The organism is Streptomyces sp. Y309 (assembly GCF_056712025.1).
Window position 1 is genome coordinate 4943652 of record NZ_CM160048.1, and the last position, 55639, is coordinate 4999290.

The window sequence follows — 55639 nt, forward strand, 5'->3', positions numbered from 1 at the left end:
CCGCACCGCGCAGATCCCGCGCACCCACACGTCCACCGTCACGCCGGCCTGCGAGGCGCGGTACAGCGCGTCGATGACGGCCTCGTCCACGATCGAGTTGACCTTGATGCGGACGTAGGCGGGGCGGCCCGCGCGGTGGTGCTGTATCTCCCGGTTGATGCGGGTGATCAGGCCGTCGCGCAGGGACTTGGGGGCCACGAGCAGGCGCCGGTAGGTCTCGCGCCGCGAGTAGCCCGAAAGCCGGTTGAAGAGGTCCGAGAGGTCCGCGCCGACTTCCTGGTTGGCGGTGAGCAGCCCCAGGTCCTCGTACAGGCGGGCGGTCTTGGGGTGGTAGTTGCCGGTGCCCACGTGCGAGTACCGGACGAGGTTGTCGCCCTCCTGGCGGACCACGAGCGACAGCTTGCAGTGCGTCTTCAGACCGACCAGGCCGTACACGACATGGCAGCCGGCCTCCTCCAGCTTGCGCGCCCACTTGATGTTGGCCTGCTCGTCGAAGCGGGCCTTCAGCTCGACGAGCACGAGCACCTGCTTGCCGGACTCGGCGGCGTCGATCAGCGCGTCCACTATGGGCGAGTCGCCCGAAGTGCGGTACAGCGTCTGCTTGATGGCGAGGACGTTCTCGTCGGCGGCGGCCTGCTCCAGGAAGGCCTGCACGGACGTGGAGAACGAGTCGTACGGGTGGTGCAGGAGCACGTCGTGGTCGCCGCGCAGCGCCGCGAAGATGTCGGGCGCCTGCGCCGACTCGACCTCCGCGAGGTCGCGGTGGGTGCCCGCCACGAACTTCGGGTACTTCAGCTCGGGCCGGTCCAGGCCCGCGATGGCGAAGAGGCCGGTGAGGTCGAGCGGCCCCGGCAGCGGGTGCACCTCCGACTCGCCGATCTTCAGCTCCCGCATCAGCAGGTTGAGGATCTGCCGGTCGATGGACTCCTCGACCTCCAGGCGCACCGGCGGCCCGAAGCGGCGCCGCATCAGCTCCTTCTCCAGCGCCTTGAGGAGGTTCTCGGCGTCGTCCTCCTCGACCTCCAGGTCCTCGTTCCTGGTGAGCCGGAACATGTGGTGCTGCTTGATGTTCATGCCCGGGAACAGTTCCTGGAGGTGCTTGGGCGCGGCGATGACGTCCTCGATGGGGACGTACCGCTGCGGGGAGGCCTCCAGGAAGCGGGAGAGCAGCGGCGGCACCTTCACGCGCGCGAAGTGCTCATGGCCGGTGACCGGGTTCTCGATCACCACCGCGAGGTTCAGGGACAGGCCCGAGATGTACGGGAAGGGGTGCGCGGGGTCGACGGCCAGCGGGGTGAGGACCGGGAAGATCCGGTGCATGAAGAGGGTGTAGAGCCGGGACTGCTCCTTGTCGGTGAGCTCGTGCCAGCGCACCACGTGGATGCCCTCGTCGGCCAGCGCCGGGGCGATCTCTTCCTGGTAGCAGGCGGCGTGCCGGGCCATGAGCTCGCGCGAGCGGTTCCAGATCAGCTCCAGGACCTCGCGGGGCTGGAGCCCGGAGGCCGATCGGGTGGCGACGCCGGTCGCGATGCGGCGCTTCAGTCCCGCCACCCGGACCATGAAGAACTCGTCCAGGTTCGAGGCGAAGATCGCCAGGAAGTTCGCCCGCTCCAGGAGCGGGGTGTTCGGGTCCTCGGCGAGCTCCAGGACGCGTTCGTTGAAGGCGAGCCAGCTCCGCTCCCGGTCCAGGAAGCGGCCCTGCGGCAGCTCGGCGCCGCCGTACCCCGCCTGGGCGTCCTCGTCGTACCCGTCCATCTCGGAGTCCAGGTCCGGGTCCAGGTCGGAGACGGTGGCCGCGATGGTGTGCGGCCGGTGCGCGGCGAGGGTGCCGACGGACGGCTGCGCGTGCCGCACCCCGGCGGCGGCGCGGTCGTCGGCGTGCTGGTTTTCGGACTGCGCGGTGGGCTCGCTCATGGACCTATTCTTCCGCGCGGTACCCCATCCGGGCGCGCCGGAGACCTCGGGCGCGAGACGGACCTGGCCGTTCGCGCGCGCTCCGTCGTCCGGGGCGGGCTCGGGCACGGTGGGGGGCTGCATTGCCTGAGCTTCGCAAGGCTGTCTGAATCAATGGTTACGCCGACATGACGCCTGGGGGGTCGCATAGGAACCCCCAGGCGACTCCCCTCGGGTGTGGTGCAGCCCTGCCCCTACGACTCCGTGCGGTACATCAGGTCCGTCTCGTACGTCACGAAACCGAGCCGCTCGTACACGCCGACCGCCGCCTTGTTGTCCGCGTCGACGTACAGCATCGCCGTCGGCAGCCCGGCCGCCGCGAGGTGGCGCAGGCCCACGGTGGTGAGCGCCTTGCCGAGCCCGCCGCCCTGCGCGCCCGGCCGCACCCCGAGGACGTACACCTCACCGAGCCCCTCCGCCGCGTGCACCTTCGTCCAGTGGAAGCCGACGAGCTCGGCGCCGCCGCTCTCCGTCACGCGCTCGGCGAGGAAGAAGCCGGCCGGGTCGAACCACGGCTCCGCCTTGCGGTCGTCGAGGTCGCGCTGGGTCAGGGAGCCCTGCTCGGGGTGGTGGGCGAACGCCTCCGCGTTCACCGCGAGCCAGGCGGCGTCGTCCTCGCCGGGCACGAAGGTACGTACGCGGACACCCTCCGGAAGCACCGGCTCGGGCAGGTCCAGGTCCGCCAACGGGCGCCGCATCTGGCGCAGTTCGCGGAACAGGGTCAGGCCGAGCACCTGGGCGAGGTGGCGCGCCGCGGAGTGCCCGCCGTGCGCCCACACGCGCAGGCGGCGCCCGGACTCGGCGAGCAGCGCGCTGCCGAGCGCGCGGCCGTGCCCGTGGCCGCGGTGCGCGGGGTGCACGACCAGCTCGGCGGCCGGGGCCTCGATCGGGTCGGTGTCCTCCAGCTGCGCGTATCCGATGAGTTCGGGGCCGACGGTAAGAAGGAGATGACGTACGCCCGCCCGTGCCCCGCCGCGCAGTTGCAGTCGTCCCTGCTCGGACACGGCCTGCTGGCCGTCGGTACGGGCGGCATCGGCGAGGAGCCCGAGCACGGCATTGGCCTGACCGGCCGGGAGCTCGTCGACGGTGTCGATCTGGCGGAGGGGGGCGGGGGTCCCTGCGGGCTGCTCGTCAGTCATGGGTAGAGCCTACGGCGGCGGCTGGGGCGGCAATATAAAGCCTGTCCGGCGATTGAGGACGAGCGCGCAGCGCGATGAACCTCAGCCGAAGCGCTCCCGCAGACGAATGGCAACCAGCCTGTAACCAGGAACCCTCTGTTGCGCTACGCGCGTTGACCCTAGGCTTCCCGACGGCCCAAGTCGTCCGCAACGCCCCCGGGGGGATTCGTGTCCGCCACACCCAAGCATCGAAGGCCCAGGCGCCGAGCCAGTCGCGTCCTCGCCGTCGCGGCGGGCCTCGCCACCGTCGGCGCGCTCGCCGCCGCGCTGCCCGCGAACGCGGGCCAGGACGGGCGGGGCGGGGCGTCCGCCAAGGACAAGAAGCGCACCGTCGACGTGCAGCTGCTGTCCTTCAACGACTTCCACGGCAACCTCCAGCCGCCCGCCGGGTCCTCCGGCCAGGTCACCGAGAAGCAGCACGACGGGACCGAGAAGAAGATCGACGCGGGCGGCGCGGAGTACCTCGCGACCTCGCTGCGCACGGCCCGCAAGAACCACCCGTACTCCATCACCGCCGCGGCCGGCGACCTGATCGGCGGCAGTCCGCTGCTGTCCGGGCTCTTCCACGACGAGCCGACCGTCGAGGCGCTGAACAAGATGGACCTCGACGTCACCAGCGTGGGCAACCACGAGTTCGACGAGGGCGCCAAGGAACTGGCGCGCATCCAGAACGGCGGCTGTCACCCCAAGGACGGCTGCTACGAGAAGGACAAGCACGGCAAGCCCAAGAAGTTCAAGGGCGCCGACTATCCGTATCTGGCCGCGAACGTCACGGACGAGAAGTCCGGCAAGCCCATCCTCAAGCCCTACTGGGTGTGGAAGCACAAGGGCGTGAAGGTCGGCTTCATCGGTGTGACGCTCGAAGGCACCCCCGACATCGTCTCCGCCGACGGCATCAAGGGCCTGAAGTTCCACGACGAGATCAAGACGGTCAACAAGTACGCGAAGATCCTCGACAAGCAGGGCGTGAAGTCCATCGTCACGCTGATCCACGAGGGCGGCTCCCCGGCGAGCCAGGCGTACAACTACGACTGCGACTCCCCGGGCGCGGGCGACGGCATCTCCGGCCCCATCACCGGCATCGCCAAGGGCATCACGCCCAAGGTCGACGCGATCGTCACGGGCCACACCCATCAGGCGTACGTCTGCACCATCCCGGACCCCTCGGGCAAGCCGCGCATGGTCACCTCGGCGTCCTCGTACGGCAAGCTCTACACGGACACCACGCTGACGTACGACCGCAGGACCAAGGACATCGTCCGCACCAGCGTGAAGTCGGCGAACCACGTCGTCAGCCGTACGCAGCCCAAGGCCGCCGACATGACGCGCCTCATCGGGCGCTGGGACAAGCTGGCCGCGCCGATCGCCAGCAAGCCGGTCGGCTATATCTCCGGCGACATCCCCGGTCGCGGCGCCACCTCGCCCGAGTCCCCGCTCGGCGACCTCATCGCCGACGCGCAGCTCGCGCATGCCAAGTCCCTGGACGGCAAGGCCGACCTGGCTCTGATGAACCCGGGCGGGATCCGCTCCGACCTCGTCCACAAGGCGAGCGGCAGCGAGGGCGACGGGGTCGTGACGTACGGCGAGGCGTTCACCGTGCAGCCGTTCAGCAACACCGTGAACCTCGTCGACCTCACCGGCGCGCAGCTCCTGACCGCGCTGCGGCAGCAGGTCAGCGGCCCGAACGAGGCCTCGCCGAAGATCCTCCAGGTGTCCGAAGGCCTCACCTACACGCTGGACATGACGAAGACCGGCGCCGACCGGATCGTCGCCGACTCCGTGAAGCTGAACGGCAAGGCGCTGGACCCGGGCGCCACCTACCGCGTCGCCCTGAACTCCTTCCTCGCGGGCGGCGGCGACGGCTTCGCCGAGCTGGGCAAGGGCACGAAGCCGCTGGTCGGCGGCGACGACCTGAAGGCGCTCAACGACTACTTCGCCGCCAACTCCTCGGCGGACAAGCCGATCGCGCCGCCGAAGGCGGACCGCATTACCGTTGTGAAGTAGCTCTCCGGCGAACAAGCTTGGGGTGGGGTGTGAACGTATGGTGAGATCGCTTGATGCGTTCCCCCCACCGCATGGCCGTTTCTGATCCGTCCGAAGAGATATCCCCCCACAATCCGTACGAAGAGCTCGCCGCCCTCGCGCCCAGCCCCCTGGAGGACTTCCTCGAGGAGGACCCCGACGACGCGACCGCGGCCGAGACTCCGTGGGCGCCGCCCAACCACCGGCGCGGCAGCCGCAGGCGCCGCAACCGGTTCGCCGGGCTCCCGCTGGCCGTGAAGGCCGTCGTCGCCCTCGCCGTGGCCGCCGCGTTCCTGGTCCTCGTCGACCGCTGGGCCCTGCTCTACGCCGAGCACGAGGCCGCCGACAAGCTCAAGGACCAGCTCGACCTGAGCGCGGCGCCCGAGGTCGACATCGAGGGCTTCCCCTTCCTCACGCAGGTCTTCGACCAGCGCCTTGACGAGGTGAAGGTGACCGTCCCCGATGTCGCCGCCGACCGCGTCTCGCTCGCCAAGGTCTCCGCGACCGCGACGGACGTGACCATGAAGGGCGACGGGCCCACCTCCCTGCACGGCGCGGTCATCGGCCAGATGCGCGGCGAGGTGTTGCTCTCCTTCGACGACCTCAACCGTGAGCTGGGCGCCTCCCAGGTCACGTTCACCGGCCACGGCCGCGACAAGGTCTACGCCCGCGGCACCCTGCCCGTCGCCGGGCACGACCTGAAGGTCCGCGCCGACGCCCGCATCGAGCGCAACGGCGACCGCGGCGTCGCCACCGACATCGACCGGATGCGCCTGGACATCGGCGACATGGCGACGTACCGCCCTGGCGCGCGGGAGTCCGAAGGGCTGCACCTCAGCCGCGAGGGCGCCCGCCGCGTGGCCGACGAATCGACCAAGGCGAAGGCCCTGCTCGCGGTGCCCGCGATCGCCCAACGGCTCGGCGTGCCGGACGCGGCGGCGCGCGAGGCGCTGCGCAGCGACGCCAGGCTCAACGACGTCACCGGCTCACCGAAGTTCGTCGACGACGTGATGCGGCTGAACCTGATCGACGTGGCGATGGGCCACCCCGCCCTCCTGAAGAAGCTGGGCCTGGACCCGGCCCTGCTCAAGGGCCTCGACGACCTCACCCGGCCCGTCCTCGTCGACCGTCTGTCGCTGGCCTTCCAGCTGCCGAAGCTGCCGGGCGAGGGCGCCATGCGGCTGCGGGACGTGACGGTGGAGAAGGACGGGATCCGGGTGGGGATCGAGGGGTACGGGATCGGGTTCGGGAAGTAGGCCCGGGAAGTAGGGCTCCGGGGGCGAAGTAGGGCTCCAGGGGGGCGTCGGGCGGCCTCACACGGCGGACCGGCCGGGCAGGTCCAGGACCGGCCCCGGGAACGCCGCCCGCAGCCGTCTGTCGTGCGTCACGACGACCAGCGTGCCGGCGTACGTCGCGAGCGCCGCCTCCAGGTCCTCGACCAGGGAGGGCGCGAGGTGGTTGGTCGGCTCGTCCAGGAGGAGCAGGTCGTACGGGCGCGTGACCAGGCGGGCCAGTTCGAGGCGGCGGCGCTGTCCCGTGGACAGGGCGCCCACCGGTCGGCGCAGGTCCTCCGCCCGGAACAGGCCGAGGGCGAGCAGCTCGTCGGCCCGGTCCGCGCCGAAGGCGGCGAGCAGCGAACGCGCGCCCTCCGCGCGGGACAACGGCGCCGCCACCTGCCGCAGCAGCCCGACCCGGGCGGGGCCGCGCACCGTGGCACCCGGCTCCGGCGCGAGCTCGCCCGCGAGGACCCGGAGCAGCGTGGACTTGCCCGCGCCGTTGGGACCGGTCACGAGCAGGCGGCCCCCGGCCGGGACGTGCAGGGCGTCGAGCGCGAGCCGCCCCGGTACGCGCACGTCCGCGAGATCGACCGCGCACCGGGCCGCTCCCTCGACGCCTGCCGTGAAGCGCAGGGGCTCCGGCGGCGCGGGCACGGGGTTCTCGCTCAGGCGCGTGAGGCGCTCGCGGGCATTGCGGATCCGGCTCATCGCGCCGTGCGCCCGGGACCGGGCCCGGAAGGCGCCCGCGCCGCTGAAGGCCGCCGGGGCCTTGCGGGGGATCGCGTCGAGGCGTCCGACGGCGGAGTCGGCGAGCCGTGACTGCCGGGCCACTTCGGCGCGCCACTCCTCGTACTCCCGCTCGTGCCGGGCCCGTTCGGCGGCCTTGGCCGTCAGATAGCCCGCGTAGCCGTCGCCGTAACGCCGTACAGAACGAGTGACATGGTCGACCTCCAGGATGGTGTCGGTGACGCGGTCGAGGAACATCCGGTCGTGGGTGACGGCGACGAGGGTGCCGCGGTGGGCGCGCAGCCGCTCCTCCAGCCAGGCCACGGCCTCGTCGTCGAGGTCGTTGGTCGGCTCGTCGAGGAGCAGCAGCTCGGGCGCGGAGGCGAGGGTCGCGGCGAGGGCGAGCCGGGACCGCTGCCCTCCGGAGAGGGTGCCGAGCCGCCGTGAACGGTCGAGTCCGGTGGGCTCGCCCAGGTGCCGCAGGGCGATGTCGACGCGGCGGTCCGCGCCGTAGCCGCCGCGCGCCTCGAACCGCGCGACGAGCGCGGCGTAGGCGTCGTACGCGTCCGGGCCCGCGCCGTCCAGGGCCGATCCCGCCGCGTGGATGCGCCGCTCCAGGGACCGCAGTTCGGCGAGCGCGAGGTCGACGACGTCGCCCACGCGTGCGCTGTCCGGCAGGTCCAGGGTCTGGGCGAGATGCCCGGTGCCGCCCGGGGCGACGACGGTGACGGTGCCGTTGTCGGGCCGCTCGCGCCCGGCGAGCAGCCGCAGCAGCGTGGACTTGCCCGAGCCGTTGTCCCCGATGACGCCGGCCTTCTCGCCCGGCCGGACGGCGAGGCGGACGCGGTCGAGGACGAGGTGGTCGGCGTAGCGCTTGGTGACGTCGGTGAGGGTGAGCTGCGAGGTGACGGTACGGGGGGCGGGTGCTGCTGGGGCACGGAACAAGTGGGGCTTCTTTCGCAGGGGGCGGGTGAGTGATCCACAGGCGAGACGTATCGTCTCGCCAGCGGAACGACCTCACCGTAGCCCCTCTCGCACACTTACGCAAGACGCAGCGTCTCGTTGGCGTCGAGGATCCGCGGATTCGCGCCCGGCGCCTCAGGGCGTCGCGGGCGGCGGCGTCCCCGCCCCCGGCAGCCGTACCGTCACCACCGTGCCCCCGCCGTCCGCGGGCCCGAGCGCGACCTCGCCGCCCGCGTGCCGGACCGTGCGCGCCACGATGGACAGGCCGAGCCCGGAACCGGGCAGGCCCCGGGCCGCCGGTGAGCGCCAGAACCGGTCGAAGACGTGCGGGAGTTCGTCCTCGGGGATGCCGGGCCCATGGTCCCGTACCGTCAACTCCCCACCCTTCAGGCCGACTTCGATGGCCGACCGCGCCGGGCCGAACTTCACCGCGTTGTCGAGAATGTTCACGATCGCCCGTTCCAGGGCCGCGGGTTCCGCGCGTACGTACCAGGGGTGGAGGTCGGCGTCGAAGGTCAGCTCGGGCCCGCGGAGCCGGGCCCGCTCCAGGGCCGCGTCCACGACGTCGTGCAGCGCGACCACCTGCACCTTGCCGCCCGACTGGGCCGCGTCCGGCCGGGACAGCTCCTGCAAGTCGCCAATCAGGGAGGCCAGTTCGGTCATCTGGGCCTTCACGGAGGCGAGCAGGGCCCTGCGGTCGTCGGGCGGGATGGCACGCCCGGTCTCGTCGCTGCGGGCGAGGAGTTCGATGTTGGTCCGCAGCGAGGTCAGCGGCGTACGCAGCTCATGCCCCGCGTCCGCGATGAGCTGCTGCTGGAGGTCGCGCGAGGAGGCGAGGGCGGAGGTCATCGCGTTGAAGGACCGGGACAGGCGGGCGATCTCGTCGTCGCTGTCGTCGTCGGTGGGCAGGCGCAGGTTCAGGTCCTCGGTGCGGGCGACGTGCTCGACGGCGGCGGTGAGCTCGTCGACGGGGCGCAGGCCGGTGCGGGCCACCCAGAGGCCGGCGGCACCGGCGCCGAGGACGCCTACGCCGGCTACTGCGGAGAGGACGAGGACGAGGTTGCTGAGGGTGTCCTGGACCTCGCTGAGAGGGCGGGCGACGGAGACGGCGTAGGAGGAGCCCGGCAAGGGGTAGGTGAAGACGCGGTATTCGTCCCCATTGGCCGCGGTCGCGTCGTGGAAGGACTCCGAGACCTCGCGCCGCGCGACCGCCGTGTCCGACTCCTTGAGCTTGATCTCCTGCTTGCCGAGGATGATGCAGCTGCCGCCGGTCTGGTCGACCACCTGGACCGTCTGCTTGTACAGGTCGGGCCGGTCGCTGCCCGAGATGACCGAGTGCCGGCACCGACCAGTGCTGTCCACCTGGCTGTTGACGAAGTCGTAGGGCACATTGGTGTCGCGCAACGCGTCGTCCAGCGAGCTCACCAGCACGTTCCGTACGACGAACCAGCACGCCACCGCCGCGGCCGCGACGGCGACGGCGACCGCCGTGGCGACGAGCAGGGCGAGCCGGGAGCGCAGCGGGAGCGCGCGGAAGCGGCGGACGACCCGGTTCACGCGCCGCCGCCGGGGCCCGAGGCGTCGGCGCGCAACACGTACCCCACCCCCCGCACCGTGTGCACGAGGCGCGGCTCGCCGCCCGCCTCCGTCTTGCGGCGCAGATACATGACGTACACGTCGAGGGAGTTGGAGGACGGCTCGAAGTCGAAGCCCCACACGGACTTCAGGATCTGCTCGCGGGTGAGGACCTGGCGCGGATGCGCGAGGAACATTTCAAGGAGCGTGAACTCGGTACGGGTCAGCTCGACCGTGCGCGCCCCGCGCGTCACCTCGCGCGTCGCCAGGTCCATGCGCAGGTCCGCGAAGGCCAGCGTGTCGCCCTCCGTCGCCTGCCCGGCGGCGGTCGCGTACGAGCTGCGGCGCAGCAGGGCGCGGATGCGGGCGAAGAGCTCGTCCAGCTCGAAGGGCTTGACCAGGTAGTCGTCGGCGCCGGCGTCGAGTCCCGTCACGCGGTCGCCGACGGTGTCGCGCGCCGTCAGCATCAGGATCGGCGTGGTCGATCCGGTGGCGCGCAGCCTGCGGGCGGCCGTGAGGCCGTCCATGCGGGGCATCTGGATGTCGAGTACGACCAGGTCGGGGTGGTGGGCCGCGGCCTTCTCCAGCGCGTCGGCGCCGTCCACGGCGACGTCTGTGGCGTAGCCCTCGAAGGCGAGGCTGCGCTGCAGGGCCTCGCGTACGGCGGGTTCGTCGTCGACGATCAGGATGCGCTGTTGAGTTTGCGAATGTTCGCGGTGCTCACGGTCGCCTTCGGCGGGGCTCATGGGTTTCTCTTCGGCTCTCTGCTGCGGTGCGGACGGGGCGCCTTTCAGCGTCGCATGGGCGGGGGGTGTGTGCCGCTGCGCGGTGCTCTCCCCACTGTGTCCATTAGCGCGCTCCGCGCGCGGGCGCCCCTTCCCGAAACCGGGGGCTCCGCCCCCGGACCCCCGTATCGGCCTGAACGGCCTCGTCCTCAAACGCCGGACGGGCTTTTCCCCACCCACCCGCCCTTACTACCTGCCGGAACAGCCCGCCCCGGGCACATCTCAGCCCGTCCGGCGTTTGAGGACGAGCCGCGAAGCGGCGATCGGCGGCGGCCCGTCCCACCCGCCCGGGACACCCACCCTGCTGGGGTCCAGGGGGCGCAGCGCCCCTGGTTTCGGGAAGGGGTGGGACTGGGGAAAGCCCCGCAGGGCTCTCAGCCAGTAGCCCCCGCCCGCAGCTTCGCCAGATCCCCCTTGACCGTGTTGATCGGGATGGCGAACCCGAGCCCCACACTCCCGGAGCCCGACGCGCCAGCGGACTCCGCCGAACTCGGCGAGTACATAGCGGAGTTGATCCCGACAATGTTCCCGTCCATGTCGATGAGCGCACCCCCGGAGTTCCCGGGATTGAGCGAAGCGTCGGTCTGCAACGCCTTGTACGTTGTCTTGGAAGACCCGGTGTCACCGTTGAACTGCTCCCCGCCGAACTCGAACGGCCACCCGCCCCCGGGCCCCTGCCCGTCACCACCCTGCCCCTGCCCCTGCCCCCGCCCGGGATCCGCGGACACGGTCACGTCCCGGTCGAGCGCGGAGATGATGCCGCTGGTGACGGTCCCGGTCAGCCCCTCGGGCGACCCGATGGCGACGACCTCCTGCCCGACCTGCACGTCGTCGGAGTCCCCGAGGCTCGCGGCCTTCAGCCCGGACGCGCCCTCCAGCTTGATCAGCGCGAGATCCTTCTTGCTGTCCGTACCGACGGTCTTCGCCTGGTACGACTTGCCGTCGCTGGTCCGGACCGTGATCTCGGTGGCGCCGGAGACGACGTGGTTGTTGGTGACGATCTCGCCGTCGGAGGTGACGATCACGCCGGAGCCGGTGGACTTGCCGGCGCCGGTGGTGGCGTTGATCTCGACGATGCTCGGCGAGACGGCGGCGGCGACACCGGCGACGGTGCCCTTGCTGCCGGTGGAGACGCTGGTCCCGTTGACGTTCTTCGCGCCGCCGCTGCCGTTGTCGTCGCCGGTCAGCGTCTGTACGGCGTACGCGGTGCCGCCGCCGACGGCCGCGGCGGCGAGAGCGACGGCGGCCAGCAGGGCGACGGGACCGCGGGCGCGGCGGCCCGACCGGTGCGGGCCCGGCATCGGCATCGGTGTCGGCATCGGCGTCGGGGCCTGGGCGGGCGGAGGCGGGTACTCGCCGTTCTGGCGGAAGGGTTCTGTCATGTCCCCGAGCGTCGTCCCCGTACATGAGAGCGGCCTGAGCCCGCCCTGAGAAGCTCGCCAAAACGGCGTTCGCCCCAAATAAGGGTGCTGAACCCGAAAGCGTCAGGAGCGTCGGCCCCGCCCCAAGCCCTCAGCCCCGCGCTAACCCCTCAGCCCCGCACCAAGCCCTCCAGCGCCGCCACCGCGTCAGTCGCGTACGACAAGGTCACCGCCCCGGGCGCCCGCGCCACCCGCTGCGCGAGGCCCGCCGCCAAGGCGTGCGCGGCCGGGGCCAGGCGGGCGGCCTGCTCGGGCGTCGTACGGACGGGGCCGGACGGACCGGACGGACCAAACGGACCGGACGGGCCAGACGGGACGGACGGACCGTCGACCGCGCGGCCCGTGAACAGGCGCTCCAGCAGCCCCGCCACCTCCGCCGCATGGCCGTCGAGCGTCCGCGCCAGCTCCTCGTCGCGCAACGCGACCACCGCCGCCTCCAGCTCGAAGGCGAACCACCGCGGCGCCCGCGGATCCGCGGCGAACCCGTGCATGACCCCGGCGAACGCCCGCAACGCGTCCCGCAGGGACAAGCCCTCGTCGTCGAGCAGAGCCGTGAGCCGGTCGCGGAGCCGCAGGGTGAGGCGTTCGACGGCGGCGAGGAGGAGTCCCCGCTTGCTCCCGAAGATGGAGTACACGGCTCCCGTGGTGAGACCGGCCCGCTCGGCGATGTCCTCCAGGCGGGCGGCCTGGTAGCCGCGCGCCGCCATCTCGGCGACGGCCGCGTCGATGAGCGCGTCCCGGTTCTGCTCCCGACGCTCGCCCCGCTTCATTCGCGTAATTCCCGTACCCGTCAACGCCCTTGCTCCTTCTCCGTACCCGTCAACGTCCCTGCTCCTTGTCCGACGTGAGCCGCTCCGATGTGATGAGCCGCGCCACCGTCAGCAGCGCCGCCCCCAGTTGCAGACCCACGAGCTGCCGTAGCCCGAACGGCTCGGCGCGCAGCTCCCGTTCGGCCTGCGCGCACCAGTCGTCGAAGAGGGCGTCGGCCCTCCTCGCGACGGCGCGCAGCGCCGGGGCCACATTGCCCGCGGCGGCCTCGGCCGCGAGCTGGCGCCGCAGCAGTCCGGCGCCGCGCAGCCGCAGCATGTGCGTGACGCTCCCCGCGGAGAACTGCTCGGCGACGGTCGCGCCCCGCCCTTCGACGGCGGCCGCCACCGCGTCGTCGGCGTCGGCGAACGCCCGGCTGGTCGCAAGGGAGTCGGCGACGGCCGCCCGGAACGGCGTCGGTACGACGAGGTGCGGCAGCGCCCTGTCGTACACCTCGCCCAACACCCCCGCGTCGTCCCGGAGCCGGCCCGCGGCGGCGCGCAGCACATCGGCGTACGCCTGCCCTGTCGGGGAGGTGTCGTCCGCGCGCGGGTCGTGCCAGAGCGGCGCGTCGGTGATCAGGGTCGTGGTGCCGTGCCGCCTGGCGTAGTGCGTGCTGGAGCCGCCGCCACGGGCCTGGCCGCCGTCCGGGGCTTCGCCGTCGCCACGGGCCCCGCCGCCCTCCCGGGCGTGGGCGCCGTGGAGTTCCTCGGCGGGCGGCATGAGGTAGACGGCAGGACCGGCCTCGGGCCAGCCGAGGGTGTCGACGGGTCCGAGCGACAGCGGCACGCCCTGGCTTGCCGCGATCTTCGCCAGGTCCTCGGCGAGGCCCGGCACCGGGTCGCTGAGGACGTAGAAGACCCCGCCGAAGTCGGCGTTGTGCAGGGAGTACTGGAAGTCGGGGCGCAGCTCGTCGATGACGCGGGCGAGCGCCTGGGTCTCGGGCAGCATCCGGTCGAAGTACGCGCGCTCGTCGAGGACGGGGAAGGTCCACTCGGGCTGGTCGGCGAAGGCGGGCCGGTACAGGCGGGAGTGGTAGTTGCGGATCGTATAGGGACCGGCGAACCAGCCCTCGTTCAGGCGGGCGCCGTCAGGGTCGACGCAGGGCATGAAGTGCCAGGTGAAGCCGGAGCGCAGCTCCTCGTGGCGGGCGATGAGCCGGGCGAGGTGGCGGACGGTGAGCAGGCCGATGGGCTCGTTCGGGTGCGGGCCGCCGACGATCAGGGCGTTGCGCGGCCCGTGGCCGACGGACAACAGGCGCAGCGGCTCGCCGAGCCGGGAGCTGCCGACGCGGCGTATCCGGCAGACGTCGGGCCGCTCCCGCGCGAGCCGCTCGACGGAGTCGTGCAGCTCGTCGACCGTGCAGAATCGCTCGATCTCCGGCAGCTCGGCGAGGTACTCGGTGATGTCCAAGTCCAAGTCCATGTCCACGTCCTGTCCATCCTGTTCCCTCGGATCTGACCCCTCAGATAATTTTCGTTACGAGAATAATTGAGATTACGGAACGTGGACAGGGCTCCGCCCCGCCGGCCCCCACAACAACCGGACGCGACAACCGGCCGCGACAACAGAAGATCGTGGGCCCGGGGCCCCGGAGGTGTCAGCCGCCGCAGCCGCAGGACTGGCGCACGACGAGCCGCGAAGGAAACACCCGCAGCCGCTCCCGCCGCGACCCGGCCACCCGCAGCCCGTCGTCCAGGACCAGGTCGACCGCCGCGCGCGCCATCGCCGGGCGGTCGGAGGCGACCGTGGTGAGGGGCGGGTCGGTGAGCCCGGCCTCCTTGACGTCGTCGAAGCCGGCGACGGCCAGCTCCCCGGGCACGTCGATGCGCAGCTCCCGCGCCGCCCGCAGGATGCCGATGGCCTGGTCGTCGGTGGAGCAGAAGATCGCGGTGGGGCGGTCGGGGGCGGAGAGGAAGCCGAGGGCGAGCTGGTAGGCGTCGTAGCGGTTGTACGGGGCCTCGAAGAGGCGGCCCTCCACCGAGCGCCCGGCCTCGCGCATCGCGCGGCGCCAGCCCTCGACGTGATCGGAGACGGGGTCGCCGACGGTCGGGGTCTCGGCCGTGCCGCCGACGCAGGCGACGTACTCATGGCCGTGTTCGAGGAGGTGCCGGGTGGCGAGCTGGGCGCCGCCCACGTCGTCGGTGACGACGGCGACGTCGTCGATGGCCTCGGGCCGCTCGTGCAGCAGCACCACGCGCGCGTCCCAGGCGTCGATCTCGGCGGCGGCCTGGTCGGTCAGGCCGTGGCTGACCAGGATCAGACCGGAGACCCGCATGCCGAGGAAGGCACGCAGATAGTGCGTCTCACGTTCCTCGACGTAGTCGGAGTTGCCGACGAGCACCATCTTTCCGCGCTCGGACGCGGCCTGTTCGACGGCGTGCGTCATCTCCGCGAAGAACGGCTGGCGCGCGTCCGGCACGATCATGCCTATGAGGTCCGTGCGCCGCGACGCCATGGCCTGGGCGACCCGGTCCGGGCGGTACCCCAGCTCCTTGATCGCGGCGAGTACGCGCTCGCGCGTGGCCGGGGCGACCGGCCGGGGTCCGTTGTTGATGACGTAGCTCACGACCGCGGTCGAAGTACCCGCCAGTCGCGCCACATCGTCCCGCGTCACCTTGGCCACGCGCGCAGTCTACGCGGATGGAGTCAGCCCTGAGCAGGGCGTGCGGCCGCTTCCTTCGCCCGTTCGGCGGCGAGGTCCTTCGCCCGTTCGGCGGCGGGCTCCGGCGCCCGCTCGCCCTCGGGCTTCGGCGTCGCCGCCTTGGCGCTCTCGCCGTCGGCGCCGCGGTCCACCTTCTCCGGGACGACGAAGCGATAGCCCACGTTCCGTACGGTGCCGATCAGCGACTCGTGCTCGACGCCGAGCTTGGCCCGCAGCCGCCGTACGTGGACGTCGACCGTCCGCGTGCCGCCGAAGTAGTCGTAGCCCCAGACCTCCTGGAGCAGCTGGGCGCGGGTGAAGACCCGGCCCGGGTGCTGCGCCAGGTACTTGATCAGCTCGAACTCCTTGAAGGTCAGGTCCAGGACCCGGCCCTTCAGCTTCGCGCTGTACGTCGCCTCGTCCACGGAGAGGTCGCCGTTGCGGATCTCCATGGGGGAGTCGTCGGCGGTGATCTGCTGGCGGCCCATGGCCAGGCGGAGGCGCGCCTCGACCTCGGCGGGACCCGCGGTGTCCAGGAGCACGTCGTCGATGCCCCAGTCCGCGGTGACCGCCGCGAGGCCGCCCTCGGTGACGACCAGGACCAGCGGACAGCCGGGGCCGGTGGAGCGGAGGAGCTGGCAGAGGCTGCGGACCTGAGGGAGGTCGCGCCGCCCGTCGATCAGGATGACGTCGGCACCGGGGGTGTCGACGAGTGCGGGGCCTTCGGCGGGGGCCACCCGCACGTTGTGAAGGAGCAGGCCGAGGGCGGGAAGCACCTCCGTCGACGGCTGGAGGGCGTTGGTCAGGAGCAGCAGAGAACTCATCGCGCCCCACCTGCCTGGGTCGTCGGCTGGTTCTTCTGACTGTCGTGCACGTTTCGCTCGCCCATTACGTCGGTTCCTCCTCGGTCCCTGCGAGGACGTATGCGGCACTGCTTCGTACTGTTCGTACTGGTGGTACACCTCCCGCGCCCTGGGCGGTGACCGTGCGCGCCGTTCTTGAGGCTTCGTTTACGGGGCTTTGGTGAGCCGTCGTATACGAGTCGCCCTGAAAGCACGAAAGGACCCGGGGGCTTCGCTGCCCGGATCCTCTGCCGAGCAGAATAACCCACATGAGTTCCGGTCCGGCAGGTCAAACGGCGCGATCTTCTGTGCAGCCGATCACTCGCGTTCAACGGAGCGCAACACTGCGTACAACGCTCCGTACCTCCGACGGGGTGGCCATCGAAGCCGCGTACGACCCCGGGCCCGGCCCGGTCGGCGGGCCCGCGATCGTGCTCGCGCACGGCTTCACGGGGGATCTGCGGCGGCCCCACGTGCGCCGGGCCGCGGGGGTGTTCGCGCAGCGTGCGGCCGTGATCACGTTCTCCTTCCGGGGGCACGGAGGATCCGGCGGGCACTCCACGGTGGGCGACCGCGAGGTGCTCGATCTCGCCGCGGCGGTGGAGTGGGCGCGCTCGCTCGGGCACACGCGCGTGGCGACGGTCGGTTTCTCCATGGGCGGCTCCGTGGTGCTGCGGCACGCCGCGCTGCACGGGGGGCGCACGGGAGCGTGGGTTGACGCCGTCGTCGCGGTCAGCGCGCCGGCCCGGTGGTTCTACCGGGGTACGGCGCCGATGCGGCGGCTGCACTGGGTGGTGACGCGGCGGGCGGGGCGCGTGGTGGGGCGGCTCGGCCTGCGGACCCGGATCCACCCGCGCGAGTGGGACCCCGTACCGCCGTCGCCGACGGAGTCCGTACCGCTCATCGCCCCGACCCCGCTGCTCATCGTGCACGGCGACCGCGACCCGTACTTCCCCGTCGACCACCCCCGGATGCTGGCCGCCGCCGCGGGCGACGCGGCCGAGCTGTGGCTGGAACCCGGCATGGGGCACGCCGAGCACGCGGCGGACGACGCGCTGCTTGGGCGGATCGTCGACTGGACGCATTCGTCCGCAAGCTAGCCTGACGCACGGCGCGAAACCATTAATTGAGGAACCACGATGGCGAGTACCCGGTCCGCGAGAGCGGCGGCGGTTTAGCCGCAAAGGAGGGTGGGGCGTATGGCTACGGGGACCATTCGGTACTGGGCCGCCGCCAAAGCTGCGGCGGGTGTCGCCGAGGAGGCGTACGCCGAGGCCACGCTGGCCGAGGCGCTCAGCGCCGCCCGCGCGCGACACCCCGGAGAACTCGACCGCGTGCTGCGGCGCTGCTCGTTCCTCATCGACGGTGACCCCGTGGGGACCCGCGCCCATGAGACCGTACGGCTTGCCGAGGGCGGCACGGTCGAGGTGCTCCCGCCGTTCGCAGGAGGATGACCCGTACGCGATGAGCAACGAACCGTACGACCCTTATCAACAGCATCAGCCGTATCCGCAGCCGCAGGCCGACGAGGCCTGGGGGTACCAGGACCCCTACGCGCAGCAGCAGTACGCCACCCAGCAGTGGGAGGGGCAGACCTGGGACACCCAGGTGCACTCGGCTCCGCCGGCGGTGGACATGACGGAGACGGCGTATCTGCCTCCGCAGTCGTATGCGGAACCCCCACAGGGGTACCAGCGGCCGGACTACTCCGGCGCCTACTACCAGCCGCCCACAGAGCAAACAGCAGCCCCGCCGCCCACAGGGCAAACGGCACCTCCTGCCGGGAGGCACCGGGCCGCCCCCGCACCCGAGTCCAGCTCCGCGCCCGAGAGCGCCCCCTCCTACGGCCCCGCCACCGTCACCGGTAACCCCCGCGTCACCGACGCGCAGCGGGCGCGGGCCGAGGGGCGGTCGCCGGTCATAGAGCCGGGGATGCAGCCCGCCCTGCTCACCGCCGTGCTCGGGCTGCTGCTCGCGGGCGGCGCCGCGGCGGGGCAGTACGCGCTGCTCGTACCGCTGGTGATCCTGCAGGGCGTGACGGCCGCCGGCTGGTTCCGGCTGAACGGGATGTGGCCCGCCCGGCAGGGCATCGCGCTGGCGTTCCTGGGCGGTGTCGCCGCCGACGTCGCGCTGCTCGCCACCGGCGAGGGCAACGCCCCGGCCGCGATCCTCGGCACGCTCGGCGTGTGGGTGCTGCTGGTGCTCGTCCTGCAACTGCGCAGCCGGGCCGGCGCGGACGAGCGGATGTACGGCCTGATGGCCACCCTCGCCTCCAGCGCGCTCGCGATCATCGCGGCCGGGCACCTCGCCGCGGCGCACGAGGCCGTCACCGTCGGCGGTGTCGCCGTCGCCGTGGCCGTGCTGGCCCGCGCGCTGCCGCTGCCGACGCCCGTGTCGGTGGTCGTGGCGCTGCTCGCGGCGGCCGGTGCGGGCATCGCGGTGGGCGGGGCCACCGAGTTCGGCAGCAAGGGCGCGCTGCTCGGGCTCGCCGCCGGCGTGTGCGCCGTGATCGGGCACCGTGTCGCCTCGTACGACTACCCGTCGCGGTTCGTGCACTTCACGGCCGGTGTCGCGCTGCCGCTCGCGGCCGCCGCGCCCGCGGTCTATCTGCTGGGTCGCGCCCTCGGCTGAACCCGCGGCCCCCGTCCGCAACGTCACATTCGATCTACAGGTCCCCGGCCGGGCACGATGGCCGGGGGCCTGTCCTTTAGGCTCGCGGCAACGGACAACCGAGGCGGGGGACGGGGAACAGCAGGCATGAGCAAACGCGCGATACGCATACTTCTGATCGTCGTGGTGATCCTGGGGGGCCTTTTCGTCGCGGCCGACCGGTTCGCGGTGAACTTCGCGGAGAACGAGGCGGCGGAGAAGCTCAAGACGCAGGAGGGGCTCAGCAGCACCCCCGACGTGTCCATCAAGGGCTTCCCGTTCCTGACCCAGGCCCTCGGCGGCAAGCTCGACGACGTCGAGATCGGCATCAAGGACTACGACGCCAAGTCCGACGGCGACACCATCCGCGTCGCCGACCTCAGCGCCACCATGCACGGCGTCGACTTCTCCAGCGACTACAGCTCCGCCACCGCCGACTCGGCCGCGGGCGTCGCCCGGATCTCCTACGACGAGCTGCTGAAGGCCGCCAAGGCCGAGCCGGTGCGGCTGCCGCTCGGCGCCACCGGCGAGGTCGTCGGCCTCTCCGACGGCGGCGACGGCAAGGTCAAGGTCGAGGTCGAGGTGAGCAAGGGCGGCACGAAGCTCCCCAAGCCCGTGCACGTACTCAGCACGCTGACCGTCGAGGGCGACACGATCCGGGTGCACGCCGACACCATCCCGAAGAACCTCGAAGTGCTCGGCGTGACGATCCCGCTGCCCGAGGGCATGGTCCGGAACGTCACCGACTTCGAGGAGAAGATCACCGACCTGCCCGGCGGCATCAAGCTCGACACGGTGCAGGCCGCGCCGGACGGCGTGGACGTGGCCGTGAAGGGCGAGAACGTGGACCTGGTGTCCTGACCCCGGGTGTCACCTAGGTAGTTGTCCGTAGTACGAGACGCGGGCGTCCGTCCCTCAGATGGTGGGCGGGCGCCCGCGCCGCGTCCCCGGCCCCGCGGGCCCCGCGCGCTGGCCTGAAAACGCGCCTCTGATCACATCTTGGACGAAATCGTCTCAGCATCCGACACGCCGGTGACACGGCCGCCCCACCGTCCCTACGATCGGACGCATGCATCGACAGGCGGACCTCACGAAGCGGCGGGCAGTGGACCTGTGCCGCGTCGCCGCCATGCTCTGTCGCACCTTCTGAACGGGAGCCTCAACTCCCGTATTCCCCCGGCCCGTTGGCCTTCCCAGGGTCACCGTCAGGGCCCCCGTGCGTATGCCGGTGCCTCCCCGCGTACCCATACGCGCACCGCGAGTACCCGCACTTCCGCATCCCCGCCGCAACTGCCCCGGAGGAGAACAGCATGAGCCGCAGCGACGTCCTGGTAGACGCCGACTGGGTCGAGGCCCACATCGACGACCCGAAGGTCGTGATCGTCGAGGTGGACGAGGACACCTCGGCGTACGACAAGAACCACATCAAGAACGCGATCCGGATCGACTGGACCAAGGACCTCCAGGACCCGGTCCGCCGCGACTTCATCGACCAGGAGGGCTTCGAGAAGCTGCTCTCCGGCAAGGGCATCGCGAACGACTCCACGGTCGTCCTCTACGGCGGCAACAACAACTGGTTCGCCTCCTACGCCTTCTGGTACTTCAAGCTCTACGGCCACCAGGACGTGAAGCTCCTCGACGGCGGCCGCAAGAAGTGGGAGCTCGACTCCCGCGACCTGGTCGACGGCTCCCAGGTGCCGAACCGTCCCGCCACGGACTACAAGGCCAAGCCGCAGGACACCTCCATCCGCGCCTTCCGCGACGACGTGGTCGCCGCGATCGGCGCGCAGAACCTGGTCGACGTCCGCTCGCCCGACGAGTTCTCCGGCAAGCTGCTCGCCCCGGCGCACCTGCCGCAGGAGCAGTCACAGCGCCCCGGCCACGTGCCGAGCGCCCGCAACATCCCGTGGTCGAAGAACGCCAACGACGACGGCACCTTCAAGTCGGACGACGCGCTCAAGGCGCTGTACGCCGACGAGCAGGTCGATCTCGCCACGGACACCATCGCGTACTGCCGCATCGGTGAGCGCTCCGCCCTGACCTGGTTCGTCCTGCACGAGCTGCTCGGTGTCGAGAACGTCAAGAACTACGACGGCTCCTGGACCGAGTACGGCTCCCTGGTGGGCGTGCCGATCGAGCTCGGCGCCAACAAGTAAGCAAGCCCCGACCTTCTCTCTTCCCCTAGGAGTACGCATGTGTGGAGCCAAGGCCGGCGGCCCGGACGCTTCGACGATCAAGCCCGGTGAGACCACGATCCAGGGCCAGGTGACCCGCGACGGCGAGCCCGTCACCGGTTACGTGCGCCTGCTCGACTCGACCGGCGAGTTCACCGCGGAGGTGCCCACGTCCGCGACGGGCCAGTTCCGCTTCTACGCGGCCGAGGGCACGTGGACCGTGCGGGCCCTGGTGCCCGGCGGCACGGCGGACCGCACGGTCGTCGCGCAGACGGGCGGCCTCGCGGAGGTCGCGATCGCCGTCTGAGGAGACAGGCCGTAGGGCCGACTGCAGGCCGTAGGGCCGCACCCCAGGGGTTGGACGCCACTGGAGGGGTGCGGCCCTTCGGTTCTACGCTGGACGTATGTACGCGCGACGGCGCCATGTGGCCCCTCCTTGATGCGCCGCTCGCACTGCTCGGCCCTGGCGGGCCTCCCAGGCTTCGTGGCGCTGCGCCGGACTCCGTCCGTCGGCTGGGGCGGGGGTTGCTTTTCCCCCTGCGGGCTGGTGACTTGGTCGTACGCTGGAGATATGTACGCGCGACGGCGCCATGTGTACTTCGCCATGATGGGCACCTGCCTGGCCCTCTTCGTCCTGGCGTGGGGCGTCGTGCGGCTATGGTCGACCCCCGTCGCCGTCGGCATGTGCGTGGTGGCCATGGTGATCCCGCCGCTCGCCGCGATGGTCGCCAACCGGCGCGGCCCGGACGACCGCTGGTGGGACGACCCCTCGGGGGATCCGAAGTCCGACGAGTGGTGGGACGAGCTGGACGGCAAGCGCCGCCACTAGCCGGGTGGCCCACCTCGGCGGGAGGGGGCGGCGGGGCCCGACTACAGTGGGACCCGGCTCTGTACCGCCCTATACACCGCTCACCGAGGAGCTTTAAGTGCTTGAGGCCTTCTTCTCCGCCCTCCTTGTCCTGGTCTGCGTCGGCGTCCTCGCCTTCGCGGGCCTGACCGTGAAGAAGCTGTACCAGGGCCAGCGCTGACCGCACCCCCCCACCGAGAGACTCCTGAGCACCTCATGATCGAGATCCCGTCCGACCTGCACCGCGACCTCGTCCCCCTCGCCTGGCTCCTGGGCAACTGGGCCGGCGCGGGCGTCACCGACTTCCCCGGCTCCCCGAAGGCGAATTTCGGCCAGGAAGTCTCCTTCACGCACGACGGCCGGGACTTCCTCGAGTACCACTCGCGCACCTGGGTGCTCGACGCCGACGGCAACAAGGTGGAGCCGCTGGAGTCCGAGTCCGGCTTCTGGCGCATCGACAAGGACCGCAAGGTCGAGACCGTCATGGTCCGCCAGGACGGCGTCGTCGAGGTCTGGTACGGCGAGCTGGCCGACCAGAAGCCGCAGATCGACCTGGCCACCGACGCCGTCGCCCGCACCGCCGCCTCCGGCCCGTACACCGGCGGCAAGCGCCTGTACGGGTACGTGAAGGGCGACCTGATGTGGGTCGGCGAGAAGCAGACGCCCGAGGTGCCGCTGCGGCCGTACATGTCCGCGCAGCTCAAGAAGGTCGTCACGCCCGAGGACGTCGCCGAGATGGCGCGGAACCTGGGCGACCTGCCGGACGACGGCATCGCCTTCTTCAAGTAGGCACCGCCGTTTTCGAGCAGGCAGCCGCCTTCTTGCATCCGCCTTCTTCAAACGGTCCGGACCGGTGCTCGCCCCTTGGGCCTAGACTGCGGAGTGTGGTGAGCACCGACTCCGACTGGAAGAGCGACCTGCGCCAGCGCGGCTATCGCCTGACGCCGCAGCGCCAGCTCGTGCTCGAAGCCGTGGACGCGCTGGAGCACGCGACGCCCGACGACATCCTCTGCGAGGTGCGCAAGACGGCGTCGGGGATCAACATCTCCACCGTCTACCGGACCCTGGAGCTCCTGGAGGAGCTGGGGCTGGTCAGCCATGCCCACCTCGGGCACGGCGCCCCCACGTACCACCTCGCGGACCGCCACCACCACATCCACCTGGTGTGCCGGGACTGCACGAACGTCATCGAGGCCGATCTCGACGTGGCCGCGGAGTTCACCGCGAAGCTGCGCGGGATGTTCGGCTTCGACACCGACATGAAGCACTTCGCGATCTTTGGGCGCTGCGAGAAATGCGCCGCTGGGACGGGCGAGGAATAAGCACCGCGACCATCGGGTCGTACTCTTTGTGAACATGAAGAGCCCCTTGCTGTCGCTGCCCGGCGCCGTCCCCGCAGAGGGCGTGGACGAAGGCGTCGCCGCCCACTACGGCGATCTGTTCCGCGAGCAGCGTGCCCTCGCCGACGGCACCGGATTCGTCGACCTCTCGCACCGCGGCGTCGTCACGGTCACCGGTGCCGACCGACTGAGCTGGCTGCATCTCCTCCTCACCCAGCACGTCAGCGATCTGCCGGCGGGCCGGGCCACGGAAGCGTTGATCCTCTCCGCGAACGGGCACATCGAGCACGCCCTGTACCTCGTCGACGACGGCGAGACGATGTGGGCGCACGTGGAGCCCAACACCCAGGACGCGCTCATCGCGTACCTGGAGAGCATGAAGTTCTTCTACCGCGTCGAAGTCGCCGACCGCACCGCCGAGTTCGCCCTCGTGCACCTGCCCGCGGGCTCCATCGCGCCCGTCCCGGAGGGCGCCGTCGTGCGCGAGACGGCGCAGGGCCGCGACGTCTTCCTGCCCCGCGCGGACCTTTCCTCCTTCGCCGAGGAGCACGGGCCCGCCGCCGGGCTCCTCGCGTACGAGGCGCTGCGCGTCGAGCACCACCGGCCCCGGCTCGCCTTCGAGACCGACCACCGCACCATCCCGCACGAGCTGGGCTGGATCGGCACGGCGGTGCATTTGGAGAAGGGGTGCTACCGGGGCCAGGAGACCGTCGCCCGCGTCCAGAACCTCGGCAAGCCGCCGCGGCGCCTGGTCTTCCTCCACCTGGACGGCAGCGAGGTGCACCTGCCGGTGCACGGTACGCCGCTCCACCTCGCCGCGGACGGGCCCGACGGCCGCAAGCTCGGCTTCATCACCACCTCTGTACGCCACCACGAGCTGGGCCCGATCGCCCTTGCCCTCGTGAAGCGCAATGTTCCCCTGGACGCGGAGCTGGTCGCCGGCACAACGGCCGCGTCCCAGGAGCCCGTGGTCGAGCCGTAGCGCCGCCGCCCCCCGGCCGGGGTGACCCCCGAATCGCGCTGCCGCGCTCGTCCTCAATCGCCGGACGGGCTATTTTTCCCCACCCACCCGCCCTGACTTGCCCTACGGGACGTAGTCGGCACATCAGCCAATGCGTCCAGCAACCACTCTCGGCCCGTCCGTCGTTGGACGACGAGCTCGCCCAGCCCGATCAGCACCCACCCATCTTTCTAGCCCGCCCACTCCGTCCAGCCCACCCAGCCCATCCGTCGCTTGAGGACGAGACCGTCCAAGAGGACGAGACCGTCCAACCCGATCAGCACCCACCCAGCCCGCCCCTTAGAGCCCGCCCGGCGCTTCCAGCGCGTCCGGCGTTTGAGGGTGAGGCGCCGTTGAGGCCGATCACCACCCACCCACCCTCTGGCCCGCCCGCCCGTTCGAGCCCACCCGCCCCTTCTGGCCCGCCCGCCCCTTCCAGCCCGTCCGGCGTTTGAGGACGAGGCCGTTCAGGCCGATAGCGGGGGTCCAGGGGGCGGCAGCCCCCTGGTTACGGGAAGGGGCGGGCTTGGGGAGCCCCCGGCAGGGCATCCCCCGGGCGCCTCACATCTCCAGCAGCACAGTGAACGGCCCGTCGTTCGTGAGGCCCACACGCATGTGGGCGCCGAAGCGGCCCGTGGCCACCGTGGCGCCCAGGGCGCGGAGGTGGGCGACGACCTCGTCGACGAGGGGCTCGGCCACGTCGCCGGGCGCGGCCGCGTTCCAGGTGGGCCTGCGGCCCTTGCGCGCGTCGCCGTACAGAGTGAACTGACTGATGACGAGGAGCGGCGCGTCGACGTCCGAACAGGACTTCTCGTCGGACAGCATCCGCAAGGACCAAAGCTTGCGCGCCAGTTGACCGGCCTTCTCCTTGGTGTCGTCGTGCGTCACCCCCACGAGCACGCACAACCCCTCGCCGGAGATCTCGCCGACCGTCTCACCGTCCACGACGACACTCGCGCCGTCCACCCTCTGCACCACCGCACGCATGCCGCCCATGATGCCCTGCCCGAGCGCGCCGTCCGCGCGCCGGTCCAGAACCCCCCATCCGGGGCCGATTGGGGGCACTCGTGCACAGAGCGGCCACGAGGGGTGGCACGATGCTCACACGCGGTGTACCGCGCCGGCTGAGGGGACGGTAGAGCCACATGAGCACACCCAGTACGCCCAGTACTCCCAGTGCGTCCAGCACACCATGGTCACCAGGAACGAGACGTACGGGCGGGACGGGCGCGACGGGCGGAATGGCCGCGACGGGTGGGGCGAGCGGGGTGCCCGGTGCGGCAGGCATCGGCGGTACGAACGTGCCGCGCCCGCCCACCCAGCGCACGGACAGCCCCGCGCTGCCCGACGCGCCCGCGCACGACCTGGCCGCCCTCCGCCTGCCGGAACTGCGCGAGCTGCGCCGCTCCGCGCAGCAGGACGAGGCCGATCTGAGCTACGTACGACGGCTGCTGCAGGGACGCATCGACATCCTGCGGGCCGAGACCGCGCGCCGCAGGAGCCCGCGCGCGGGCGCGGGCACGGATGCGGGCGCCCGGGACCCGCGGTCCCCGGGCGCGGCGGAGTCACCGCTGGTCGTGGACCGGCTCGCGGAGATCCTCACGGACGGCCCGGCCCGGCACCGCTCCTCCGCCCGCCATGTGACGCTCGGCACCCCGCACAGCGAGGAGTACCGCCGCCTGGCCGCCGACATGCTGGCCGAGGTCGAGCTCTCCGACCTCGCGGCCCGCACGGACGACGAGCTGCACACGGCCATGGGCCGCCTCGTCCGCTATGAGCAGCAGGTTTCGCGGCGCCGTCAGGAGATGCAGCGCACCACGGACGATTGCAGTGCGGAGATCGCCCGCAGGTACCGTGAAGGTGAAGCACAAGTAGACGACCTGCTCGCGTGACCCCGCCGGCCCGGTGGGCACCGCCGCCCCGCCGGGCCCGGTGACCCCCGAGGACCCGTGGCCGCCCGTGATCCCCGACTCCGGTGGGCGCCCGCGCACGACGGCAGCCGGAATCCCGCGTTCCGGCCCCGCCGTGCGCGGGCGTCCGCCGCGGCCGTGATCCCGGCGGCCCCACGGCGTCCACGGTGTCCACGGACCCGGCGTTCCCGCGGTCCCACGGATCCGGCAATCCCGCGGTCCCCACGGACCCGGCGTTCCCGCGGACGGCCGTCGCACCGCCCGCACCCCGGAAGGCCGAAGATGCCGAGTACGCAGCAGACGCCGCTGCCGTCCGCCGCCACCCGTTCCGCCGCCACCAGTTCCCCCGTCATACCCCCGGTCCTCGCCGAGGTCGTACGCTCCGGCTTCGTCGAGGGCCGGCACCGGGGCAGCCTGGTGCTGCTCGGGGCCGACGGCGGCGTGCAGCTCGCGCTCGGCGATGTCACGGCGCCGGTCTTCCCGCGCTCCACCAACAAGCCGATGCAGGCCGCGGCGGTGCTGCGGGCCGGGCTCGACCTGTCCGGCGAGCGCCTCGCCCTGGCCGCCGCCAGCCACTCCGGAGAAACGTTTCACCTCGATCTCGTACAGAAGATGCTGGCCGAGCACGGGCTGACCGCCGCCGAGCTGCAGTGCCCCGAGGACCTCCCGCTGGACCCCGTCGAGGCGGAGACGTACCTGGCGGCGGGCTCCGTACGCGACCGGGTCACGATGAACTGCTCCGGCAAGCACACGGCGATGCTCGCGGCCTGCGAGCTGAACGGCTGGTCCAAGGAGACCTACCTCGACCCGGAGCACCCGCTCCAGCGCCTGGTCCACGAGGGCATCGAGGCAGCGGCGGGCGAGCCGGTCACCGCCGTCGGCACGGACGGCTGCGGCGCGCCCCTGATGGCCGTCTCCCTCACCGGCCTCGCCCGCGCCTACCGGCACTTCGTGCTCGCGCCCGACGGCAGCCCCGAGCGCCGGGTCGCGGACGCGATGCGGGCCCACCCCGAGTACGTCGCCGGGACGCGGCGGCCCGACACCTGGCTGATGCGGGAGGTGCCCGGCGCGCTGTCGAAGATGGGCGCCGAGGCGGTCCAGGCCGTCGCGCTGCCCGACGGCCGGGCCCTCGCCTTCAAGATCGACGACGGCGCGACCCGCGTCCTGGGCCCGGTCCTGGCCCGCGCCCTGCGCCTGCTCGGCACCGACGCCCCGGTCCTGGACCGCATCGGCAGGGCGCCGCTGCTGGGGGCGGGGCGCGAGGTGGGGGAGATACGGGCGGTTCTCTGAGCGTTTGCCAGGGGCCGTACCGCGTACGTCCCTGCCCGCGAGGGCCGACGTGCCGACGGGGTGGCCCACGGGTGTGGGCCACCCCGTCGATTCATCGGGGACCGGACCTGGCGTGGCGGGGCCTCTGAGCGGTCCGGGCCCCCGGTCGGACGGCTGACCGAACTCCCGGCTCCCCTCCGGATGGGAGCCCGGTCAGCCGGACTGTGGGCCCCTCAGCCCGACTGGGCGAGCAGCAGTACGAGGAGCAGCGCGCCGATGCCGCCGCAGGTGGTGTTCTTGGCCTTGATCCCGACGGTGAGCATGACGAACGCGATGATGCCCATCGGTCCGTACTTCCACTGGACGAGCTGCTCGAACCCGATGGCGAGGGCGGCGATGGCGACGGCGATGAGCGGCATGACGGTCCCCCTTCCGCACGGGGGCGACGGACCCCCGTGGCCGGCTGCCAACCGATCGATCCGAACGCCGGGTTCGGCCCGGCGGTCTGGGCTGCTGGCCAACCCTCGAAGAGTCTGACCATGTCGCCCAAGTTGGCTACCAACTCAATCTGACTTATCTCCGCGATGGTGCGTCTCATAACCACCTTCTCGGCAACTCCCCAAAGATGGCGAGAAGTTGTACTGTTTGGTTGTGAGCCCGGACCACGCCTCCGTCAACGAGCGGAACAGGGCGAGCAGGCCTGCCCACCGCTCGCATCACGAAGTGGCAGACGCGCTGCGCGACCGGATCAGGTCCGGGGAGCTGCGGCCCGGCCAGCGCATGCCCACGCAGGCGGAGTTGGCGGTCGAGTTCGGTGTGGAGCGCGGTGCCGTGCGGCAGGCGCTGCGCGTGCTGCAGAGCGAGCAGCTGCTGGCCAACGTGTCCAAGGGCAGCCCCGCCACGGTCGCGGGCCCCTCCGGCCGGAGCTCCGACGACATCCGCCCCGAGCCGACCATGGTCGGCCTCGCCCCGCGCATCGCCGCCGCCTTCCAGGCCCCGCACGTGGAGATCGACGCGCTGTGTCTCACCTCCGTCTCCCTGACCATGGCGATCGGTGAACCGCTGCGGCAGATTCACGCCGGGGGGCCGAAACCGGCCAAGGTCGACGTCCGGGTGCTGCTGCCGAGCCGCGACATCGACCTCGCCTTCCCGGCGGCGGTCGAGGACGACGACGGCGGCCATGTGCACCGCCGCTGGCTCGACCAGCGCAACGCGCAGGGCCAGGTGCTGCGGCACAACCTGCTGACGCTGCGGGCGACGCACGGCATCGACGTCCATGTGGAGTTCCGCGCCCTGCCCTTCACCCCGCCCGTCAAGCTCTATCTGATCAACGGCTCCGAGGCGCTGTTCGCGTACTACACCCTCACCAGACGCGGCGAGGAGATCGGCCAGGAGTATCTGGAGATGTGGGACGCGCAGGGAACGCAGTCGATGCTCTTCCCGTTCCAACAAGGGGACGGCTTGCGGGACACGACGTTCGTGGAGCAGTCCCACCTGTGGTTCAACGCGCTCTGGGAGACGATCAGCCAGGACCTGAAGCTGAACCACGGCTAGGAGCGGGCCGGGGCCGGGTGGCTCAGACCGCGGGTCCGGCCACCAACAGCGCGAGGATGATCGCTCCGATGGAGCTGCAGGTGGTGTTCTTGGCCTTGACCCCCACGGTCAGCAGAAGCAGACCGGCGATGCCGAGGACTCCGTACTTCACCTGTACCACCTGCTCGACGGTGACGACGAACACGGCTGCGAGGAGGGCTATGGCGGGCATGATGGTTCCTCCTTCTGCCATCTTGGGCGAGTTGGCAACCAACTCACTTGAGTTGTCCCCACTTGGTCGGCCTTCCTAACCCACTTCCCGTCAACTCCCTGAGATGGCGAGGGAGTTGTATCGTCTGGTCGTGACCAAGGAGAGCGTTGCAGTGAACGGCAGCAGAAAGACCTCCCCCCAGGACATCGCCGACGCCCTGCGCGACCGCATCCGCACCGGCACCCTCAAGGCGGGCGACCGCCTCCCCACCCAGGCCCGGCTCGCCCAGGAGTTCGGCGTGGAGCGCGGGACGGTGCGGCAGGCGCTGCTGGCGCTGCAGCGGGACGGGTTGCTGAACCACATCAGCAGGGGGAGCCCGCCGCGGGTCGCGGGGGAGCCCGCCGCGGCCGCGGCGCCCCCCGGCGCCCAGCCGCAGCCGCAGCCGTCGATGGTGGCCCTCGCCCCCCGCCTCGTGGAGGCGTTCCAGGAGCCGCACGTGCGGGTGGACGCCGTCTCGTACACGGCCGAGACGCTGATGAACGCCGTCACCGAGCCGATCCGGCAGATCCACCAGGGGCGGGTGCGCCCGGAGTCGATCGACGTCCGCATCCTGCTGCCGAGCAGCGACATCGACCTCGCCTTCCCGGTGCCGGTCGCGAACGGCGACGAGGGGGACCGGGACCGGCTGCAGCGGCGCTGGCTGGCCCAGCGGAACTCCCAGGGGCACGTCCTGCGCCACAACCTCATCGCGCTGCGGCAGTCCCACAAGATCGACGTCCATGTCACCTTCCGCGCCCTGCCGTTCACGACCCCCGTGAAGCTCTATCTGCTCAACGGCTCCGAGGCGCTGCTCGCGTACTACACGCTGGAGCCCATGGACGTGCTGCTCGACGGGCTCGACGGCGAGAGCGTCCCCGCCTACGACGCCGGCGGTCTCACCGCCGCACTCTTCTCCTTCACCGACGGCACCAGCCCGCGCGACTCCGGTTTCGTCGCGGAATCTCAGAAGTGGTTCGACGCCCTCTGGGAAACGATCACGACGGACCTGACACTCTCTTAGGTGACTCCTGATTCCACGCAACCCGACGCGACAGCGCCCGAACCGGTGGCGGACGAGAACGAGCACCTCCGGGCGCTGATCGCCGAAGCCCGGTTCGTGCTCTTCGACTTCGACGGCCCCATCTGCCGCCTCTTCGCCGGGCATTCGGCGCGGAAGGTCGCGGAGGAGCAGGTGCGCTGGCTCGAGGAACGGGGGCTGCACGGTCTCCTTGCGGACGGTGTACGCGACGAGGCCGATCCGTACGTCGTGCTGCGCGCCGTCGACGAGCGCCATCCCGACAGTGACCTGGTCGTCGACCTCGAGGCGCGGCTCACCCACGAGGAGCAGAAGGCGGTGCCGTCCGCCTGGCCCACGGCCTACGCCGACGCGCTCGTCCGCACCTGGTGGGCCTCCGGCACCCGGCTCGCCATCACCACGAACAACTCGCCCGGGCCGGTGGCCAGTTATCTGTCCGACCGCGGCCTGATCGACTGCTTCGCGCCGCACATATACGGCCGCACGCAGAACCTGCACCTGCTCAAGCCGGATCCGTACTGCGTCAACCGCGCCCTCGTCGCCATGGGCGCCGACCCCGCCCGCACCCTGATGATCGGTGACGCCGCCTCGGACTGCCACGCCGCGCGGGCCGCCGGAGTGCGCTTCCTCGGCTACGCGCGCAACGCACGCAAGCTGCGCATCCTCCAGGAGGCCGGCGCCGGGTGGATTGTGACGTCACTGGCGCCGCTGCTGCGCATCCTCGGGGGCGGCATGAGATAGCGGCCGGTGCCCCGGCGCAACCGCCGGAGCGAATTCGGCCGTTCCTCTTTGCTGCCTTGTCCGTCCGCCTTTGACGCCCCGTCCGGTCGTTGTCGGAGCGGAATGCCGTGGGGTGTTGGGCGCGAAATGGTAAAACCGCCCGACATATTCCGGGCGGCCGGAACACGCAGTAATGACACAGGCGCGCAAGGTAAGTGAGTGCGAGCGTCCACATAGTGGCATGCGCCGATACGAGTTCCGCGGGGGAGATACCCTCAGCGCTCATGTCGCAACCTCTGCCCGGCAGAGCCGATTCGGCGCCCTCGGCCCCGGTCGGCCCTTACGGCCGGCTGGTCCGCAAATTGGCCGCCGCCCATCGTGAACGCCCTGGTGGGAAGGTAGTTACGGGCTATCACAACAGCAACTACATCGTGCCGCTCGGCTGGACGCTGGCGGTGTTGCTGCGGACGATGCCGTTTCGCGCGCGGGTGAAATGCCGTACGCCGCTGGAGGCCGCGGAGGTCGCGCCGCGTATCTGGCCGAGGGAGGGCGAACTCCTCGAAGTGGTCGCGCGGCATCTCAGGGAAGTGCCGCGCTGTCTGCTCGACTTCGGCGACTGGTCGATGCACGCCTACCGTGCCGGACGCCCGCTGACCGAGGTCGACGAGGACGAGCTCAACACCGACGAGTTGATGGTCAAGCTCGCCGATTTCTTCGCCAGAACCGTGTCCGTACCGGAGTCCGAGCTGCCGCCGAGGCCCGCGGGGTGGCCCGAGGACGGGGATTCCGACGGCTTTCTCGCCTGGCTCGTCGACTTCACCGAGAAGCGGGTGCACCAGGCCAACCGGCGGCGATTCGACGCGCTATTCGAGGCGGTCGGTATCCGGCCGAACGCCATGGCCGAGTTCCAGGAGAAGGCCCCGCCGCTGCTCGGCCGCCCGTTCTGTCTGCTGCACACGGACGTCCATCGCGCCAACATTGTGGTCGACCGCAGGGAAATCGCCGTCATCGACTGGGAGCTGGCCCTGTACGGCGACCCGCTGCACGACCTCGCGACGCATCTCGTACGCATGGATTACGACAAGGAACAGCAGCTGCGGATGCGGCGGCTGTGGGCCGAGGCCATGGAGGCGGCCGGACGGCCCGAACTGACGGTGGGCCTGGAGCCCGATCTGCCCGTCTACCTGGATTTCGAGTACGCCCAGTCGGTCTTCCCTGACGTCATGCGCGCCGCCCTGTCCCTGCCCGAACAGGCCCCGGGCGACGACGACTTCGCGGGCGCCGCCGCGCACATCTGCCGGGCCCTGCGGCGGGCGGCCGACCCGCTGCGGCTCGAGCGGGTGCCGGACCAGGCCCACGCCGAGGAGGCCGTGCGGAGCTGGCACGCGGAGGTCCACGGGCGGGAGGCGGCCGAGCCGCGTCCGGCCGTGTGACGGCCGCACTGTCTGCCTGGCCGACGGCTGTCCGGTCTTCCTGGCTGCCGAGCGCCCGGTCTTCCTGACCGCCCCGCCCGCGGGCACCATGAGCTCCTGCACGTGCTCGTGTCAACTCAGTGGTGGGCAGGGGAACTTGATGGCCGGCGGTCGTATGGCATGGGGTTCGGACTCGGAGAGCTGGGCGCGGGCGGAGTCCGCCGTCACCAAGACACTCCTCCTCGCCGTGTTCGTACTCGGCCTGGTGGCCCAGTTCGTCACCCCCGTCGGCGACGCCCTCGAAGGCAAGGCGTACCTCGGCGGCGCCATCCTCAGCCTGGTCGGCTACGTGCTCTACAGCGAGCTGCGGGGGCTCAACGACGCGCTGCGTCCCGCCACCCGGCAGGAGGTCGCGGCGAGTGAGCTGCGGCAGTACTTCGGTGCGGCGCTCGGCCGGGCGGCCCCGCGGATCGACGCGATCGGGTTCACCGGGGAGACCGTGGTCACCGAGCTCGCCAGGTCGCTCGACGGACTGCAGGGCGCGGCCCGCCCGGAGGTCACGGTGCGCATCCTGGTGCCGGACTTCACCCGGGAGATGGAGATACCGGGGATGCTCGACGCCGCCGGGAAGGCCGTGGACGACCCCGACTTCCGCGGTGATCTGCTGCGGCAGGTGAAGGGGTACGAACGGGGCATGGACGTCCTGGCCAGGCGGCTGCGCCACGACCGCAGGGGCCGGCTCGCGGTGGAGTTCCGCGTCCTGCACATCTCGCCGTTCGTGAAGTTCTGCCTGGTCGACAGCGAGCACCTCTTCGACGGGATCTACGACGAGGTCAAGGAGGAGCCCTCCCGCAACCTCCCGGAGCGGCAGGTCCTCGACCTCATGGGGTACGACTCGCTGCTCACGCACTGGCACATCGACGCCGGCGCGGCGGCCCGCGAGAAGATCGTGCGGCGCCAGGAGCTCTTCGACACCCTCTGGCGCGTGGCCCGCCCCCTCACCGCCCCGTCCGCCTGAACAACACCCCCGCCAGCCCCACCGCCCCCACCAGAATCCCCCCGCACCACGCCAGCGCCACCCACGGCGTCGAGCCCACCGGCTGGTCGAGGAGGAGGCCGCGGAGGGATTCGATGACGGGGGTCACCGGCTGGTGGTCGGAGAACGTGGCCAGCCAGGCGGGCATCGTGTCGGTCGGGACGAAGGCGCTGCTGGGGTAGGGGAGGAAGGTGACGAAGAAGGTGTAACCGTTCGCGGCCTCGGGGGACTTGGCGAGGAGGCCGACCGCCGCCGACAGCCAGGACAGGGCCAGGACGAAGGCCACCAGGACCACGATCGCGGCGAGCCAGCCCGCGGGTGTCGCCGCCGGGCGGAAGCCGATCGCGAAGGCCAGCGCGAGGACCAGCGCGGTGGCCAGCAGGTTGCGGGCCACCGACGCGAGCACATGGCCCGCCAGGATCGCCGTGCCGCCGATGTCCAGCGAGCGGAAGCGGTCGACGATGCCGCCCTTCAGGTCCTCCGTGACGGCCACCGCCGTACCGGCCGAGCCGAACCCGGCGCAGAGGAGGAGGACGCCCGGGACGACGTAGGTGACGTACCGCGCGTCCGTCCCTGTGTCGATCGCCCCGCCGAAGAAGTACACGAAGATCAGGAGCAGCAGGACGGGGAGGGCCAGGCCCGTGATGAGCGCGTCCACGTTGCGGCGGCTCAGGCGGAGCGAACGGCCGGTCATGATCAGGGCGTTCGCCGTGAGGCCGTTGGGCGTCAGGGCGTTGGGCGTCGGGCCGTTCGGCAGGGTTTCAGGCATGGGTGGGCTCCTTCGTCAGCGTCAGGAACACGTCGTCCAGCGTCGCCGTGTGGAGGGCGAAGAACGCCACCTCCGTGCCGCCCGGGTCCAGTTCGTCGAGGAGCGCGCGTACGTGGGGTGCGGTGCCGTCGGTGGGGAGGCCCAGGGTGCGGGTGGCCGGGTCGTGGTGGGTGGCGTGCGGGGCCCGCGCGGTGACGCGGAGGTAGGCCTCGGACGTGGTCAGGGTGAGGTCGAGGCGGTGGCCCGCCACGCGGGACTTGAGCTCCGCCGCCGTGCCCTGCGCCGCGATCACGCCGTCGTGCAGCACCGCGACGCGGTCGGCGAGCCGGTCGGCCTCCTCCAGGTACTGGGTAGTGAGGAAGACGGTGGTGCCGCGCGCGGCCAGGTCGGCCACCACGTCCCACAGCCCCCTGCGGCCGCGCGGGTCGAGCCCCGTCGTCGGCTCGTCCAGGAAGATCACCTCGGGCTCGCCGACCAGACCCGCGGCGAGGTCGACGCGGCGCCGCATGCCGCCCGAGTACGTGCGTACGAGACGTCCCGCGGCGTCGGACAGGCCGAAGCGGGCGAGGAGTTCGTCCGCGCGGGCCCGGGCGGCGGCCCGGCCGAGGCCCGCGAGGCGCGCCATCATGCGCAGGTTCTCCGCGCCGGTCTGCCCTTCGTCGACCGCCGCGAACTGCCCGGTGAGGCTGATCGCGCGGCGCACCCGGCTCCGCTCGGCGCGGAGGTCGTACCCGGCGACGGCGGCCGTGCCCGCGTCCGGCTCGGTGAGCGTGGCGAGGATGCGGACGGTGGTCGTCTTGCCCGCGCCGTTCGGGCCGAGCAGGGCGAAGACGGTGCCGGGCGGGATGCGCAGGTCGATGCCGCGCAGTACGGGCACGGGGGCGCCGGAGGCACCGGCTCGATAGGACTTGGTGAGGCCGGTGGCCTCGATTGCTGCGGTGGTGCGGCCGGTGGCCTCGATCGCGTACGCCTTCGCGGACATCGCCCCTCCAGGGTGCGGAAACCCTTCTGCGTATCCCTTACGCATTACTGTGTAAGGGTTACGCAGAACTAGCATGTCCGTCAAGCGACGAGGTGGAGGAGGCCCGGGGCATGCCGGACACGGCGGCGGACGGCGGCGACAGCGGGGACGGCGACGAGAGCGGCAGCGGCACGGGCTTGCCCGCGAGCCTCGAGGTGGCCTGGGGCCTGCGCCCGCGCCCCTCCAAGGGCCCGCGCCCCGGCCTCAGCCTCGACCGCATCGTCCGGGCGGGCATCGGCGTCGCCGCCACCGAGGGCATCGGCGCGGTCTCCATGGGGCGCGTCGCCAAGGAGCTGGGCGTCTCGACGATGTCCCTGTACCGGTACGTGTCCGCCAAGGATGAGCTGTACGTCCTGATGGAGGACGCGGCCTTGGGGCCCCCGCCCCCGATGCCCGCGCACATCACCGGCTGGCGCGCGGGCCTCGAATGGTGGGCGCGCGCCCAGCGCGAGGTGTTCCACCGGAACCTGTGGCTCCTGCGGATCCCGATCTCCTCGCCGCCCGCCTCGCCGCACTCGCTGGAGTGGATGGAGCGCGGGCTCGCCGCCCTGGCGGACACCGGCCTCGACGAGGGCCGGAAGATCTCCGTGATGATGCTGGTCGGCGGCTACGTACGCAACGAGGCCACCCTCATGGCCGACTTGGACGCCGCCATGACCGCCCGCGGCCTCGCCCCCGCCGAGGTCATGCGCCGCTACGAACGCGCGGTCGACGCCCTGACCGCGCCCGACCCCGCCCGCTATCCCGCCCTGCGCCGGCTCCTCGGCTCCGGCGCCCTCGGCGAGCCGGACGACCAGCCGGACGCGGAGTTCGAGTTCGGGCTGCGGTGCCTGCTGGACGGGGTGGCGGCGCTGGTGGAGCCGGAGGGCGGCTGAAGCGCGGAAGTGTTTTCAGGCGTACCGCGCAAGCCCCCGCGCCAACTGCGCGAACGCCTCCTCCGCCGCCGCCACCGCGTCCGGGCGCACCGCTTCCGCGCGCTCGCCCGCGTCGACGCGGCGCCAGTTCTCCAGTGCGAGGATCCGCTGGACGGCCAGGATCTGGGCGGCGGCGAGGCGGGCGTCGAGGGGCGCGACGGGGCGGGCGTCCGGGGAGTCCCCGGCGAGCGCGTCCGCGAGGGCCCGCTCGGACCGCTCCTGGTACGCGTAAAGCCGTGCCACCAACGACGGTGTCCCGTACAGGAGTTGGTGGAAGGCGAGGACCTCGCGCGCGTCGTTGAGGCCGGTGACGGGGTCGTGGCGGGCCAGGCCGTCCAGGAAGTGGGCGCGCAGGGCGGCCAGCGGGGAGTGGTCGGCCGGGCGGTCGGCGACGGCGCGTGCCGCCTCGTCCTCGTGGTCGGCGAACCGGTGCAGGACCAGGTCCTCCTTGGCGGGGAAGTACCGGAACAGCGTCGGCTTGGAGATCTCCGCCGCCGCGGCCACCTCCGCGACGGACACCTTGTCGAAGCCGCGCTCCAGGAAGAGCGCGATCGCGGCGTCGGAGACCGCCTCGTACATCCGCTGCTTCTTGAGCTGCCGCAGGCCGACGGGCCCCGCGGCGGTGTTCGTCTCGCCGGTCATGCGGGCAGCGTACCGCATCGTGATTCTCGGTAAGAAATGTTACTCGGTAACGTTTCTTGTTACGCTCGGGGGCATGACTCGACGTGACGACGCCGGCAAGACCCCTGATGCGGCCGACCCGGCCCTGGAGGGCGCCCTCGCCAGGGAGCGCCGCTATCACGACACCTGCCGCGCCGCCCTCGCCGCGATGGTCGACGGCGCCCAGGAGCACGTGGTCACCGGCGAGAACGTCTCCGCGTCCGGCGCCGACGCCGAAGTGCTCGGCTATCAACTGCGCAGCAAGGCCAAGGAGATGCGCGAACTCCCCGAGGCCCCGCTGTTCTTCGGCCGCCTCGACTTCGACGCGCACGCCCCGGAAGCGGGCGACCACCGCGGCCAGCGTTACCACGTCGGCCGACTGCGCATCACCGAACACCCGTCGGCCCCGCCCCTCGTCGTCGACTGGCGCGCCCCCGTCTCGCGCGCTTTCTACCAGGCGGGCGCCCGCGACCCCCAGGGCGTCGCCGTACGCCGCCGCTTCGGCTGGGCGCCGGGCAGCAAGGGGGACTCGGCCGACCTCACCGGTCTGGAGGACGAGCACCTGGCCTCCGGTGCCGCGGGCGGCGACCTGGCCTCCGATGACGCGGGCGGCACCAGCCGCATCCTCACCGGCGAGATCGAGCGCCCCCGCGTCGGCCCCATGCGCGACATCGCGGCCACCATCCAGCCCGAGCAGGACGACCTGGTACGGGCCGCGCTCACCGAGTCCGTCTGCGTCCAGGGCGCCCCCGGCACCGGCAAGACGGCCGTCGGCCTGCACCGCGCCGCGTATCTGCTCTACACGCATCCGCAACGCGTCCAGCGCTCCGGCCTCCTGATCCTCGGCCCGAACCGCACCTTCCTGCGCTACATCGCCGAGGTCCTGCCCTCCCTCGGCGAGACCGGCGTGCGCCAGTCCACCGTCCTGGACGAGATCGCCCGGCAGCCGGTGCGGGCCGTCGACCCGGACGCGGCCGCCGTCGTCAAGCACGACGCCCGCATGGCGGAGGTGCTGCGCCGCCACCTGTACGCGCGCGTGACGACCGGCGCCGAAGCGGTGGCGGTGCCGGACGGCTCGTACCGCTGGCGGATCCCCGCCGACGAACTCGACCGCATCGTCCGGGACGTCCGCGCGGAGGAGCCGCCGTACGAGACCGGGCGCGAGCGGGTCCGCAGCCGCGCCGTGCGCCACCTCCAGGAGCAGGCCGAGCGGCGCGCGGGCGCGATGAGCAACACGTGGGTGCAGAAGATCTCCCGGGCTCGGCCGGTCTCGGCGTTCGTCGACGCGGCCTGGCCCAAGGCCCGGCCGGAGGAGGTGTTGTACGAACTCCTCGGGGACGCCGACGTGTTGGCCGGGGCGGCCGACGGGCTGCTCTCGGGCGACGAGCAGCGGGCGATCCTGTGGGCCAGGGTCCCGCGCTCGTACAAGTCGGCCAAGTGGACGGCCGCCGATCTCGTCCTGCTCGACGAGCTGGCCGGTCTCGTCGAGCGGCCCGAGGGGTACGGCCACATCGTGGTCGACGAGGCGCAGGACCTGTCGCCGATGGAGTGCCGCGCGATCGCGCGGCGCGCGGACTTCGGGTCGCTCACCGTGCTCGGCGATCTCGCCCAGGGGACCACGCCGTGGGCCGCCCGCGGGTGGCCCGGCCTGATGGCCCACCTGGGGAAGCCGGACGCGACCGTCACCCCGCTCACGACCGGCTTCCGCGTTCCGCGGGCGGTCGTGACGCTCGCCAACGAGCTGCTCGCCGGGCTCGACGTCGATGTGCCGCCCGCCCGGTCCCTGCGCCGTGACGGCGAGTTGACGGTCCGTGAGGTGTCGGATGTGGCCGCCGCCACCGTGGACGCGGTGCGCTCCGCGCTGACCCGGGAGGGCTCGGTCGGCGTCATCGCGGCCGATGCCGCCGTGGGCGGGCTGCGTGCGGCTCTCGCCGGTGCGGGCGTGGTGGTGGCCGGTCCCGACGAGTCGGGGGCGCGTGTGACGGTGCTGCCCGCTTCGGTGGCCAAGGGGCTTGAGTACGACCACGTGGTGGCCGTTGAGCCGGCCGCGATCGCGGAGGCGGAGTCGCGGGGGCTCCATCGGCTGTACGTGGTGCTCACGCGGGCGGTTTCTCGGCTGGACGTGGTGCACAGCCGGGGGTTGCCGTGGGGCTGCCGCCCGGCTGGGGTTCGGCTTTCCCGCCGTGGGGGCTGAGGGCCTGCCCTGTCCCGCCGCTCCGCGGCGGATCTCTCCCACCCGCCCGCCCGTCACTGGAACAACAACGTCCGGGCCGAAGCCCCCTCGGGCCCGCCCGACCCTGCGGCCAGTCCGGCCTCCCGGTGCCAGGGCAGGCCGACTGGCGTCGACGAGCCGGGTGGGTCCACTGGTTCCGACGCCGGTGGGGCGGGTGGGCCCACCCGTGGGCCCCTACCCTGTGGGCAGCTGGGCCGCCAGGGGCGGCACGGGTGGGCACAGCCCCGGTGCCGGGTGCCCATCCGGTGTACGCAGGTCTGGCCCACCTCGTGGGTGTGGCCCAGGGGGCGGCTCCCGACCCTTAAGGCAGCCCCGGTGCCGGGTGCCCCTGCGGCGTACGCAGGTCCGACCCACCTCGTGGGTGTGGCCCACGGTGACCCTTACGCCAGGGGCGCCCCGCCCCCGTGCGGGTTCGCCTCTGTGCCCTCCGTGCTGAGCAGCACCACCGTGGAGCGGGGTCCTACGCCCAGAGCGTCCCGGCGCGCCGGGGACCCAACCCCGGTCAACCCCGCCCGCACCCCCGCCAGGGAAGCCGCACCACAAGGCCCAGAGGACACCCCCAGCGCCCCCAACTCCCGGCCCGCCGCCAAGGCGCCCGCGTCGGTCACCGCCACCCCCGCGTCAAGCCCCTCCCGCAGCACCGGCCAGGCAAGCCCGGACACCGTCCCGCAGTTCAGCCCGGCCATCACCGTCTCCCCGGCGGTCACGGACACCGGCTCGCCCCGCACCAGACTCGCCAGCAGCGGCGCGGCCACCGTCGGTTCCACGGCGAGCAGCGCCGGACCCCGCACGCCCCGGCTCCGGTAGTGCGTGACGGCCGCCTGCGCCAGCGACCCCACCCCCACGGGCACGGCCACGAGATCCGGCAACCCGGCCCCCGCGTCGGCCAGTTGCCCGTCGATCTCCGCGAAGAGCGTGGAGTACCCCTCCACGATCCACCGGGGCACCTCCTCGTACCCCTCCCACCCCATGTCCTGCACCAGCACCGCCCCCTCCACGGCCCCCGCCTCCGCCGCCTCCGCGGCCTCCCGCACCGCCCGGTCGTAGTCCCCGTCGACCCGCGTCACCCGCGCCCCCTCGCCCTCGATCGCGGCCACCGCCCCGGGATGCACCCCCTGCGACACGAACACATGGGCCCGCTGCCCGAGCCCCCGCGCGATCCGGGCCACCGCCCGCCCGTGGTTGCCGTCGGTCGCGGTGACCAGCTCGACGCGCTCGCCTGGCGCCCGCTCCGCGAGGATCCGGTGCACGGCCCAGGACGCGCCGAGCGCCTTGAACGCGGGCAGCCCGAGCCGCGTCGACTCGTCCTTGACGAAGACCCGTCCGACACCCAACTCGGCGGCCAGAGAAGGGAGTTCGGCGAGGCGGGTGGGTGCGTACTCGGGGAGTGCGGCGTGGAACGCGCGCACCTCGGTGGCCGCGGCCGCACACGCCCACTCCCTCGCGCCGGGCCGCGCGTACCAGGGCGGCGTACCCACGAGAGCGTCGGCACCGGACTCGGCGCGGGATGTGACGTTGGTGCTGGCATCAGTCATGAGGCAACCCTGCGACCCTTCCCACCCTTCGGTCCAGCACATCTTTTCCACGTATATTCGTCGGCAGAGCCGAACATTGAGCCGTTGAACGCGCCAGTGAATGAGCCGGTGAAACGGGGTGCCGCGCCGTGTACGACCTCCACCGCCTCCGCCTCCTGCGCGAGCTCAGGCACCGCGGCACCCTCGCCGCCGTCGCCGCCGCCCTCTCGTACAGCCCCTCGTCCGTCTCCCAGCAGCTCTCGCAACTGGAGGCCGAAGCGGGCGTACCGCTCCTCGAACCGGTCGGCCGGCGCGTGCGCCTCACCGAGCAGGCCGAGATCCTCGTCGCGCACACCGAGGCCGTCCTCGAACGCCTGGAGCGGGCCGAGGCGGACATCGCCGCCTCGCTGACCGGCCTCACCGGGACGGTCCGCGTCGCCGCCTTCCAGACCGCGGCCCTCGCGCTGATCCCGGCCGCGCTGACCCTGCTGCGCGCGGCCCACCCGGGACTGCGCCCGCACGTCACGCAACTGGAGCCGGAGGACGCCCTGCCCGCACTGCTCGCCCGCGACTTCGACCTGGTCGTCGCGGAGGAGTACCCGGGATTCCCGGAGGGCGGGGCGGCCGGGGCCCGCGACGGCGTACTGGAGCGGGAGGAGTTGTGTGCCGACCGGCTGCGGCTGGCCCTTCCGGAGGCTGTGGCGGCCGAGGCGGCCGAGGCGCACGGGGAGGCCGCGGCGGCGGACGCCGGTGACCCGCGCGACGGTCTGCGCGCGCTGGCCGGCGACCGCCCCTGGGTCATGGAGCCCGAGGGCAGCGCGGCCCGGCGCTGGGCGACGGCGGTGTGCCGCGCCGCCGGGTTCGAGCCCGACGTACGGTTCGAGTCGCCCGACGTGCTGCTGCACCTGCGGCTCGTGGAGCAGGGGCACGCCGTCGCGTTCCTGCCGGACCTGGTGTGGCACGCGGGCCCGCCGACGGTCGCCCTGCGGTCGCTGCCGCCGGAGCAGGGCGCCCGGGCGCTGTTCACGGTCGTACGCCGCGGCCGCGGCCGCCACCCGGCGGTGACCGCACTCCGGCACGCCCTCCGCGAGGCGGCCCGTCCCGCGACGCTCCCGCCGGAGCACTGACTCGCGCCTCCCGTCGCCCACCCGCCTTGCGCCACCCGCATCGCCCCCCGTCGCCCATGCTGACGGCGCCGTCGTGGCGCGATGTGGCGCGGGATGGTGCGCGGTGGCGCCGCGCCGGTGCCACATCCTTCTCGGGCGTCCCTGAAGCGTCGCCCACGTCGCGCCCTGCCGACTTCTTGGGGCGTCGGCGCGGGACTTCCCCGACCCGGCCTCAGCCGGGTAGGCCCAGCTCAGAGGGGTACGCGGGCGGTGTGCCGACGCGCTGTGTGGCCTGCCTCACCCGCCGTGGCACTACCTGTGTGCCATCACGGCTTGCGTTGGCGCCATGGTGATGCCATGCTGGCGTCATGGACAGCACGGCTCCAGGGGCTGAGCACGCCGGCCCGCCGGAGTGACGCCCGACAACTCATCCGCCCGGTCTGCCAGGCGGGTTCACACGCCTCAGCGAGACAGGACAGCCATGCCTACTTTCGACACCCCCGAGCCCCTCTCCGCCACCATCGAGTTCGACCTCGGAACCGCCCGCGTCATCGCCTCCAAGCGCCTCGACACCAGCGTCTCGGTCCTCCCGAGCGACGGCCGCAGCGACACCGACGTGAAGGCCGCGGAGCAGACCGAGGTCACCTGCAGCAACGGCCGCCTGACGGTCAGGGGCCCCAAGGCGCGTTCGATGTTCGGCAAGAGCGGCTCGCTGGAGATCACCATCGAGCTGCCGGCGGGATCGGACGTCCGGGGCCTGGCGCCGGCCGGTTCCTTCACGGCCGAAGGCCGCCTGGGGGACTGCCGGTTCGAGTGCGCCGCCGGTGACATCAGCGTCGCGGAGGTGGGCGCCGCCTTCCTCAAGTCCGAGTCCGGCGCCATCCGCCTGGACCGCGCCACCGGCGATGTGGAGGTGGAGGCCGCGGGCCGCGTCGACCTCAGCACCGTCGCGGGCTCGGCCACCGTCAAGAACCTCACCGGCGACACCGAACTCGGTGAAGTCACCGGCGAGCTGCGCGTCGACTCCTCCACCGGCCGCGTCTCCGTGGGCGTCGCACACGGAGACGTCGAGGCCAAGTCGCAGGACGGCCCCGTCAAGATCGGCGAGGTGACCCGCGGTCAGGTCACCGTGTCGGTCACCAACGGCGACATCGAAGTCGGCGTCAGCCAGTCCAGTGCGGCCTGGCTCGAGACCAACTCCACGTCAGGCACCGTCCGCAACCTGATGGGCTCCACCGACGGCCCCGACAAGGGCGCGGAGCTCGTCAAGGTGAACGCCCGCACCATGGTCGGCGACATCGTCATCCGCCGCGCCTGACAGCGCACGCAGGGCCTCGTGAACCACAGGGACGGGCCCCGAATCAACTACGGAAGTAAGGAGGCGGCAGGATGACTGCCACCACCAGTTTGACCGCCCCGCCGAAGGGGATCACCGCCCAGGGGCTGCGCAAGTCGTACGGCGACAAGGTCGTACTCGACGGGATCGACCTGCAGGTCAACGAAGGCACGGTCTTCGCCATGCTCGGCCCGAACGGCGCGGGCAAGACCACCACGGTCCAGATCCTGACGACCCTGATCTCCCACGACGGCGGGACGGCCGGCGTCGCCGGACACGACCTGGACCAGGACCCGGAGTCGATCCGCAAGTCCATCGGTGTGACCGGCCAGTTCGCCGCGGTCGACGGCCTGCTGACCGCCGAGGAGAACCTGCTCCTCATCGCGGACCTGCTGCACCTGGACAAGGCGGAGGGCAAGCGCCGCGCCGCCGAGCTCCTGGAGCGCTTCGACCTCACCGAGGTCGGCAAGAAGCCCTCAGCCAACTTCTCCGGCGGTATGCGCCGCAAGCTGGACCTGGCGATGACCCTGGTCGGCCGGCCGAAGATCATCTTCCTGGACGAGCCGACGACGGGCCTCGACCCGCGCAGCCGCCGCACGATGTGGGACATGATCCGCGATCTCGTCGCCAGCGGCGTCACGATCTTCCTCACCACCCAGTACCTGGAAGAGGCCGACCAGCTGGCCGACCGGATCGTGGTCCTGGACGGCGGCAAGATCGTGGCCGAGGGCACGCCGGACGAGCTCAAGCGCCGCATCCCCGGCGGCCACATCCGCCTGCAGTTCAACGACATTCAGCACATGGACGCCGCCCAGCACCGCCTCGCGCTCAGCACCATCACGCGCAACGACGAGGCACTCACCCTCCAGATCCCGAGCGACGGCTCCATCCCGGCCCTCCGCGCCGTCCTCGACGTCCTGGAAGGCTCCGGCATCCACGCCGAGGCGCTGACCGTGCACACCCCCGACCTGGACGACGTGTTCCTCGCCCTCACCGGCCAGGGCAGCAAGTCCGCCGCCACGGACAGCACGACCGCTGTGAAGGAGACCCAGCGATGAGCACCAACACGTACGTCGTGCGCGACTCGATGACGATGCTGCGCCGCAACCTCAAGCGCGCGCAGCGCTACCCCTCGATGACGATCTCGATCGTCATCATGCCGCTGATGATGCTGCTGCTGTTCGTGTACGTCTTCGGCGGCGCGCTGGGCGGCGGCATCGACATCCCCGGTCAGGCCGGCACCGGTGACCGCGGTGACTACGTCAACTACGTCATTCCCGGCATCCTGCTGATGACGATGACGGCCGCCGCCGTCCCCACGGCCGTGTCGGTGTGCTCGGACATGACCGAGGGCATCATCAACCGCTTCCGCACCATGTCGATCTCCAAGGCCTCGATCCTGATCGGCCACGTGGTCGGCAATGTGCTCCAGACGGTGATCGCCTTCGCCGCGGTCCTCGCCGTGGCCTTCGCGGTGGGCTTCCGTCCGAACGCCAGCGTGGTGGAGTGGCTGGCCGCTGTCGGCCTCCTGATCTTCCTGGCCCTCTCGCTGGCCTGGATCTCGGCGGCGATGGGCCTGGGCGCGGACAGCGTCGAGACCGCGTCCAACGCGCCGATGCCGCTGATGTTCCTGCCCTTCCTGGGATCGGCGATCGTCACGCCGGACTCCATGCCGACCGCTCTCCGCTGGTTCGCCGAGTACCAGCCCTTCACCCCGATGAACGAGACGCTGCGCGGCCTGTTGATGGGCACCGAGATCGGCAACGACGCCTGGGCCGCGCTGGCCTGGTGCGCGGGCCTGACCATCGTGGGCTACCTGTGGGCCAAGTCCGCCTTCAACAAGGAAACCAAGAGCTGACGGGGGTTCGGCCGGCCGCGAGGCACCGCAGAGAACCTCACCGCACACCTCAAGTGGGCGGCTTCCCGACCGGGGAAGCCGCCCACTTGCCTGTGCCGGCGGCGCTTGTCACATCCACGCGTCCGCCGGTGTCTTCATGTCGAGCACGTACGAAGCACACGTACGAAGCACACGTACGAAGCAGTTGTACGAAGCAGATGTATATGACTCGTACCCGTATACGGAGGACACCATGGCGCTACGCGTTCCGAAGGCGGAACTTCCCACCGAGCTCGGCGAAGACATGATCAAGCAGTTCGGTGCCGTGCCCGAGCCCTTCGAGGTGACGGCGCACAACCCCAAGGTCGCCCGGGACTCCATGGAGATCGGGGGCAGGGTGAACGACTGGGACATGGCCGACGAGGGGCTCAAGACGTTCGCGCACATGGCGGTCGCGGCGCAGGTCGGCTGTAGCTGGTGCCTCGACATCAACTACTTCCAGGCGCTGCACAAGGATCTGGACCTGGCCAAGGCGAGCCAGGTGCCGCGCTGGCGGGAGTCGGAGGTGTTCACGCCGCTGGAGCGCGACGTCCTCCAGTACGCCGAGGCCATGACGAACACGCCGCCGACCGTCACCGACGAGCTGTACGCGGGCCTGCTCGACCGTCTCGGCCCGGTGGCGATGGTCGAACTCACCGCGGCGATCGGCTTCGCCAACATGTCGGCGAGGAACAACTCGGCGCACGGGATCACCTCGCAGGGCTTCTCCGAGGCGTGCGAGATCCCGATGGCGGCACGCCCGGGGCGGGCCGACGCGGCATGACCGACGAACCGTACGCCGATGCGCACGTCGGCCCGTACGCCGATCCGTACGTCACCCATCGCGCCCTGCTGTTCACGGTCGCCTACGAGATGCTCGGGTCGGCGGCCGACGCGGAGGACGTGCTGCAGGAGTCCTGGCTGCGGTGGGCCGACGTGGACCGGTCGCAGGTGCGTGACCCGCGCGCGTACCTCGTCCGGCTCGTCACGCGGCAGGCGCTCAACCGGCTGCGCACGCTGTCGCGCAGCCGAGAGGACTACGTCGGCGAGTGGCTGCCGGAACCGCTGTTGACCGGTCCCGACGTCGCCGAGGACGTGGAACTCGCGGAGAGCGTCTCGATCGCGATGCTCACCGTGCTCGAAACGCTCGGGCCCACGGAGCGGGCGGTGTTCGTGCTGCGCGAGGTCTTCGAGATGCCCCACGGCGAGATCGCCGAGGCCATCGGGAAGTCCCCGGCCGCGGTGCGGCAGATCGCGCGCCGGGCCCGCGAGCACGTGGCGGCCCGGCGGCCGCGGGTGCGGGTGAGCCGGTCGGAGCAGCAGGCCGTGGTGGAGCGGTTCCTGCTCGCGCTGCGCACCGGGCAGTTGCGGGAACTGCTCGCGGTCATGGCGCCGGACGTGGTCCTGATCACCGACGGCGGCGGAGTCGTGCCCGCCGCGCTCGCCCCGCTCCACGGCGCCGAAGTGGTGGCGAAGCTGCTCGCCCGAGCGAACCGGGTGTCGGCCGAGTTCGAGACGACGGCCGTGTGGCTCAACGGCGAGCCCGCGGGCCGCCTCGACCTCGACGGCGAGCCGGCCACGGTGAGCCTCGCGGTGGAGCACGGCCGGGTCACCCGGATCTACGTGGTGAGAAACCCGCGGAAGCTGACCCGCCTCGACGAACGGGCCGAACTGACCCGGTAGTCACCGGTAGTCGGTGGCCCCCGGCAGTCGGAGACTTGTGGCCAGGCCCGCTAGAAGGTGTAGCGGGTCTGGCTGAACACCTGGCCGTCGTGCCCGAAGCCGTACGCCGTGCCGGGTGCCACCGCGAACAGCAGGTCGGTGCCCTTGCGGATGCTGTCGCCGAAGCCGTAGAAGGTCCCCTCCGGCGAGGTGATGTGGTCCCCGTACTGCGCCTCGAACGCGGCGATGACCTCGTCCTGCCGCGCCGGATCCGTCACCCGCTCCGCCGTGCCCTCGACCACGATGTCGAGGCCTCCGGAGAGCGTGTTGTGCCCCGTGGTGAGCGCGCAGTGGGCATTGCCGGCCAGGTTCTTCGCCTTCTGCTCGCCCGGCCCGGTGCTGAAGTGCAGCGCCCCGTCGTGCCAGGCGGCGATCAGCGGCGTGACGTGCAGCCGGCCGTCCGGCCTGACCGTGGTGATCCAGAAGACCTCGGCGGCCCGCAGCCGGCGCTGGGCCTCGGCCCAGTCGGTGGCGGTGACGTCCTCCGCACCCGGGCGCGGGTTGAGCGCGGCGCTGTAGCGGGCGTCGAGCTCGGTCTTGGGCTGCTCCGGCGTCATACGGAACCCCTTTCCCTCTTCTCCCTCTTCACGGTTTCTCTCTCTGCACGGTCATACTCCTCCCGGACGTGGCGTAGCGCACTATTGCAAGCAGGTGCTTGCAATAGTTAGCGGGGCGGGTGCAGTATCGACCCATGGCATCGCTCAACGTCGGCAATCTCGGGGAGTATCTGCGCGAGCAGCGGCGCAACGCCCAGCTCTCGCTCAGGCAGCTCGCCGATGCCGCCGGGGTGTCCAATCCGTATCTGAGCCAGATCGAGCGCGGGCTGCGCAAGCCGAGCGCCGAGGTTCTGCAGCAGGTCGCCAAGGCGCTGAGGATCTCCGCCGAGACGTTGTACGTCCGCGCCGGGATCCTCGACGAGAAGGAGCGGGACGAGCTGGAGACGCGCGCCGTCATCCTCGCCGACCCGTCCATCAACGAGCGGCAGAAGCAAGTGCTCCTGCAGATCTACGAGTCGTTCCGCAAGGAGAACGGCTTCGTCACCTCTACGTACGCGGACGACATCTCCCCGGAAGCGTCCCAGAACGGCGCCCGGGGCACCGCCGACACCTCCGCTGACGGCTCCCGCACGGCCGACGGCGACGATGCCGAACCCTCAAGCTGAAGCGAAACCCGGATCCGGGAGGACCATCGCCATGGCCATCACCGACGACGTGCGCAAGACCTTCACCGACCCCAAGCCGCTGTACTTCGTCGCGGGCGGCGCCGACCTCGCGTACCAGCAGGCCAAGAAGGTGCCCGGGCTCATCGAGCAGCTCGCCGCCGAGGCCCCGGGCCGGATCGACGCGGTGCGCAGGACCGACCCCAAGGAGGTCCAGGACCGGGCCGCGGCGCGCGCCAAGGAGGCCGGTGAGGCCCTCCAGGCCAAGTTCGCCGAGCTCCTCGGTGTCGTCGACACCGACCTGAAGAAGCTCGGCGAGAGCGCCCAGGACCTGGCCCTGCGCGGCGTCGGCGTCGCCATCGAGTACACGGTCCAGGCGCGCGAGAAGTACGACCAGGTCGCCGAGCACGGCGAGCAGACCGTGCGGACCTGGCGCGGCGAGGCCGCCGACGAGCTCGCCGAACTGGCCGACACCGTCGAGCCGGACAGTGAGACGACGACCGACGAGGGCGCCGCCGCGAGCTCCGCGTCCGCCTCCGGCTCGGGTGCGCGGGACAAGGGCGCGGCTCCGGCCCCGGCCGCGGCCCGCAAGGCCCCCGCGGCCAAGAAGCCCGCCGCCAAGAAGACGACGGCGAAGAAGACCACGCCGCCCGCCAAGTAGTGAAGTAGCGGGGTAGCGGGGTACGCGGCGGGCCGGGCACTCTCGGAGTGCCCGGCCCGTTGTCGGGGTAAGCGGGTACGGTGACTGCGTACGTCGCGTAGGGATACGCCGAGACTGGTGGTGGACGTTGTGCTGATGCAGGGGTTCGCGAACCTCATGTGGCTGCTGTCGCTTGCCCTGATCGTGTTCAGCGGCTTCGCGCTGCTCGACGCCGCGGTCCGGCGCGAGGACGCCTATCGCGCGGCGGACAAGAAGACCAAGCCGTTCTGGCTGATCATCCTCGGGATCGCCTTCGTGGTGAACCTGCTCTTCCCGATCCTGTCGTTCCTGCCCATCATCGGCCTCATCGCGACCATCGTGTACATGGTCGACGTGCGGCCCGCGCTGCGGCAGATCACCGGCGGGGGCGGCGGCCGCCGCGGCTCCAGCAGCGACGGTCCGTACGGGCCGTACAACGGCGGCCGGTAACCCACACATCCAGCGAAGCGCTCAGCGCGCCCGGTCCAGGAGCAGTACGGCCACGTCGTCCGTCAGGTCGCCGCCGTTGAGGTCCCTGGCCTCGTTCACGGCGGCCTCCAGGAGCTCCTCGCCGCGCAGGCCCGCCGCGATCTGGCGGCGCACCATCTCCACCATGCCGTCCTGGCCGAGCCGCTGGTTGCCCTCGCCGATCCGGCCCTCTATCAGGCCGTCCGTGTACAGCATCAGGCTCCAGCTGCCGCCCAGCTCCACCTGCCGACGCGGCCAGCGGGCGCGCGGGAGCAGGCCGAGCGCGGGGCCCCCGTCGTCGTACGGAAGCAGCTCGGCGGGCCGGCCCGGGCGCGCTATCAGCGGTGACGGGTGGCCGGCCAGGCACAGGCCTGCCCGGCGCCCGTCCGGCGCGATGTCCACCGTGCACAGCGTCGCGAAGATCTCCTCGTCGGCCCGCTCGTGCTCCAGGACCCGCTGCAGGGTGGAGAGCAGTTCGTCCCCGCACAGGCCCGCGAAGGTCAGCGCGCGCCAGGCGATGCGCAGCTCGACGCCGAGCGCCGCCTCGTCCGGGCCGTGGCCGCACACGTCGCCGATCATCACGTGCACCGAGCCGTCGGGCGTGCGCACGGTGTCGTAGAAGTCGCCGCCGAGCAGCGCGCGGGAGCGGCCGGGGCGGTAGCGGGCGGCGAAGCGCAGCGGGGAGCCGTCGAGCAGCGGGGTCGGCAGCAGGCCGCGCTCCAGACGGGCGTTCTCCTGCGCGCGCAGCCGGGACTCGGTGAGCTGGCGCTGGGCGGCGTCGGCGCGCTTGCGCTCGACCGCGTACCGGATGGCGCGGCTCAGCAGGCGGCCGTCCAGCTCCTCGCGCAGCAGAAAGTCCTGCGCGCCGACGCGCACCGCCTGGGCGCCGATCTCGGCGTCGCCGGACGCGGTGAGCGCGAGGACGGCGTGCCGGGGCGCGAGGCGCAGCACGTGCTTGAGCACGGCGAGCTCGTCGGGGTCGTCCGTGCCGTCGGTCCCGGCGCCGGAACCGGTGCCTCCGCCGGCGGAACCGGTGCCTGCGCCGCCGGGGCCAGTGCCTCCGTTGCCGCGGCCGGTCAGCGCCAGGTCGAGCAGGATGCAGTGCACGTCGTCTGTGAGCAGCCGCTCGGCCTCGGTGAGGTTGCGGGCGGTGCGGATGCGGATGGGCTTGCCCGCGGCGTCGAGCAGCTCGGGCACGCTCAGCGAGCCCGCCGGGTCGTCCTCGATCACCAGCAGGGTGAGGTTCGTGCTGTTGCCCAGGGGGTCGTCGCCGAGAGGGCCCTGGTCGGCGGCCGCGGGGCCGCCGGTGTTGTCGTCGGCGGTGCTGTTGCCGACGGGCCCGGCGCCTTCGGCTGCCGGTGCCGCTTGAGCCTGACCGCCTTCCGCGGCCGGGATCGCTCTCTGCCGCGGTATGGGTACGGGCATCGTTGAGTTCCTTCCCTCCCCCCGAGGGCATGGTGGAGCGACGGTCGCACGCCCCACCAGACGGGGACCATAGCGGTAGCCGGGGCCTGTGTGGAATGCCGCGCGGCACGTGGCCGACGGCATATGCCGCATCCTGGAGCGCATTTGGGCACGAACTCGGTCCGCCCGTGATGACGAACATCACGCCCGGAGGGTTGAGCGGGGCGGCGGGGGAGGGGCGTGCCGTGCGGTGGGTCACAGGCCCGGCGCGGGGCGGGCCACGGCCCCGGCCCGGGTGGGTCACAGCCGCGGCGCGGGGTGGGACACAGCCCCGGTCCGCGGCGGATCACAGCCCCGGCCTGGGGTGACTCAAAGCCCCCGGCTCGCGTGTGGCCCGGCTCACTTGTCCGGGCGTACGACCCCGAGTATCTCCATGGAGCCCGCGCCCGCGACGGTCACGTTCCGCCCGGGGCGGGGAGCGTGCACGATGGCGCCGTCGCCCACGTAGAGCCCGACGTGGCTGGCGTCCTTGTGGTAAATGATCAGGTCGCCCGGGCGCATGCTCTCGACGTCGACGCGGGGGAGCTGCTTCCACTGCTCCTGCGAGGTGCGCGGGATGCCCTTGCCCGCGGCCGCCCAGGCCTGGGACGTGAGCCCCGAGCAGTCGAAGGACTTCGGGCCCTCCGCTCCCCATACATACGGCTTGCCGATCTGCGCCGTGGCGAACGCGATGGCCTTCTTGCCGGGCGTCGTCGCCTCGCCCTTGGCGTCCTTGAGCACGCCGGTGTCCACCCAGGCCGACTGCTGCTTGAGCGCGGCCTCCTCCTCCAGCTTCCGCAGCCGCTCGCGCTCCTTCTTCTCCAGGCGCGACTCCAGCTTCTCGGCGGCGGCGATCTTCTTCTTGACCTGCTTCTTCGCCTCGGCCTTGGCCTTGCGGTTGGCCTCCAGCTTCTTCCACTGGGCGGCGGCGTCCTTGGCGTACGTCTTCAAGTCCGCCTGGGTGCGGGTCATTTCGGTGAGCATGGCCTTGGTGGCGTGCTGGCCCTGGCGCAGGCGGCCCGCGCCGTCCAGGAAGCGGCTCGGGTTGTCGCTGAGCATCAGCCGGGCCTCGTCCGGGATGCCGCCGCCACGATACTGCGCGCGGGCCGCGGCGCCCGCGCGGGCCTTCAGCTTGTCCAGCTTCGCCTGGCCCTTGTCGATGGACCGGGCCAGGCGGACGATCTCCTCGGACTGCTTCTCGGCCTTCTCCTCCGCGGCGTTGTACGCATCGGTGGCCGTGCCCGCTTCGCGGTAGAGCCGGTCGATCTTCTTGCGGACCTCTTCGAGGGAGCCGTTCGCCGGCGGATTCGGCGCACCCGGGCGCGTCGCCGGAGGGGTCGGGGGAGTGGGCTCGGACGGGCTCGCGAACGCCGTGCCCGGTGCGGCCAGCACCGTGGCCGCGCACGCGCAGATCAATGCCACGGCCGTCGTCGCCGAGTGCCCCTTGCCGGTCACGCCCGCCACCCCCAAAGCTGATTTACCGTCAGTAACTTCCCAACGTCTCCGGGATGGTGCCATGCCGGCGCCGAATACGACAGAGCCGCGCGACAACTCCGATCCCCACCCGTCCCATGTGACGAACGGCACGCGGAGATCGTTCCCCGCAGGTCACGGAGATCGTTGCCCGCGGATCGCGGAGGCCAAGCCCCCGGCGCCGCCCTGGATCGCGGAGGCCAAGCCCGGTCGTGTCGCCCCGGATGACGGAGGCCAAGCCCGGCCCCGTTGCCCCGGAACGCGGAGGTCAAGCCCGGCCCCGTCGCCCCGCGTTCAGCCCGCGCCCGGCGCCAACGCCCCCCACCGCACCGTCACTTCCCCCTGCCGCCACCGCGAACTCCGGTCCGCCACCGGCCAGTCCGCGGTCAGGTCCCGCACCGCCCGGATCCACCGCTGCCGCGCCCCGTACGCGGCGTACGGCGCGGCCGCCGCCCACGCCCGGTCGAAGTCGCGCAGGAACGCGTGCACCGGCTCGCCCGGCACATTCCGGTGGATCAGCGCCTTCGGCAGCCGCTCGGCGAGGTCGGACGGGCGCTCCAGGGAGCCGAGCCGGGCCGCGAACGTCACCGTGCGCGGGCCCTCCGGCCCGAGCGCCACCCACACGTGCCGCCGCCCGATCTCGTCGCACGTGCCCTCGACGAGCAGCCCGTCCGGCGCGAGGCGCGCGCACAGCCGCTCCCACACGGCGGCGACGGCGTCCTCGTCGTACTGGCGCAGCACGTTCGCCGCGCGGATCAGCACCGGGCGCGCGGCCAGGGGCACTTCGAAGCCGCCGTGCCGGAAGGTGAGGCCCTCGCGCTCGTACGGCCGGGCGGCCGCCACCCTCTCCGGGTCGATCTCGATGCCGACCACGCGCGCGTGCGGGGCGGCGGTGCGCAGTCTCAGCAGCAGCTCGACGGCGGTCCAGGGCGCCGCGCCGTAGCCGAGGTCGACGGCGACCGGCGTCTCCGCGCGGCGCAGCGCGGCCCCGTGGGCGGCGGCGATCCAGCGGTCCATGCGGCGCAGCCGGTTGGGGTTCGTGGTCCCGCGCGTCACGGTTCCCACGGGGCGAGCGGACGGACGGGGGACGCGGGGGGCCATGGGGGCAAGCGTAAGCAAGGCCCACGGTTGAGACCTCCAAGGTAATGCTTTGGCAAAGAGGAAATGGAGGTGACGCTTCCGGTGTTGCTCCTCCACAGGAGGCCCGCACCCGGTCTCCCCCTCGCCGTGCCCGCCGTCAAGGCCAAGGAGGACCGCCACGTGAGCCACTACGTGACCAGGCTCGGGCGTCTCTCCCCATCGGCGCCCGCCCGCATCCGGCTGCCCGGCGCCTCCCGCCGGCCCCGCCGGGTCGCGATGCTCAGCGTGCACACCTCGCCGCTGCACCAGCCCGGCACCGGCGACGCGGGCGGCATGAACGTCTACATCGTGGAGCTGGCCAAGCGGCTCGCCGCGATCAACATCGAGGTCGAGATCTTCACGCGCGCCACGACGGCGGCCCTGCCGCCCACCGTGGAGCTGTCTCCCGGGGTGCTGGTGCGGCACGTCGACGCGGGCCCCTACGAAGGCCTCGCCAAGGAGGAGCTGCCGGCCCAGCTGTGCGCCTTCACACACGGCGTGATGCAGGCCTGGGCGGGCCACCGCCCCGGCTACTACGACCTGGTCCACTCGCACTACTGGCTCAGCGGCCACGTCGGCTGGCTGGCCGCCGAACGCTGGGGCACCCCCCTCGTGCACGCCATGCACACCATGGCCAAGGTCAAGAACGCCGCGCTCGCCGTCGGCGACACCCCGGAGCCCGCCGCCCGCGTCATCGGCGAGACCCAGATCGTGCGCGCCGCCGACCGCCTCATCGCCAACACCTCCGAAGAGGCCGACGAACTCGTACGCCACTACGAAGCCGACCCCGGCAAGGTCGCCGTCGTCCACCCCGGCGTGAACCTGGACCGCTTCCGCCCGGCCGACGGCCGCGCCGCCGCCCGGCGGCGGCTCGGGCTCCCGCAGGACGCCCTCGTCCCGCTCTTCGCCGGCCGCATCCAGCCCCTGAAGGCCCCCGACGTGCTGCTGCGCGCCGTCGGCGTCCTCCTGGAGGAGCGGCCCGAGCTGCGCTCGCGGATCGTCGTGCCGGTCGTCGGCGGGCCGAGCGGCAGCGGCCTCGCCAAGCCGGAGGGCCTGCAGAAGCTGGCCGCGCGCCTGGGGATCGCGGATGTCGTACGTTTCCAGCCGCCCGTCGGGCAGGAGCAGCTCGCGGACTGGTTCCGGGCCGCGTCCGTCCTCGTGATGCCCTCGTACAGCGAGTCCTTCGGCCTGGTGGCCATCGAGGCGCAGGCCGCGGGGACGCCGGTGCTCGCCGCGGCGGTGGGCGGGCTGCCCGTCGCCGTGCGCGACGGGGAGACCGGGTTCCTGGTCTCCGGCCACGAACCCGCCCGCTACGCGCGCGTGCTGAGCGAATTCGCCGACCGTCCACAGCTTGTGGACCGCATGGGCGCGGCGGCCGCGCGGCACGCCGAGTCCTTCGGATGGGGGACCGCGGCGTCCGCCACGGCCGACGTGTACACCGCCGCCGTGCACGATCACCGGCGTCACGTACGCTCGCACCATGGCTGACGTTGCTGGCGGGGCGCCTTCCGCGGTGATCGAGCGGGCTCTGGACGAGGCCGAGCTGGAGTGGGAGTCCCCCGAGCCCGGTGCGTACGTGGTGAAGCTGCCCGGCACGCGCAAGCTCTCCACGACCCTCTCGCTGCGCGTGGGCAAGCACTCGCTGTCCCTGAACGCCTTCGTGATCCGGTGCCCCGACGAGAACCACGAAGGCGTGCACCGGTGGCTCCTGGAGCGGAACCTCCGCCTGTACGGCGTGAGTTACGCCATCGACTCCCTGGGGGACGTGTACGTCGCCGGGAAGCTGCCGCTCGCCGCCGTCACGCCCGACGAGCTCGACCGGCTCCTCGGCTCCGTCCTCGAAGCGGCCGACGGCTCCTTCAATACCTTGCTGGAGCTTGGGTTTGCCTCCGCGATCCGCAAGGAGTACGAGTGGCGCGTCGCGCGCGGCGAATCCACTCGCAACCTGGACGCGTTCACCCACTTGACCCAGCCCCGGTAGTTCTTCGGCTTTCCCCGGGTGGGGGGCTTCCCTGTCCCGCCGCTTCGCGGCGGACATCTCCCACCCGCCCGCCCGTTTCCACTCGACCGATGGCTTCGGGCCGTAGTCCGCACCACCGTCGGCCGACACCTCTGGTCGGCCACCCTCCCGGTGCCGCGTGCGGCAGTTCGGCGTCTGCGGGCGGGGGGGGGGAGGGCGGTTGCCGCCACCGCTGTGGGAGGGCGGTGGCCGCTACCGCTGTGGGAGGGCGGTGGCCGCTACCGCTGTGGGCAATCGTGCCGCAGGGCGGCACGGGTGGGCACAGCCCAGGCCGACGGCGCCCGTAACTCCGGCGGTACGACACCTTCCCCCGGCGGCCAGCCGCATGGCATGCTCCCGCCCAACGCAGACGTGAACTTCGTTCACGTACATGTACGGGAGAGTGAGGCGGCATGGCAGACCTCAGCAGGCGCGGCGTCCTCGGCGGAGCCGCCGCCGTCGCGGCCACAGCCGCAGCAACAGGCGGAAACGCCGCAGCCGCCACAGGCGAAACCCCAACCCTCTGGCGGGAGTTCAGCCGCGCCCCCTACACCCACCCCCACATCCCCTACGTAGGACGAGCCGGAGCCCGCCGGGGCACCCGGCACCTTCCCCACCTCGGCCGGGTGTTCCACGCCCACCACTACGGCGCCAGGCCTGACGCCCAGTCAAACGCGCCCGCCATCAACCGTGCCCTCGCCGCCGCCGGAAGGGCCGGCGGGGGCACGGTCCAGCTCGGACCCGGCACGTACCGCGTGGACGACATCATCCGCATCGCC

At 72.0% G+C, this 55639-nt stretch carries 55 protein-coding genes (2 of these 55 only partly in view); 34 read left to right on the forward strand and 21 right to left on the reverse strand.

Going from position 1 to position 55639, the window contains the following annotated elements; translation table 11 throughout:
* Both AC0KTA_RS20025 and mshD read right to left on the reverse strand, forming a co-directional pair.
* Window positions 1–2037, reverse strand: the 5' portion of a protein-coding gene (locus tag AC0KTA_RS20025; protein ID WP_481049584.1) for an RNA degradosome polyphosphate kinase. It extends 369 nt beyond the left edge of the window; only the first 2037 of its 2406 coding nucleotides appear in the window; it begins with the start codon at window positions 2035–2037; the stop codon falls past the left edge of the window.
* A 110-nt stretch (window positions 2038–2147) separates the two neighbouring features.
* A complete protein-coding gene (gene mshD / locus AC0KTA_RS20030; protein WP_481049585.1) occupies window positions 2148–3092 on the reverse strand; it encodes a mycothiol synthase in 945 nt (314 codons plus the stop codon).
* A gap of 207 nt (window positions 3093–3299) precedes the next feature.
* Here mshD and AC0KTA_RS20035 point away from each other — a divergent pair, with 207 nt between their 5' ends.
* Complete coding sequence (locus tag AC0KTA_RS20035) at window positions 3300–5135, forward strand: bifunctional metallophosphatase/5'-nucleotidase (RefSeq protein ID WP_481049586.1); 1836 nt, start codon at window positions 3300–3302, stop codon at window positions 5133–5135.
* 53 nt (window positions 5136–5188) lie between these two features.
* Entirely contained in the window at window positions 5189–6409 is a 1221-nt protein-coding gene (locus tag AC0KTA_RS20040; protein ID WP_481049587.1) for an LmeA family phospholipid-binding protein, read from the forward strand.
* 57 nt (window positions 6410–6466) lie between these two features.
* Here AC0KTA_RS20040 and abc-f read toward each other — a convergent pair whose 3' ends face one another.
* From abc-f to AC0KTA_RS20080, 8 genes are all read right to left on the reverse strand, one after another.
* A complete protein-coding gene (gene abc-f, locus AC0KTA_RS20045) occupies window positions 6467–8101 on the reverse strand; it encodes a ribosomal protection-like ABC-F family protein (RefSeq protein ID WP_481049588.1) in 1635 nt (544 codons plus the stop codon).
* 153 nt (window positions 8102–8254) lie between these two features.
* Window positions 8255–9676, reverse strand: coding sequence for a sensor histidine kinase (locus tag AC0KTA_RS20050; protein WP_481049589.1), 1422 nt, complete (start codon window positions 9674–9676; stop codon window positions 8255–8257).
* Window positions 9673–10440, reverse strand: a complete 768-nt coding sequence (locus AC0KTA_RS20055) for a response regulator transcription factor (protein WP_481049590.1) — start codon at window positions 10438–10440, stop codon at window positions 9673–9675. Before AC0KTA_RS20055 ends, AC0KTA_RS20050 begins: the two co-directional genes overlap by 4 nt.
* A 413-nt stretch (window positions 10441–10853) precedes the next feature.
* Window positions 10854–11861 (reverse strand): S1C family serine protease, encoded by a 1008-nt coding sequence (locus AC0KTA_RS20060; protein ID WP_481049591.1) that lies wholly within the window; start codon window positions 11859–11861, stop codon window positions 10854–10856.
* A gap of 149 nt (window positions 11862–12010) precedes the next feature.
* Window positions 12011–12670: a TetR/AcrR family transcriptional regulator gene (locus AC0KTA_RS20065; RefSeq protein WP_481049592.1), complete on the reverse strand. Its 660-nt coding sequence runs from the start codon at window positions 12668–12670 to the stop codon at window positions 12011–12013.
* Window positions 12671–12719: 49 nt separating this feature from the next.
* On the reverse strand, window positions 12720–14132 hold the full coding sequence (locus AC0KTA_RS20070; RefSeq protein WP_481049593.1) for a M14 family zinc carboxypeptidase: 1413 nt from the start codon (window positions 14130–14132) through the stop codon (window positions 12720–12722).
* Between the two features lie 175 nt (window positions 14133–14307).
* On the reverse strand, window positions 14308–15333 hold the full coding sequence (locus AC0KTA_RS20075) for a LacI family DNA-binding transcriptional regulator (RefSeq protein ID WP_481049594.1): 1026 nt from the start codon (window positions 15331–15333) through the stop codon (window positions 14308–14310).
* A 23-nt stretch (window positions 15334–15356) separates the two neighbouring features.
* Window positions 15357–16175: a response regulator transcription factor gene (locus tag AC0KTA_RS20080; protein ID WP_481049595.1), complete on the reverse strand. Its 819-nt coding sequence runs from the start codon at window positions 16173–16175 to the stop codon at window positions 15357–15359.
* 287 nt (window positions 16176–16462) lie between these two features.
* On the opposite strand from AC0KTA_RS20080, the gene AC0KTA_RS20085 reads away from it, so the two are divergent.
* The 11 genes from AC0KTA_RS20085 to ygfZ all read left to right on the forward strand — a co-directional run bounded on the left by AC0KTA_RS20085 (window position 16463) and on the right by ygfZ (window position 24185).
* Window positions 16463–17293 carry an alpha/beta hydrolase family protein gene (locus AC0KTA_RS20085; protein WP_481049596.1) on the forward strand — a complete coding sequence of 277 codons (831 nt, stop codon included), beginning with the start codon at window positions 16463–16465 and terminating at the stop codon, window positions 17291–17293.
* A gap of 99 nt (window positions 17294–17392) precedes the next feature.
* Window positions 17393–17647: a MoaD/ThiS family protein gene (locus tag AC0KTA_RS20090; RefSeq protein ID WP_016644788.1), complete on the forward strand. Its 255-nt coding sequence runs from the start codon at window positions 17393–17395 to the stop codon at window positions 17645–17647.
* Window positions 17648–17657: 10 nt separating this feature from the next.
* Window positions 17658–18824 (forward strand): hypothetical protein, encoded by a 1167-nt coding sequence (locus AC0KTA_RS20095; RefSeq protein ID WP_481049597.1) that lies wholly within the window; start codon window positions 17658–17660, stop codon window positions 18822–18824.
* Window positions 18825–18950: 126 nt separating this feature from the next.
* Window positions 18951–19703, forward strand: coding sequence for an LmeA family phospholipid-binding protein (locus tag AC0KTA_RS20100; protein WP_481049598.1), 753 nt, complete (start codon window positions 18951–18953; stop codon window positions 19701–19703).
* Window positions 19704–19911: 208 nt separating this feature from the next.
* Window positions 19912–19992, forward strand: a complete 81-nt coding sequence (locus AC0KTA_RS20105) for a putative leader peptide (RefSeq protein WP_350893136.1) — start codon at window positions 19912–19914, stop codon at window positions 19990–19992.
* Window positions 19993–20152: 160 nt separating this feature from the next.
* Window positions 20153–20998, forward strand: coding sequence for a sulfurtransferase (locus tag AC0KTA_RS20110; protein WP_481049599.1), 846 nt, complete (start codon window positions 20153–20155; stop codon window positions 20996–20998).
* Window positions 20999–21035: 37 nt separating this feature from the next.
* Window positions 21036–21323: a DUF1416 domain-containing protein gene (locus tag AC0KTA_RS20115; RefSeq protein ID WP_054232391.1), complete on the forward strand. Its 288-nt coding sequence runs from the start codon at window positions 21036–21038 to the stop codon at window positions 21321–21323.
* A gap of 264 nt (window positions 21324–21587) precedes the next feature.
* Entirely contained in the window at window positions 21588–21845 is a 258-nt protein-coding gene (locus tag AC0KTA_RS20120) for a DUF3099 domain-containing protein (protein ID WP_481049600.1), read from the forward strand.
* Window positions 21846–22079: 234 nt separating this feature from the next.
* Window positions 22080–22652, forward strand: coding sequence for a heme-binding beta-barrel domain-containing protein (locus tag AC0KTA_RS20125; protein ID WP_481049601.1), 573 nt, complete (start codon window positions 22080–22082; stop codon window positions 22650–22652).
* A 95-nt stretch (window positions 22653–22747) separates the two neighbouring features.
* Complete coding sequence (locus AC0KTA_RS20130; RefSeq protein ID WP_481049602.1) at window positions 22748–23185, forward strand: Fur family transcriptional regulator; 438 nt, start codon at window positions 22748–22750, stop codon at window positions 23183–23185.
* Window positions 23186–23219: 34 nt separating this feature from the next.
* Window positions 23220–24185, forward strand: a complete 966-nt coding sequence (ygfZ, locus tag AC0KTA_RS20135) for a CAF17-like 4Fe-4S cluster assembly/insertion protein YgfZ (protein ID WP_481049603.1) — start codon at window positions 23220–23222, stop codon at window positions 24183–24185.
* Window positions 24186–24764: 579 nt separating this feature from the next.
* Here ygfZ and dtd read toward each other — a convergent pair.
* Complete coding sequence (gene dtd, locus AC0KTA_RS20140; RefSeq protein ID WP_481049604.1) at window positions 24765–25190, reverse strand: D-aminoacyl-tRNA deacylase; 426 nt, start codon at window positions 25188–25190, stop codon at window positions 24765–24767.
* A gap of 254 nt (window positions 25191–25444) precedes the next feature.
* On the opposite strand from dtd, the gene AC0KTA_RS20145 reads away from it, so the two are divergent.
* Window positions 25445–26095 carry an RsiG family protein gene (locus AC0KTA_RS20145; protein ID WP_481049605.1) on the forward strand — a complete coding sequence of 217 codons (651 nt, stop codon included), beginning with the start codon at window positions 25445–25447 and terminating at the stop codon, window positions 26093–26095.
* Between the two features lie 300 nt (window positions 26096–26395).
* A complete protein-coding gene (locus AC0KTA_RS20150) occupies window positions 26396–27403 on the forward strand; it encodes an asparaginase (protein ID WP_481049606.1) in 1008 nt (335 codons plus the stop codon).
* Window positions 27404–27615: 212 nt separating this feature from the next.
* On the opposite strand, the gene AC0KTA_RS20155 is transcribed toward AC0KTA_RS20150, so the two are convergent.
* Entirely contained in the window at window positions 27616–27801 is a 186-nt protein-coding gene (locus AC0KTA_RS20155; RefSeq protein ID WP_481049607.1) for a hypothetical protein, read from the reverse strand.
* 226 nt (window positions 27802–28027) lie between these two features.
* Between AC0KTA_RS20155 and AC0KTA_RS20160 the strand changes: the two genes are divergently transcribed.
* A complete protein-coding gene (locus tag AC0KTA_RS20160) occupies window positions 28028–28936 on the forward strand; it encodes a winged helix-turn-helix domain-containing protein (RefSeq protein WP_481049608.1) in 909 nt (302 codons plus the stop codon).
* Window positions 28937–28958: 22 nt separating this feature from the next.
* Here the strand turns inward: AC0KTA_RS20160 and AC0KTA_RS20165 are convergent, their stop codons facing one another.
* Window positions 28959–29147: a hypothetical protein gene (locus AC0KTA_RS20165; RefSeq protein WP_481049609.1), complete on the reverse strand. Its 189-nt coding sequence runs from the start codon at window positions 29145–29147 to the stop codon at window positions 28959–28961.
* A 103-nt stretch (window positions 29148–29250) separates the two neighbouring features.
* Between AC0KTA_RS20165 and AC0KTA_RS20170 the strand changes: the two genes are divergently transcribed.
* From AC0KTA_RS20170 to AC0KTA_RS20185, 4 genes are all read left to right on the forward strand, one after another.
* Complete coding sequence (locus AC0KTA_RS20170) at window positions 29251–30186, forward strand: winged helix-turn-helix domain-containing protein (protein WP_481049610.1); 936 nt, start codon at window positions 29251–29253, stop codon at window positions 30184–30186.
* Entirely contained in the window at window positions 30187–30942 is a 756-nt protein-coding gene (locus AC0KTA_RS20175; RefSeq protein ID WP_481049611.1) for an HAD family hydrolase, read from the forward strand.
* A gap of 263 nt (window positions 30943–31205) precedes the next feature.
* A complete protein-coding gene (locus tag AC0KTA_RS20180) occupies window positions 31206–32354 on the forward strand; it encodes an aminoglycoside phosphotransferase family protein (protein ID WP_481049612.1) in 1149 nt (382 codons plus the stop codon).
* Window positions 32355–32493: 139 nt separating this feature from the next.
* A complete protein-coding gene (locus AC0KTA_RS20185) occupies window positions 32494–33351 on the forward strand; it encodes an ATP/GTP-binding protein (RefSeq protein WP_481049613.1) in 858 nt (285 codons plus the stop codon).
* Here AC0KTA_RS20185 and AC0KTA_RS20190 read toward each other — a convergent pair.
* A complete protein-coding gene (locus AC0KTA_RS20190; RefSeq protein WP_481056494.1) occupies window positions 33332–34063 on the reverse strand; it encodes an ABC transporter permease in 732 nt (243 codons plus the stop codon). The genes AC0KTA_RS20185 and AC0KTA_RS20190 overlap by 20 nt on opposite strands.
* Before the next feature lie 67 nt (window positions 34064–34130).
* Complete coding sequence (locus AC0KTA_RS20195) at window positions 34131–35120, reverse strand: ABC transporter ATP-binding protein (RefSeq protein WP_481049614.1); 990 nt, start codon at window positions 35118–35120, stop codon at window positions 34131–34133.
* A 110-nt stretch (window positions 35121–35230) separates the two neighbouring features.
* On the opposite strand from AC0KTA_RS20195, the gene AC0KTA_RS20200 reads away from it, so the two are divergent.
* Window positions 35231–36034 carry a TetR/AcrR family transcriptional regulator gene (locus AC0KTA_RS20200; RefSeq protein ID WP_481049615.1) on the forward strand — a complete coding sequence of 268 codons (804 nt, stop codon included), beginning with the start codon at window positions 35231–35233 and terminating at the stop codon, window positions 36032–36034.
* A 15-nt stretch (window positions 36035–36049) separates the two neighbouring features.
* Here AC0KTA_RS20200 and AC0KTA_RS20205 read toward each other — a convergent pair whose 3' ends face one another.
* Window positions 36050–36715 carry a TetR/AcrR family transcriptional regulator gene (locus AC0KTA_RS20205; RefSeq protein WP_481049616.1) on the reverse strand — a complete coding sequence of 222 codons (666 nt, stop codon included), beginning with the start codon at window positions 36713–36715 and terminating at the stop codon, window positions 36050–36052.
* A gap of 73 nt (window positions 36716–36788) precedes the next feature.
* On the opposite strand from AC0KTA_RS20205, the gene AC0KTA_RS20210 reads away from it, so the two are divergent.
* Window positions 36789–38927 (forward strand): HelD family protein, encoded by a 2139-nt coding sequence (locus AC0KTA_RS20210; protein WP_481049617.1) that lies wholly within the window; start codon window positions 36789–36791, stop codon window positions 38925–38927.
* A 419-nt stretch (window positions 38928–39346) separates the two neighbouring features.
* Here AC0KTA_RS20210 and AC0KTA_RS20215 read toward each other — a convergent pair whose 3' ends face one another.
* Window positions 39347–40501: a diaminopropionate ammonia-lyase gene (locus AC0KTA_RS20215; protein ID WP_481049618.1), complete on the reverse strand. Its 1155-nt coding sequence runs from the start codon at window positions 40499–40501 to the stop codon at window positions 39347–39349.
* Between the two features lie 128 nt (window positions 40502–40629).
* Here AC0KTA_RS20215 and AC0KTA_RS20220 point away from each other — a divergent pair, with 128 nt between their 5' ends.
* The 6 genes from AC0KTA_RS20220 to AC0KTA_RS20245 all read left to right on the forward strand — a co-directional run bounded on the left by AC0KTA_RS20220 (window position 40630) and on the right by AC0KTA_RS20245 (window position 46481).
* Window positions 40630–41607, forward strand: coding sequence for a LysR family transcriptional regulator (locus AC0KTA_RS20220; RefSeq protein ID WP_481049619.1), 978 nt, complete (start codon window positions 40630–40632; stop codon window positions 41605–41607).
* A 460-nt stretch (window positions 41608–42067) separates the two neighbouring features.
* On the forward strand, window positions 42068–42904 hold the full coding sequence (locus AC0KTA_RS20225; protein WP_481049620.1) for a DUF4097 family beta strand repeat-containing protein: 837 nt from the start codon (window positions 42068–42070) through the stop codon (window positions 42902–42904).
* A 71-nt stretch (window positions 42905–42975) separates the two neighbouring features.
* On the forward strand, window positions 42976–43980 hold the full coding sequence (locus AC0KTA_RS20230) for an ATP-binding cassette domain-containing protein (RefSeq protein WP_481049621.1): 1005 nt from the start codon (window positions 42976–42978) through the stop codon (window positions 43978–43980).
* Window positions 43977–44780, forward strand: coding sequence for an ABC transporter permease (locus AC0KTA_RS20235; protein ID WP_481049622.1), 804 nt, complete (start codon window positions 43977–43979; stop codon window positions 44778–44780). The genes AC0KTA_RS20230 and AC0KTA_RS20235 overlap by 4 nt, the downstream gene beginning before the upstream one ends.
* 232 nt (window positions 44781–45012) lie before the next feature.
* Window positions 45013–45582, forward strand: coding sequence for a carboxymuconolactone decarboxylase family protein (locus tag AC0KTA_RS20240; protein WP_481049623.1), 570 nt, complete (start codon window positions 45013–45015; stop codon window positions 45580–45582).
* Window positions 45579–46481, forward strand: coding sequence for an RNA polymerase sigma-70 factor (locus tag AC0KTA_RS20245; RefSeq protein WP_481049624.1), 903 nt, complete (start codon window positions 45579–45581; stop codon window positions 46479–46481). The genes AC0KTA_RS20240 and AC0KTA_RS20245 overlap by 4 nt, the downstream gene beginning before the upstream one ends.
* 50 nt (window positions 46482–46531) lie before the next feature.
* Here AC0KTA_RS20245 and AC0KTA_RS20250 read toward each other — a convergent pair whose 3' ends face one another.
* Complete coding sequence (locus AC0KTA_RS20250) at window positions 46532–47077, reverse strand: pyridoxamine 5'-phosphate oxidase family protein (protein WP_481049625.1); 546 nt, start codon at window positions 47075–47077, stop codon at window positions 46532–46534.
* Window positions 47078–47211: 134 nt separating this feature from the next.
* On the opposite strand from AC0KTA_RS20250, the gene AC0KTA_RS20255 reads away from it, so the two are divergent.
* From AC0KTA_RS20255 to AC0KTA_RS20265, 3 genes are all read left to right on the forward strand, one after another.
* Window positions 47212–47682, forward strand: coding sequence for a helix-turn-helix domain-containing protein (locus AC0KTA_RS20255; protein WP_481049626.1), 471 nt, complete (start codon window positions 47212–47214; stop codon window positions 47680–47682).
* 31 nt (window positions 47683–47713) lie between these two features.
* On the forward strand, window positions 47714–48340 hold the full coding sequence (locus AC0KTA_RS20260) for a hypothetical protein (protein WP_481049627.1): 627 nt from the start codon (window positions 47714–47716) through the stop codon (window positions 48338–48340).
* Between the two features lie 117 nt (window positions 48341–48457).
* Window positions 48458–48808 (forward strand): DUF2516 family protein, encoded by a 351-nt coding sequence (locus tag AC0KTA_RS20265; protein ID WP_229863521.1) that lies wholly within the window; start codon window positions 48458–48460, stop codon window positions 48806–48808.
* A gap of 21 nt (window positions 48809–48829) precedes the next feature.
* On the opposite strand, the gene AC0KTA_RS20270 is transcribed toward AC0KTA_RS20265, so the two are convergent.
* The 3 genes from AC0KTA_RS20270 to AC0KTA_RS20280 all read right to left on the reverse strand — a co-directional run bounded on the left by AC0KTA_RS20270 (window position 48830) and on the right by AC0KTA_RS20280 (window position 52843).
* Window positions 48830–50251 carry a PP2C family protein-serine/threonine phosphatase gene (locus tag AC0KTA_RS20270; protein ID WP_481049628.1) on the reverse strand — a complete coding sequence of 474 codons (1422 nt, stop codon included), beginning with the start codon at window positions 50249–50251 and terminating at the stop codon, window positions 48830–48832.
* Window positions 50252–50629: 378 nt separating this feature from the next.
* On the reverse strand, window positions 50630–51733 hold the full coding sequence (locus tag AC0KTA_RS20275) for a C40 family peptidase (protein WP_481049629.1): 1104 nt from the start codon (window positions 51731–51733) through the stop codon (window positions 50630–50632).
* 303 nt (window positions 51734–52036) lie between these two features.
* On the reverse strand, window positions 52037–52843 hold the full coding sequence (locus tag AC0KTA_RS20280) for a class I SAM-dependent methyltransferase (RefSeq protein ID WP_481049630.1): 807 nt from the start codon (window positions 52841–52843) through the stop codon (window positions 52037–52039).
* 159 nt (window positions 52844–53002) lie between these two features.
* On the opposite strand from AC0KTA_RS20280, the gene mshA reads away from it, so the two are divergent.
* The 3 genes from mshA to AC0KTA_RS20295 all read left to right on the forward strand — a co-directional run.
* Window positions 53003–54349: a D-inositol-3-phosphate glycosyltransferase gene (mshA, locus tag AC0KTA_RS20285; RefSeq protein ID WP_481049631.1), complete on the forward strand. Its 1347-nt coding sequence runs from the start codon at window positions 53003–53005 to the stop codon at window positions 54347–54349.
* A complete protein-coding gene (locus tag AC0KTA_RS20290; RefSeq protein WP_481049632.1) occupies window positions 54342–54842 on the forward strand; it encodes a type III secretion system chaperone family protein in 501 nt (166 codons plus the stop codon). The genes mshA and AC0KTA_RS20290 overlap by 8 nt, the downstream gene beginning before the upstream one ends.
* A 431-nt stretch (window positions 54843–55273) precedes the next feature.
* Window positions 55274–55639, forward strand: the start of a protein-coding gene (locus AC0KTA_RS20295) for a glycosyl hydrolase family 28-related protein (RefSeq protein WP_481049633.1). Its footprint extends 1287 nt past the window's final position; only the first 366 of its 1653 coding nucleotides appear in the window; the start codon lies at window positions 55274–55276; the stop codon falls past the right edge of the window.

Bases quoted from the DNA above. Each gene is read 5' to 3' on its own strand.
- mshD (WP_481049585.1), bottom strand. From the start codon at position 3,092: ATGACTGACGAGCAGCCCGCAGGGACCCCCGCCCCCCTCCGCCAGATC.
- AC0KTA_RS20040 (WP_481049587.1), top strand. From the start codon at position 5,189: ATGCGTTCCCCCCACCGCATGGCCGTTTCTGATCCGTCCGAAGAGATA.
- AC0KTA_RS20055 (WP_481049590.1), bottom strand. From the start codon at position 10,440: ATGAGCCCCGCCGAAGGCGACCGTGAGCACCGCGAACATTCGCAAACT.
- AC0KTA_RS20060 (WP_481049591.1), bottom strand. From the start codon at position 11,861: ATGACAGAACCCTTCCGCCAGAACGGCGAGTACCCGCCTCCGCCCGCC.
- AC0KTA_RS20065 (WP_481049592.1), bottom strand. From the start codon at position 12,670: ATGAAGCGGGGCGAGCGTCGGGAGCAGAACCGGGACGCGCTCATCGAC.
- AC0KTA_RS20070 (WP_481049593.1), bottom strand. From the start codon at position 14,132: ATGGACTTGGACTTGGACATCACCGAGTACCTCGCCGAGCTGCCGGAG.
- AC0KTA_RS20080 (WP_481049595.1), bottom strand. From the start codon at position 16,175: ATGAGTTCTCTGCTGCTCCTGACCAACGCCCTCCAGCCGTCGACGGAG.
- AC0KTA_RS20085 (WP_481049596.1), top strand. From the start codon at position 16,463: ATGAGTTCCGGTCCGGCAGGTCAAACGGCGCGATCTTCTGTGCAGCCG.
- AC0KTA_RS20090 (WP_016644788.1), top strand. From the start codon at position 17,393: ATGGCTACGGGGACCATTCGGTACTGGGCCGCCGCCAAAGCTGCGGCG.
- AC0KTA_RS20095 (WP_481049597.1), top strand. From the start codon at position 17,658: ATGAGCAACGAACCGTACGACCCTTATCAACAGCATCAGCCGTATCCG.
- AC0KTA_RS20100 (WP_481049598.1), top strand. From the start codon at position 18,951: ATGAGCAAACGCGCGATACGCATACTTCTGATCGTCGTGGTGATCCTG.
- AC0KTA_RS20105 (WP_350893136.1), top strand. From the start codon at position 19,912: ATGCATCGACAGGCGGACCTCACGAAGCGGCGGGCAGTGGACCTGTGC.
- AC0KTA_RS20110 (WP_481049599.1), top strand. From the start codon at position 20,153: ATGAGCCGCAGCGACGTCCTGGTAGACGCCGACTGGGTCGAGGCCCAC.
- AC0KTA_RS20115 (WP_054232391.1), top strand. From the start codon at position 21,036: ATGTGTGGAGCCAAGGCCGGCGGCCCGGACGCTTCGACGATCAAGCCC.
- AC0KTA_RS20120 (WP_481049600.1), top strand. From the start codon at position 21,588: ATGTACGCGCGACGGCGCCATGTGTACTTCGCCATGATGGGCACCTGC.
- AC0KTA_RS20125 (WP_481049601.1), top strand. From the start codon at position 22,080: ATGATCGAGATCCCGTCCGACCTGCACCGCGACCTCGTCCCCCTCGCC.
- ygfZ (WP_481049603.1), top strand. From the start codon at position 23,220: ATGAAGAGCCCCTTGCTGTCGCTGCCCGGCGCCGTCCCCGCAGAGGGC.
- dtd (WP_481049604.1), bottom strand. From the start codon at position 25,190: ATGCGTGCGGTGGTGCAGAGGGTGGACGGCGCGAGTGTCGTCGTGGAC.
- AC0KTA_RS20145 (WP_481049605.1), top strand. From the start codon at position 25,445: ATGGCCGCGACGGGTGGGGCGAGCGGGGTGCCCGGTGCGGCAGGCATC.
- AC0KTA_RS20150 (WP_481049606.1), top strand. From the start codon at position 26,396: ATGCCGAGTACGCAGCAGACGCCGCTGCCGTCCGCCGCCACCCGTTCC.
- AC0KTA_RS20155 (WP_481049607.1), bottom strand. From the start codon at position 27,801: ATGCCGCTCATCGCCGTCGCCATCGCCGCCCTCGCCATCGGGTTCGAG.
- AC0KTA_RS20165 (WP_481049609.1), bottom strand. From the start codon at position 29,147: ATGCCCGCCATAGCCCTCCTCGCAGCCGTGTTCGTCGTCACCGTCGAG.
- AC0KTA_RS20170 (WP_481049610.1), top strand. From the start codon at position 29,251: ATGGCGAGGGAGTTGTATCGTCTGGTCGTGACCAAGGAGAGCGTTGCA.
- AC0KTA_RS20180 (WP_481049612.1), top strand. From the start codon at position 31,206: ATGTCGCAACCTCTGCCCGGCAGAGCCGATTCGGCGCCCTCGGCCCCG.
- AC0KTA_RS20185 (WP_481049613.1), top strand. From the start codon at position 32,494: ATGGCCGGCGGTCGTATGGCATGGGGTTCGGACTCGGAGAGCTGGGCG.
- AC0KTA_RS20190 (WP_481056494.1), bottom strand. From the start codon at position 34,063: ATGACCGGCCGTTCGCTCCGCCTGAGCCGCCGCAACGTGGACGCGCTC.
- AC0KTA_RS20195 (WP_481049614.1), bottom strand. From the start codon at position 35,120: ATGTCCGCGAAGGCGTACGCGATCGAGGCCACCGGCCGCACCACCGCA.
- AC0KTA_RS20200 (WP_481049615.1), top strand. From the start codon at position 35,231: ATGCCGGACACGGCGGCGGACGGCGGCGACAGCGGGGACGGCGACGAG.
- AC0KTA_RS20205 (WP_481049616.1), bottom strand. From the start codon at position 36,715: ATGACCGGCGAGACGAACACCGCCGCGGGGCCCGTCGGCCTGCGGCAG.
- AC0KTA_RS20210 (WP_481049617.1), top strand. From the start codon at position 36,789: ATGACTCGACGTGACGACGCCGGCAAGACCCCTGATGCGGCCGACCCG.
- AC0KTA_RS20215 (WP_481049618.1), bottom strand. From the start codon at position 40,501: ATGACTGATGCCAGCACCAACGTCACATCCCGCGCCGAGTCCGGTGCC.
- AC0KTA_RS20225 (WP_481049620.1), top strand. From the start codon at position 42,068: ATGCCTACTTTCGACACCCCCGAGCCCCTCTCCGCCACCATCGAGTTC.
- AC0KTA_RS20230 (WP_481049621.1), top strand. From the start codon at position 42,976: ATGACTGCCACCACCAGTTTGACCGCCCCGCCGAAGGGGATCACCGCC.
- AC0KTA_RS20235 (WP_481049622.1), top strand. From the start codon at position 43,977: ATGAGCACCAACACGTACGTCGTGCGCGACTCGATGACGATGCTGCGC.
- AC0KTA_RS20240 (WP_481049623.1), top strand. From the start codon at position 45,013: ATGGCGCTACGCGTTCCGAAGGCGGAACTTCCCACCGAGCTCGGCGAA.
- AC0KTA_RS20245 (WP_481049624.1), top strand. From the start codon at position 45,579: ATGACCGACGAACCGTACGCCGATGCGCACGTCGGCCCGTACGCCGAT.
- AC0KTA_RS20250 (WP_481049625.1), bottom strand. From the start codon at position 47,077: ATGACGCCGGAGCAGCCCAAGACCGAGCTCGACGCCCGCTACAGCGCC.
- AC0KTA_RS20255 (WP_481049626.1), top strand. From the start codon at position 47,212: ATGGCATCGCTCAACGTCGGCAATCTCGGGGAGTATCTGCGCGAGCAG.
- AC0KTA_RS20260 (WP_481049627.1), top strand. From the start codon at position 47,714: ATGGCCATCACCGACGACGTGCGCAAGACCTTCACCGACCCCAAGCCG.
- AC0KTA_RS20270 (WP_481049628.1), bottom strand. From the start codon at position 50,251: ATGCCCGTACCCATACCGCGGCAGAGAGCGATCCCGGCCGCGGAAGGC.
- AC0KTA_RS20280 (WP_481049630.1), bottom strand. From the start codon at position 52,843: ATGGCCCCCCGCGTCCCCCGTCCGTCCGCTCGCCCCGTGGGAACCGTG.
- AC0KTA_RS20290 (WP_481049632.1), top strand. From the start codon at position 54,342: ATGGCTGACGTTGCTGGCGGGGCGCCTTCCGCGGTGATCGAGCGGGCT.